Source organism: Streptomyces sp. NPDC037401 (assembly GCF_055602345.1).
Window position 1 is genome coordinate 57672 of the sequence record NZ_JBVJWO010000003.1, and the last position, 54417, is coordinate 112088.

Here is a 54417-nt window from a genome sequence, read left to right on the forward strand (position 1 = left end):
GGTGGTGGCCGGGGTGGCCCAGATCGCGACCCGGCCGCCGGCTGCTGCCGCGGGCTTGATCGCCGGCACGGTGCCGATGACCGGGATCCCCGGCTCCAGCTCGGCGCGCAGCGCGGGCAGGGCGTGGACGGAAGCGGTGTTGCAGGCCACGATCAGCACGTCGGGCTCGCACAGGGCGGCGGCCCGGGCCACGACGAGCGCCCGCCCGGCGAGGTCCTCGGTCGTCCGGGGCCCCCAGGGCATCCCGTCCGGGTCGGACGAGAGCACCAGGTCGGCGTCCGGCCGCAGCCGGCGCACCGAAGCGGCGGCCGCCAGCAGGCCGATTCCCGAGTCCATGAGCGCGATCTTCACCCGGTCACTTTAATGGACGGGCCCCGCCGGACCCCCGACCGGCCCGCGCGGCTGACGCGCCCGGCCGCCCCGCTCCGGCAGACTGCGGCGGATGAGTTTCCTCACCGCGACCGCCGCCCTCTCCCTGGCCGCCTGGGCGTGGCTGCTGCTCGGACAGGGACTGTTCTGGCGTACGGACGTGCGCCTGCCGCCCCGGACACCGCCCGCCCGCTGGCCCTCGGTGGCCGTCGTGGTCCCGGCGCGGGACGAGGCCGCGGTCCTGCCCGCGAGCCTTCCCTCGCTGCTGAACCAGGACTATCCGGGCGAGGCCGCCGTGTACCTGGTCGACGACGGCAGCGCCGACGGCACCGGCGACGTGGCGCGCGAACTGGCCCGGCGCCACGGCGGACTGCCGCTGACGGTGACCTCGCCCGGTGAGCCCGAGCCGGGCTGGACCGGCAAGCTGTGGGCGCTGCGCCACGGGATCGCCCTCGCCCGCGGCGGGCCGGCGGAGCCCGATTACCTGCTGCTCACCGACGCGGACATCGCACATGAACCGGACAGTCTGCGCGAATTGGTGGCGGCAGCCGGCTCGGCCGGCCTCGACCTCGTCTCCCAGATGGCCCGGCTGCGGGTGGCCACGGGCTGGGAGCGGCTCATCGTCCCGGCGTTCGTCTACTTCTTCGCCCAGCTGTACCCGTTCCGCCGGATCAACCGGGTGGGCGGCCGCACCGCCGCCGCCGCGGGCGGCTGCGTCCTGCTGAGCACGGCCGCGGCGGTGCGCGCCGGCGTGCCGGACTCGATCCGCCAGGCCGTCATCGACGACGTCTCGCTGGCGCGCGCGGTGCAGCGGTCCGGCGGCCGGATCTGGCTGGGGCTCGCGGACAGGGTGGACAGCGTCCGGCCGTACCCGGGGCTCGCGGAGCTGTGGCGGATGGTGTCGCGCAGCGCGTACTCCCAACTCCGGCACAGTCCGCTGCTGCTGGCCGGTACGGTCGCGGGGCTGGCGCTGGTCTACCTCGCTCCCCCGCTGACCCTTGCGGCCGGCCTCCTGACGGGGAACTCCGCGGCGGCATGGGCGGGCGGGCTCGCCTGGCTGGTGATGACGGGCACCTATCTGCCGATGCTCCGCTACTACGGGCAGCCCGCCTGGCTCGCCGTGACGCTCCCCTACACGGCGTTCCTCTACCTGCTGATGACCCTGGACTCGGCCGCCCAGCACCACCGCGGCCGCGGCGCGGCCTGGAAGGGCCGCACCTACGCACGCCCGGACGGTGCGTGACCCACGGCGACGATGATTTGACAAAGCGTCAGGGACGTGCCCCGAACGGAAGTACGAGTAGGCGCAGATGGGGGCGGAGGGGACGAAACGTGCACGTGTGCGTCAAGTGATAGCTGTGGCGCTGACCTGGGAATATGCAGGTCAGGGCAGGGTTTGGGGCCCCTCGCTATAGACCCGGTGGAGCAGTGGGCTTAACTTATGTCACATGACCTCCCCCCGCGCCTCTTACGGCGGCGGTTACTACTCCGCGCCGTCCTTCCCGGACACCCCCATCTACGACTCCCTCGTCGCCGAGCGTGGTACCCCGCAGATCGCCCCGATCCGCGTTCCCGCCGCCTACGAACCCGCGGTGAGCAGCAGCTACCTGCCCGCTCTCCCGGCCGCCCTGCCGGCGCTCCCGGCCGCACCCTCGCCGGCCTACCAGAACAACCACACCCCGGCGTACGGCTATCCGTACCAGCAGCAGATGGCCCAGCAGCCTCCGCTGCAGCACGCGCCGGCGCCCTACATCCCGCAGCAGGCGGTCGCGGCCCGCGGTTACGCACCGCAGCAGCCCCGGCCGGTGGCGACCACCGGGTACGAGGCCATGCGCCCGGCGGCCCCGCGGCCGATGCAGGCTCCCGCGACCCAGGCCCCGTACGAGGACCCGTACGGCCGCCAGTACCAGGGGCGCGGCTACTGACCTTCCGCGGGTCGCAGGTCACAGCACGATGAGGGTTGCCTGACGGGCGCAGACGCCTGGCACCATGCCTCTCATGGCGAACATGCATGTCCAGGCGCTTCACGTCCACCCCGTCAAATCGCTCGGGGGCACCGCCCCCGAACAGGTGGCCGTGGAGCCCTGGGGTCTGTCCGGGGACCGCCGGTGGGCGCTCGTCGCGCCCGACGGCGCGGTCCTCACCCAGCGCGAACAGCCCAGGCTGGCGCTGGCCTCCGCTCGGCCGCTGGGGGGCGGCGGAGTGGCCCTGTCCGCGCCCGGGCACCCGCCGCTGACCGTGGCGGTGCCGGCGCCGGACGCCCTCGTACCGGTGACGGTATTCGGCAAGAAGGTCGAGGCGGTGCTCGCGGACGAGTCCGCACACGAGTGGTTCGGCTCCTTCCTGGGGACGGAGGTCCGGCTGATCCACCTCGACGCGCCCGAGCACCGGCGCCCGGTCGACCCCGACTACGCGCTGCCGGGCGAGACCGTCAGCCTGGCCGACGGCTATCCGGTGATGGTGGCGACGCTGGCGTCGCTCGACGCCCTCAACTCGCTGATCGCCCAGGGCGATCACGCCGGGGAGGGACCGCTGCCGATGAACCGCTTCCGGCCGAACGTCGTCGTGGCCGGGGCCGAGCCCTGGGCCGAGGACGGCTGGCGCCGGATCGCCGTGGGCGAGGCGGAGTTCCGGGTCGCCCGGGAGTGCGGCCGCTGCATCGTGACCACCACGGACCAGGCCACGGCGGAGCGCGGCAGGGAGCCCCTGCGCACGCTGGCGCGGTACCGGAGGTTCGGCAAGCGGCTGGTGTTCGGGCAGCACCTGGTCCCCGTGACCGTGGGGACCGTGCGGGTCGGCGACGAGGTGCGCGTGCTGGAGTGACCGCCGGGAACCGGCCGACCGTGGGGGGACGTTGTGGACGTTGTGCCGGTGACGCACGTCTCCGCGGGTCAGGGTGCGTACGGGCCGGGCATGGGGGAGGCTGGGACGGAGGCAAAGGGGGTGCCGGACCGTGCATACGGCGACGGGTGTCTGGCGTTGGCGGCGCAATCCGCTGCGCCGGAGGACCGATTTCATCGAGGCCTGGCTGGCGTTCGCCGCCGTGGTCTGCGTATTAGTGGTGGCGCCCGCGGTGGGTCTGCTGGCCGGCACCCGGGTGGACGACACCTTGCAGCGGGCCGTGCGCGAGCAACAGGCCCAGCGGCACTCCGTCCCGGCCGTGGTGGTGCGGCCCGCGGGGGCGCCGGCCTCCGGGGCCGAGCCCGCGGCGCAGCAGCAGTCCGCGCCGAATCCGCGGATCGTCGCGGAGTGGACCGCGCCGGACGGCAGCAGCCACACGGGGACGGTGGCCGCGGCGGACGAACGCCCCGCGGCCGGGGACACGTTCCGGATCTGGACCGACCGCCAGGGCCGGCTCGTCGGGCGCCCGCTGGACGCCGCCACCGCCGTCACGCACTCCGGGCTGGCGGGCCTCGCGGCCGCGGCGGTGGTGGCCGTGCTGGTGGACACCGTCCGGCGGCTGGTCGTACGCAGACTCATGCATCGGCGGTACGCCCGGCTGGACCGGGCCTGGGCCGCGGTCGGGCCCGACTGGGGGCGGGCGGACGCGGGCAGCTGAGCTGTCAACCGCCCGGCTCCGCGCGCGCTACGGTGGACCGACCAGTCCGGTCGGCAAAGGTGGGGGCACGGCAGCGTCATGGCACAGGGCACGGTCCAGGTCACGCATGGCAGCGCGTCGCGATGGCGGCGCCGAACGGGCGAATACGCCACGCTGACCGCCGCCCTGGCGGCCGCCGGTGACGGCGACGTCCTCTCCATCGCCCCCGGCACCTACCGGGAAAACCTGGTCCTGCGTCACGCCGTCACCCTCCGCGGCCCCGAGGGCTCGGTGGGCTCCGTGCGGATCGCGCCCCTCGACGGCGTGGCCCTCACGGTCCGCGCCTCCGCCGTCGTCCAGGACCTCCACCTGGAGGGGCAGGACACGTCCGCGCCGGCGCTGCTGATCGAGGAGGGCGCCCCCGAGCTGTCCGATCTGCGCGTGATCACGCGGTCGGCCGCCGGCATCGAGGTCCGCGGCGCCGCACGCCCGGTGGTGCGCCGCGTCACCGTGGACAATCCTGCCGGGGTCGGCATCGCCGTACTCGACGGGGCGGGCGGGCTGTTCGAGGAGTGCGAAGTGGTCGCCGCCGGGCAGTCCGGGATCTCCGTGCGCGGCGGCGCGCACCCTCGGCTGGAGCGCTGCCGGGTGCACCACGCCACGGGAGCCGGCCTCGCAGTGACGGGCGAGGGCTCGGGCCTGGAGGCCGTGGGCTGCGAGGTGTACGAGATCAAGGGCGCGGGCGTGCAGGTCTCGGCGCGCGCGGCGGCCCGGCTCACCGACTGCGTGGTGCACCGGACGTCCGCGGACGGCGTCACCCTGGACACGGACGCGGTGCTCGACCTGGCCGGCTGCGACATCCACGACGTCCCGGAGAACGCCGTGGACCTGCGGGCCCGTTCGGTGCTGACGCTCAGCCGCACCACCGTGCGCCGCTTCGGGCGCAACGGCCTCTCGGTCTGGGACCCGGGGACCCGGGTCACCGCCGAGTCCTGCGAGATCCACGACAGTACGGGCGACTATCCCGCGGTGTGGGTCAGCGACGGGGCCACCGTCTCGCTCACGTCCTGCCGGGTGCACGACGTGCCGGACGCCGTGTTCGTCCTCGACCGCGGCTCGCGCGCGGAGGTCGTGGACAGCGATCTGACGCAGGTGCGCAACACCGCCGTGTCGGTCAGCGACGGCGCCGTCGCCGAGCTGGACGACTGCCGCATCCGGGAGGCGGGCACCGGCGCGTGGTTCCGGGACCACGGCAGCGGCGGAACGCTCGCGGGCTGCACCATCGACGGCGTGCAGACGGGTGTGATCGTGACCAAGGGCGCCGACCCCCGGGTCGAGCGCTGCACCGTCACCTCGTCCGCGGAGGCGGGCTTCTACGTCTCCGCCGAGGGCCGCGGCAGCTTCGTGAACTGCCGGGTGACCGGCAGCGACGGCTTCGGCTTCCACGTGCTGGACGGCTGCCGCGCCACCCTGACCGGCTGCCGTACCGAGCGCTGTGCGCGCGGGGGTTACGAATTCGCCGAGGAGGGCCCGGTCGCGCACGACTGCACCGGCGACGAGAGCAGTGTGCGCCGCGCCGAGACGGGTGTGCGTACCACCGCGGTGCAGACTCCGGCGTACGCGGCGGCCGCCCCGGCCCCTGCCGTCCTCGTACCGCAACGGCCCGCACCGGCGGCCCCGCCTGAGGGACGGCCCGCGTCGCGCGGGTCGTCGGAGGTGCTCGGCGCCCTGGACGCGCTGGTGGGCCTGGACAGTGTCAAGCGCGAAGTCCGGGCGCTCACCGACATGATCGAGGTGGGCCGGCGGCGGCAGCAGGCGGGCCTCAAGGCCGCGTCGGTGCGCCGCCACCTGGTCTTCACCGGCTCCCCCGGCACCGGCAAGACCACGGTGGCGCGCCTGTACGGGGAAATCCTCGCCTCCCTCGGGGTGCTGGAGCGCGGGCACCTGGTCGAGGTGTCCCGGGTGGACCTGGTCGGCGAGCACATCGGGTCCACCGCGATCCGCACGCAGGAGGCCTTCGAACGCGCCCGCGGCGGGGTGCTGTTCATCGACGAGGCGTACGCGCTGGCCCCCGAGGACTCGGGCCGGGACTTCGGCCGGGAGGCCATCGACACCCTGGTGAAGCTGATGGAGGACCACCGGGACGCGGTCGTGGTCATCGTCGCCGGGTACACGGCGGAGATGGAGCGGTTCCTGACCGTCAACCCCGGTGTGGCCTCCCGGTTCTCCCGGACCATCACCTTCGGGGACTACGGGCCGCAGGAACTGCTGCGGATCGTCGAGCAGCAGGCCGACGAGCACGAGTACCGGCTCGGCGGCGGCACCCCGGACGCGCTGCTGGAGTACTTCACGGAACTGCCCAAGGGCCCGGCGTTCGGCAACGGCCGCACGGCACGGCAGACGTTCGAGTCGATGGTGGAGCGGCACGCGGGCCGGGTCGCGCAGCTCGCGGAACCGGACACCGACCAGCTCACCCTGCTGTTTCCGGAGGATCTGCCGCAGCTGCCCCGGGCGGTGCAGGCCGGCTGAGCCGCGGGGCCGGCAGGACGGCGGTGATCCCGGCCGTCCCGTCGGCCGTCCCGTCGGCGGTGCCGCCCGTACCGGCCGGGCCCTTGCCGCGGCGTTCCAGGCGGGCGAGGAGGGCGTCGCGTTCGGCCGCGAACACCGGGTCGGCCTGGTAGTCGCTGTGCCCCAGGATCGGCGCGGGCAACGGGTGTTCGGCCGTACGCCCGTACGCGAGCGGATCGGCGAGCGGGCCGCGGTCCACGTCCTCCGCAGCCCCGAGCACCGGTCCGCCGATGGGGTCGGTGGACCGCCAGAGGTTGCGCCAGCAGTCCACGTCCCGGTGCAGGGCGGCGAGCGGCCCCGGCCCGAAGTAGGCGGGGAACCACCGCCCGTACAGCCGGCACAGCGGGGAGCCGTAGGTCAGCAGGGCAACCCGGGCGCGGACGTCGGGAGGCAGCTGGCGGACGGCCGCGGCCGCCAGGACACTGCCCTGCGAATGGCCGGAGAGCACCAGGCGGCCGCCGGTGCGCCCGGTCCAGGCGTCGATCCGCCAGGTCAGGTCGGGGACGGCCCGCTCGGCGTAGCAGGGCGGGGCGAAGGGATGCGCGGCGCGCGGCCAGAAGGTGCCCACGTCCCACAGGATCCCGATCGTGCGGCGCGCCGAGGCGTCCCGGTAGGCGCGCCGGCCCCAGGTCACGAAGAGCAGGAAGCCGAAGCCCGTGAGCCAGGAGCCGAGGCCCTGCGCCCCTTCGGCGGCCCGTTCCAGCAGCGGGTGCGTGCCGCGGGCGGCGGCCGCGGGCACCCGTCCGGTGGCCCAGGCCCCCGCCACGGCGGCCGCGCCGAGCAGCAGGGTGAGCCCCGAGACGGCGGCGACCAGCCAGGGGGTCGAGTCGGTGAGCGCGGCCGCGGCCCGCGCCCCGGCCACCGCGCGGCTGCGCGCCGGGTCCTCGCCCTGGCCCGGGTACTCGGCGGCGACGCCCGCGGCGAGGCGGCGGCGGTGGCGGGCGCCGCGGAGCCCGAACCAGGCGGCGAGCAGCAGCAGGACGACCAGCAGCGGCGGCAGCACGGACGCCTGCCAGGACAGCAGCACCGGCGGCCCGGGCAGCGGGGTACCCGCCATTCCGGGGGTCGCTCCCCCGTCGAGCCAGTCGGCGACGCGCTGGGCCACCCCGCCGGACATCACGCCGCCGAGCGCGCAGGCGAGCATCGCGACGGCCGGGCCGCCGAGGCCGCGCAGCGCGGCGCCGGGGTCGGGGGCCCGCCGGTACAGGCGGGTGGCGGCGCCGGCGAGCGCGAGGACCAGCAGGCCCTGGAGGAGGGCGAGGACGCCGAAGGCGAGGTCTCCGGGGAGGCGTCCGGCGGCCGTCCAGCCGGGGCGGGACCAGGCCGCGTAGCCGAGGCTCAGGAGGAGCAGGGCGACGGCGGAACCGGGCAGCAGGACGGCCACGGCCCGGTCCGCGGTGTCGTCGGGGCGGGACTCTGCGCGGCCGCGGCGGCAGACGACCCAGATCACGGCGGCGGCCGCGCAGGCGATGAGTGCCTGGACGGTCCCGCCGGCCGCCGCGAGCAGGCCGGCGCCGCCCGGGCGCCGGTCGTACCGCGCCGCGGCCGTGGCCACCGCGGCGGCCACCGTCAGCAGTCCGGCGGCGGTGTGGGCGGCGCGCAGCCGGGCGACCAGCCTGCGCCCGTACCAGAATCCGGGGCAGCCGAGCGGGTCCGTGCCGGAGTCGGCACCGGCGTCGGCGGTGACGGCGGCGGGCGGCGGGGGCTGGGATTCGTACGCGCTCCAGGTGCGGCTGGACAGGTACCAGAGCAGGCCTGTCAGGGCTGCGGGCAGCAGGGCGGCGAGCGCGAGCCGGCGGCCGGGCTGGGCCCACCAGTCGCCGCCGCCCGCTCCGAGGGTCGTGGCGGACGGCCACGAGCGGGCGGCGGCGCAGTGGGCGGAGCCCGCGCACTGCCAGGCGATCAGGTCGAGGGCGACCTCGCAGGCGGCGGCCACGAGCAGCACGGTCAGGCTGAGCGCGAGGAGGCGGACCAGGACGCCGTACGTGCGGACGGTGCGCGCGGCGCCGGTGGCGGCGGGCCGGTTCCAGTGGGCGAGGTTCGCCACCATGAACGGCAGGAGCAGCAGCCACAGCGCGCGGGCGCCGTTGCCCGAGGTCAGCCGGGACCAGCAGTAGGCCTCCGGGACCGGGCGGCCCGCGTACCGCTCGGGGTGGTCTTCGGCGTCGGCGTCCTCGGTGCGGCGGAACACCGCCGCGGTGGAGTCGCCCGTGACGCGCACGGTGCGCGGATCGCCGAGCAGTTCCCCGGGCGGGGCGCCGGCCACGCCGTGCACGAGCAGTTCGAGGGCGAGCGGTGCGTGGGGCACGGCGGCTCCTCCCGTGGTCCGGGGCGGGCGGCACGTCCGGCGGGGTCGGCCGGGGCACTCTGCCAGCATCCCGCGCGGACGGCCGTACGCCCAGCACCCGCGCCGGGACGGACATCTGACGGGGCGACAGCCAGGGTGCACGCGTACGCTGCTTCCGCCGACACACACAGGGGGTACCCGCCATGCCACGCCGACTCCGGCCCGTGGGGCTCGACTTCGCCGAGTCCGCTCCGCTGCGACTGGTCTTCGCGGCCGGGACGAAGGCGCCGCCGGAGGCGGTGTACCGGGCGCTGGCCGAGGAGGTGACGGGCTGGCCGGACTGGTTCCGCGCGGTGACGCTGGCGCGGCCGACGCACGGCGGCGCCGGCCGCGAGATCGGGCTGATGGGCGGGATCCGCTTCCAGGAGACCGTGATGGCCGCGGATCCCGGGCGGCGGTACGCGTACCGGGTGGACGAGACCAACGCGCCGGGGCTCCGGGCGCTGCTGGAGGACTGGCGGCTGGCCCCGTCGGCCACGGGCCGGGGCACGCAGGTCCGCTGGACCTTCGCCGCCGCGGGCACCGCCCCGCTCCGCCTGGTGCTGCGCTCGGCCCGCCCCGGCCTGTCCCACGCCTTCCGCGACGCGGTCCGCACCCTGGACCGCCGGCTGGCCGGCACCGGGGCACGCTAGGGAGCGTCCGTGGACCAGGCCGGATCAGGCCCGGTCAGGCCGTGAGGCGCTGCTCCAGCTCTTCGGCGTCGGCGAGGAACCAGGTCTGGCGGCCTCGGTTGCACTCGCGGACGAAGTCCCGCAGCGCCGAACTGTCCTCCGTGTGGCGGGAGATGTCGCCGAGGACGACGAGGCCGACGCGGTAGTTCACGAACTTCTGGACGATGTCCCCGGCGACGCGGGTGTGCAACTGGAAGAACGCGTCCTCGAAGCGCCCGGCGGGGATGACGACCCACCGGGCGCCCTGGTACATGGCGTTGCCGACGAGATCGAGCGCCTCGCGCTCGCCGGCGATGGTCTCGCCGTCCTCCGCGCACATCAGGACGGGCACGTCGTGGATCGTCTGCAGGGTGCTCATGAACACCGAGTCTATGCCGTGCCGTTCGGGCGGGGACTGCTCGCCCCCGCCGGCGCTCAGGCGCCGGGCTCGTGCCATTCGCCGGTGGCGAGCAGGGTCCGGATGGTCTCGGCGTACGGCTCGAGCTGCAGTCCCTGCCCGGCGACCCACTCGTCGGAGTAGTACTTGTCGAGGTACCGGTCGCCGGGGTCGCAGAAGAGGGTGACCACGCTGCCGCGGCGGCCCTCGGCGACCATCTCGGAGACGATCTTCAGGGCGCTCCACAGGCCGGTGCCGGTGGAGCCGCCCGCCTTGCGGCCGATGGTCTGTTCCAGTGCCCGGCACGCGGCCACGCTGGCGGCGTCGGGGACCTTCATCATGCGGTCGATGGCGCCGGGCACGAAGCTCGGCTCCATGCGCGGCCGCCCGATGCCCTCGATGCGGGAGCCGCAGTCGCTGCTCGCGAGCGGGTCGTGGTGCGTCCAGCCCTCGAAGAAGCAGGAGTTCTCCGGGTCGGGGACGCAGATCCGGGTGTCGTGCTGCATGTAGTGCACGTAGCGCGCGATGGTGGCGGAGGTGCCGCCGGTGCCCGCGGTCGCGACGATCCACGCCGGCTCGGGGTACCGCTCCAGCCGGAGCTGCTGGTACATGGACTCGGCGATGTTGTTGTTGCCGCGCCAGTCGGTGGCCCGCTCGGCGTAGGTGAACTGGTCCATGTAGTGCCCGCCGGTCTCCGCGGCGAGCGAGGCGGACTCGTCGTACATCTTCATCGGGTCGTCCACGAAGTGGCACTGGCCGCCGTGGAATTCGATGAGCCGGCACTTCTCCGCGCTGGTGGTGCGCGGCATGACGGCGATGAACGGCACGCCGATCAGCTTGGCGAAGTACGCCTCGGAGACGGCGGTGGAGCCGCTGGAGGCCTCGATAACCGGGCGGCCGGGCCGGATCCAGCCGTTGCACAGCGCGTAGAGGAACAGGGAGCGGGCCAGCCGGTGCTTGAGGGAGCCCGTCGGGTGGGTGGACTCGTCCTTCAGGTAGAGGTCGATGCCCCACTCCTCGGGCAGCGGGAAGCGCAGCAGGTGCGTGTCGGCCGAGCGGTTCGCGTCCGCCTGGACCTTCCGCACGGCTTCCTTGAGCCAGGCGCGGTATCCGGCGTCGGTCCGGTCGACGTCGAGCGTCGCCAGCGGGCCGGCGGTTCCCGGCTGTCCGGTCGTACTCATGTGCCCTGCTCCTTGCTGTATTCGAGCCCCCCTCCTTCGCAATGTACCTCCCTCACCTGCGCAAACGCTGACTTTGGGGGTCTCGCGGAATCGCTTTGAGAACAAGCGTGCGAGCGTGCGCACCCCTGGTGCGGGCGGCCCGGCCGGGGCAGACTGGGCCGGACCGAAGGGGGCGATCGAGCATGGACGAAGCCGAGTTCACCGCCACGGGCGTACGCATCGACCGGTGGCCGCGGGCGCTGACGAGGGCCGGCAAGGTCCTCATCCGCAACGGCCGGCTGCACCTGCTGACCAGCAGGGACCGCGAGATCGACAGCGCCCCGCTCGGTTCCGTGAGCGCGGCCAGGTCCTGGCTGGCAGGCCGCGGTGCCACGGTCGCCCGGCTCAACGGCACGCGCTACCGGTTGCGGATCCCGGCCGGCCGTTTCCTGGAGGCGGTACGCCGCGCCCGCGCGGACCGGGTGTAGCCCGGCCGGACGGGTCCGGGCCCGGACGCGGGCCGTCGGCGCAAGTTGCGGTGTGCCATGTCACGGGTGACGCTGTAGGGAGGTCACTCATGGTGCACCCTTGATGAACGCAACGTCAGCACGTGCTGGATCGGATCGTCGTCTTCTTCCGGACCTCATTCGGGGAGTCGCAGCCGTGATCAGTCATCGAAGCAGGCAGTGCACGGTGGAGCTGGACGCTCTCCCGGCACGCATCGGCCAGATCCGCAGAATCGTTTCTGCGCAGCTGCGGTACTGGCAGCTGGACCCTCTCATAGAGCAGGCCGCGCTCGGCGTGACCGAACTTCTGAGCAATGTCCACCGGCACGCGCAGCCCGACAAGCTGTGCACCGTGGAGATGGAGCTGCGACGCGGTCGGCTCACCGTCTCGGTCCACGACCACGACCCCCGCCTCCCCGTCGTCAGGACGGCCGACCCGCTGGAGACCTGCGGGCGCGGACTCGCCCTGGTGGCGGCGGTCAGCGAGAGCTGGGGAGCGCGGCCGCACGAGTCCTGCGGCACGACCGGCAAAGTCGTGTGGTTCACGCTGGCGGCGGCGCCTTCCGCCCCGCCCCCGCTGCTCACCACCCGGGTCCGCATCCACCCGGCCCCGGTCCGGCTGGCCCCGCAGCCGGCGGGGGTGCCCGTCGGCTGACCGGACGGTCTAGACCGCCGTGCCGAGGGTGCCCAGCGGGTCGTCGAGCACCGGCTGCCAGGCCAGCTCGGCCGCGCCGACCAGGCTGTTGTGGTCCAGGGTGCACGGCAGGATCGGGACTCCCCCGCTGCGCCCCCACAGGCTGCGGTCCGCGACCACCGCGCGCAGCCGCTCCGGGTCCGCGTCCAGCAGCTCCCGGTGCAGGCCGCCGAGGATGATCCGGTCCGGGTTGAGGATGTTGACCAGACCGGCCAGGCCCAGGCCCAGGCGGTCGATCAGCTCCTCGGCGGCGCGCCGCACCGACGGGTCCTCGTACTCGCCGCGCAGCAGGTCACGGGCCTGCTGGAGCAGCGAGACCTCGGGGCCCGGGGTGCGGCCGGCGGCCGTCAGGAAGGCCAGCGGGTCGGCCTCGACGTCCAGGCAGCCGCGGCCGCCGCAGTGGCAGGCCCGGCCCTCGGGGTTCACGGTCAGGTGGCCGACCTCCAAGGCGAGCCCGGAACTGCCGCTGTGCAGACGGCCGTCGAGGACGAGCGCGCCGCCGACCCCGCGGTGCCCGGTGGCCACGCACAGCAGGTGCTGCGCGCTGCGCCCGGCGCCGTGGCGGTGCTCGGCGAGGGCGGCGAGGTTGACGTCGTTGCCGGTCAGCGCCGGGCCCTCGATGCCGGCGTTGCGCACGCAGTCGGCGAAGATCGCCCGGACCGGCGCTCCGGGCGGCCAGGCCAGGTGCAGCGGGTTGAGGGCCGTACCCTCCGGCTCCGCCACGGCCGAGGGGACGGCCAGCCCCGCGCCGACGCAGCGGCGGCCGCTCTCCTTCAGCAGGGCGGCCCCCGCGTCCACCACCGCGCCCAGCACCTGCGCCGGGTCGGCGGACACGGTGACCTGGCCGGGGGCGGTGGCGACGATCCGGCCGCCGAGGCCGACCAGCGCGGCCCGGAAGCCGTCGGGGTGGACCTGCGCGGCGAGGGCGACGGGCCCGTTCTCCTCGATCGCCAGCCGGTGCGAGGGCCGGCCCTGCGAGCCGCCCGCGACCCCCGGCCGGGAGTCGACGCGGATCAGGCCGAGCGCTTCCAGTTCGGCGGCGACGGCACCCGCGGTAGCCCGGGTGACCCCGAGCTCGGCGGTGAGCACGGCACGCGTCGGAGCCCGTCCGGTGTGGACGAGTTCGAGGGCCGGCCCGAGCGCCCCGCGGCCCCGTTCCAGCTTGGTCCGCGTGGACACATCCCCCACCCGCCGAGGGGCCGCGTTGCCGTTCATGGAGCCGATCCTCGCATGATCCCGGGACGGCTCCGCATCCGCTCCCGGCGACGGGCCGCGATCACCCGAGCCCGCTGACGCGGAGGGTGATGTTCAGCCGCCCGTTCAGGTCCAGGCCGGGCGGGCCGCTGCCCGGGTGGACCCGCGGCACGCCGTGGTAGGCGAAGCGGGCGGGGCCGCCGAAGACGAAGAGGTCGCCGCTGCGCAGCTCCAGGTCGGTGTAGGGGCGCCCGCGGGAGCCTGCGGTGCCGAACCGGAAGACGCACGAGTCGCCCAGGCTCAGCGACACCACCGGGGCCTCCGCGTGCTCGTCGCCGTCGCGGTGCATGCCCATCCGCGCCCCGGCGTCGTAGAAGTTGACGAGCGCGATGTCGTACGGGCCGCAGTCCGGCTCGGCGCCGTAGGCGTCCCGGACCGCCTCCCGGGCGAGCGCGGCCAGCCACGCGGGCATCGGTTTGACCGGCGCGCCGTCGCCGTCGACGACCGTGCGGGCGTAGCCGTACGGGAACCAGTGCCATCCGAGGCAGACCTGGCGCGCGGTCATGGTGCCGCCGCCCGGGGTCCGCACCGTCCGGAGCCCGGCCGGCGGCCTGGCCCACTCGCGGCAGGCGGCCACCAGCTCCCGCTGGCGGTGCGGCGGGAGCCAGTCGGGCACGTGCACCGCCCCGGGGGCCGGGGCGCTGCGGCTCCGCGGGAACAGTTCCTCGTTCATGTCTCCCCATGGTCCCAGGCCCGGCGGGCGGATTGCCGGTCCCCGGGTCCGCGCGCGGCGCCGCCTGGCAGACTCCCGGCCATGGAGATCACCGAGTACATCAAGGTCCTGGAGCGCGAGGGCGAGGGGCTGGCCGACGCGGCCGAGCGGGCCGGGACGGACGCGGCCGTGACGACCTGTCCGGGCTGGCGGGTCGCGGATCTGCTGCGGCACACCGGCGCGGTGCACCGCTGGGCGGCCCGGTACGTCGACGAGGGGCTGCTGGAGCGGGTGCCGTTCGGGGACGGGCCGGAGCTGACCGGCCAGGAGCTGCTGGCGTGGTTCCGCGAGGGGCACGCCGCGCTGGTCGAGACCCTGGCGCACGCGCCGGCGGACCGGCAGTGCTGGACCTTCCTGCCCACGGCGCCGCCTTCGCCGCTGGCGTTCTGGGCCCGGCGCCAGGCGCACGAGACGACGGTGCACCGGATGGACGCGGAGTCGGCGCTCGGGCACGTGTTCTCGCCGGTGGCGGCGGAGTTCGCCGAGGACGGCGTGGACGAGCTGCTGACCGGCTTCCACGCGCGGCCCCGCAGCCAGGTGCGCGACCCGGACGGGCAGCGCGTCCTGCGGGTGCGCGCGGCCGACACGGGTGCGGTGTGGACCGTTCACCTGTCCGCGGAACCGGCCCGCACCGTGCAGTCCGACGAGGGGCCGGCGGACTGCGAGGTGACGGGCTCGGCCGCATGGCTGTACGCCGCGCTGTGGAACCGGCTGCCGCTGGACGGCCCGGAGGTCACCGGAGACCTGTCGGTCGCCCGGCTGTGGCGGGACACCTCGCAGATCTGACGGCGAGCGGTCAGCCGCTCTGGAGGCCCACGCCGTGGGCGAGCCGGTCCGCGGCGTGGGCGAAGAAGGCGTCCCGGTCCTCGACGACCCGGTTGAACTGGCCGAACAGCTCGAAGGACACCAGGCCCACCAGCTGCGCCCAGGCCGCCACCAGCGCCGCGGTCACGGCGGGCGGGAGGTCCGGGGCGAAATCCCCGGTCATCCGCTCGGCCTCGGGGCGCAGGGCCGGGGGCAGCGGGGGCAGGGCGAGCCCGCGGGTGGCGTGGGCCTCGCGGAGCACCGCGATGAAGGTGTTGCCGACCCGGGAGGCGGGGCCGACGGTGTCCTGCGGGGCGCTGTAGCCGGGTACGGGCGAGCCGTAGATCAGGGCGTACTCGTGCGGGTGGGCCAGCGCCCAGTCGCGGACGGCGCGGCAGACGGCGGTCCAGCGGTCGCGGGCCGGGGCTCCGGCGGTGCGGGCGAGCGCGGCCTCGGCGGCCGCGCCGACACTGTCGTAGGCGTCGATGATCAGGGCGGTGAGCAGGTCGTCGCGGCTGGGGAAGTACCGGTACAGGGCCGACGAGACCATGCCCAGTTCCCGTGCGACGGCGCGCAGGGAGAGCTTCGCGGCGCCTTCGGCGGCGAGCTGCTTGCGTGCCTCGTCCTTGATGGCCGCGGTGATTTCGATACGGGCGCGTTCCCGGGCCCCTCGGACGGTACTCATGCGGATCAGTCTGCCACGCGAACAGAGCACTGACCACAAACGAGAGCGATGCTCTTGCTTTGGCGCGGCGATCCGTGCACACTGATCTCAAGCGAGAGCACCGCTCTCTCAAGTGCCGCGGAGGCCGTGATGAGCAGCAGCAACCCCACCCCGTACTACGCCCAGGCCGGTCCGTTCGCCGTCCGCTTCAACGCGCTGTTCGGCAAGCTGGCCCGCCTCGGCATCAGCCTCGCCGGAAGCGCCGAACTCTCGGTCCGCGGGCGCAAGTCCGGGCAGATGCAGCGCATCCCGGTGAACCCGTACACCCACACCGACGGCGCCACGTACCTGGTCTCCGCCCGCGGCCACTCCCAGTGGGTGCGGAACATGCGCGTCGCCGGCGGTGGTGAGCTGCGCGTGGGCCGCAAGGTGCGGACGTTCACCGTCACGGAGCTCACCGCCGCCGAGAAGCCCGAGCTCCTGCGCGGCTACCTGGAGAAGTGGGGCTGGGAGGTCGACCGGTTCTTCCAGGGCGTGACGGCGAAGTCCTCCGACGAGGAGCTCCTCGCGGCCGCCCCGGACCACCCGGTCTTCCGCCTCACGGTGTCGGAGTGACCTGCTCCTGCGCCTGCTCCTGCTCCGGTTCGCGGTCCACGGCCCTGCGGTCCACGGCGTTGAGCGCACGCCTCGCCAACGGGTACGTCCGCACCATCTCGCCCAGCGAGGTGGACCCCCGGGTGATCCTGGCGAACGCCCGCCAGGCCGGCCGGAAACCGGTGATGGCCGCGTGCAGCAGACCCGGCTTGCTCTCGAAGAGGCTGAGCATGCGCCGCCCGACGCCCATCTCCACGCCGAGTCCGGCCTTGACCGCGAAGGCGTAGTTCAGGGCCTGGCGGCGGGTGTCCACGGCGTCCTGCGCCTCGGAGATCCGCACCGCCCACTCGCCCGCGAGCCGGCCCGAGCGCAGCGCGAAGGAGATGCCCTCGCGGGTCCACGGCTCCAGCAGCCCCGCCGCGTCCCCGGCCACCAGCACCCGGCCGCGCGAGAGCGGCGAGTCGTCGGTGCGGCAGCGCGTCAGATGGCCGGAGGAGACGGCCGGTTCGAAGCCCGCGAGCCCCAGCCGGCCGATGAAGTCCTCCAGGTAGCGCTTGGTCGCGGCGCCGTCCCCGCGGGCCGAGATGACGCCCACGGTGAGCGTGTCGCCCTTGGGGAAGACCCAGCCGTAACTGCCCGGCAGCGGGCCCCAGTCGATGAGCACCCGGCCCTTCCAGTCCTCGGCGACCGTCGGCGGCACCGGGATCTCCGCCTCCAGTCCCAGGTCCACCTGGGCCATCTTGACGCCGACGTGGGCGCCGATCCGGCTGGCGCTGCCGTCCGCGCCGACCACGGCACGGGCCAGCACCGTCTCGCCGTCCGCGAGGACGACGGCGACGGTCCGGCGGTCCGGCACGGCCGGGCCGTGCTGCTCCACCCGCATCACCGTGGACCCCGTCCGGATCTGCGCCCCGGCCTTCTCGGCCGCGGCGACCAGACCCGCGTCGAACTCCGGCCGGTTGATGAGCCCGAACAGCATGTGGCGCGAGCGCCGGGTGCGGGTCAGCTTGCCGTTCAGCGAGAAGGTGACGGCGTGGATGCGGTCCTGGAACGGCAGCACGAAGCCGGGCGGCAGCGCGTCGCGCGAGGGGCCGATGATGCCGCCGCCGCAGGTCTTGTAGCGGGGCAGTTCGGCCTTCTCCAGCAGGAGCACCCGCCGTCCGGCGACCGCGGCCGCGTGCGCCGCGGAGGCGCCGGCCGGTCCGGCCCCCACCACGACGACGTCCCAGATCTCGTCCGGAGCGGGCTCCGCGGACCCCGGCCCGGGCAACACGGCCTCCACCTCGCCGGCCCCGCCGGCCGCCTCCGCCGCGTCCACGGCCTCCGTCCCGTCCCCGGCCGACCGGCCGCCGTCCTGCGTGCGGTCCGCGCCGCCGTTGTCCCCGTGCTCGCTCACGATGTGCTGCTGCTCCTGATCCCCAGTTGCTCCGGTGCCGAGCGCATCCTACGGCGGAGCCCGTCACGGCCCCGCTGTGGGAAGATCGGCTCTGTCCCCGCCGTACCCGGCACGCACACGATGCGTCCGGATACCGGCGTACACGTACCACAACGTCGCACCCACGAGGAGCGTGCCCATGCCGTCCCACCCGATCGCCGAGACCGTCGCCGCCCTGATGCCCCGCGCCAAGGCGGAGCTGTCCGAGCTGGTGGCCTTCCAGTCGGTGGCGGACTGGGCGCAGTTCCCCAAGAGCGAGAGCGAGGGCGCCGCGAACTGGGTCGCCGACGCGCTGCGCGCCGAGGGCTTCCAGGACGTGGCACTCCTCGACACCCCCGACGACACCCAGTCGGTCTACGGTTTCCTGCCGGGACCCGCGGGCGCCCCGACCGTGCTGCTGTACGCCCACTACGACGTGCAGCCCCCGCTCGACGAAGCCGCCTGGGTCTCCCCGCCGTTCGAGCTGACCGAGCGCAACGGCCGCTGGTACGGCCGCGGCGCCGCGGACTGCAAGGGCGGGTTCATCATGCACCTGCTCGCGCTGCGGGCCCTGAAGGCCAACGGCGGCGTGCCGGTCTCCGTCAAGGTGATCGTCGAGGGCTCGGAGGAGCAGGGCACCGGCGGCCTGCAGCAGTACGCCGAGGCGCACCCGGAGCTGCTGACGGCCGACACCATCGTCATCGGCGACGCGGGCAACTTCCGCGTCGGCCTGCCGACGGTGACCGCGACCCTGCGCGGCATGACCATGGTGCGCATCCAGGTGGACACCCTGGAGGGCAACCTGCACTCCGGCATGTTCGGCGGGGCCGCACCGGACGCGCTGGCCGCGCTGATCCGCGTCCTGGACTCGCTGCGCGCCGAGGACGGTTCGACGACCGTGGACGGTCTGGCGGCCGACGCGCAGTGGGACGGCCTGCAGTACCCGGAGGCCGACTTCCGCTCCGACGCGCGGGTACTCGACGGCGTGGACCTGATCGGCGACGGATCGGTCTCGGACCGCCTGTGGGCCCGTCCGGCGGTGACCGTGCTCGGGATCGACTGCCCGCCGGTGGTCGGTGCCACCCCGTCCGTGCACGCCAGTGCCCGCGCGCTGATCAGCCTGCGGGTGCCGCCGGGCATGGACACCGTGGACGCGAACAAGCTCCTGACGGCGCACCTGGAGAGCCGGACGCCGTGGAACGCACGCGTGTCGCTGGAGCAGGTCGGCCAGGGCCAGCCGTTCCAGGCCGACACGGCCAGCCCGGCGTACGCGTCCATGGCGAAGGCCCTGGAGGCCGCCTACCCCGGCCAGGAGATGCAGGCCGCGGGCATGGGCGGCTCGATCCCGCTGTGCAACACCCTCCAGGCGCTGTACCCGGCGGCGGAGATCCTGCTGATCGGGCTGAGCGAGCCGGAGGCGCAGATCCACGCGGCGAACGAAAGCGTCTCGCCCGAGGAGCTGGAGCGGCTGTCGGTGGCCGAGGCGCTGTTCCTCGTCAACTACGCCGCGTCGAAGAACGCCTGACCGGGCGGGCGCTCAAGGCGCTGCGCTCTGCGCGTAGTTCGCGCAGAGCGTGGCCGCGCCCGTTCCGGTCCCGGCTGCCCGTAAGTTCGACGCATGGATCTTGTCGAGTGTGTCGACGTACTGCCGCAGCTGCACATGCTGCGCTTCCCCATCGGCCAGGCGTACCTGTGGCGCGACGGGGCGGAGCTGACCCTGATCGACGCCGGGAACATCACGTCCGGCCCCGGGATCGAAGAAGCGATACGGTCCCTCGGGCTGCGGCCCGAGGACATCCGCCGGATCGTGCTGACGCACTGCCACCGCGACCACATCGGAGCGGCGGAGGAGCTCGCCGCACGGTACGGCGCACCGGTGATGGCGCACCGGCTGGAGGCGCCGGTGATCCGCGGCGAGGCGCCCGTTCCGGAGCCGGACCTGCTGGACTGGGAAGTCCCGCTGTACGAGCACGGGATGACGGTTCCCGAGGCCCCGCCGACCCGGGTGGACCGGGAGCTCGAGCACGGCGACGAGCTCGGCTTCGGCGACGGCGCGTTCGTCGTGCACTCCCCCGGCCACACGGACGGCAGCATCGGCATCCACCTGCCGCGGCACGGGGTGCTGTTCACCGGCGACTGCGTGGCGGGCATCGGCCAGGTGATGCTCGGCGTCTTCAACACCGACCGCGCGCAGGCCCTGGCGTCCTTCCGGCGGCTCGCCGCCCTCTCCCCGGCGGTGGCGTGCTTCGGACACGGCGACCCGCTGACCGAGGACACGGCGGCCGTGCTGAAGGCCGCCGTCGAGCAGAGCCCCGCCTGACGCCGACCGCCCGGCCGGACGGACCGATGCCGGTCGCGTCCGGCCGCACGGCGGGCGGCCGTGGGCGGCGCGGCGTACGACGCAGGGCGCGCGTCCGTCAGCCGACCGGGGTGCCCGCCTCCAGGTTGAGCACGGTGGCGCGTTCGCGTGCCCGCAGCGCCCACCGGAGCCGCTCGAAGCGCACCTGCGGCAGCAGGCCGGCCGCCTCGGTCTCGGTGACGAACCGCCAGTCCCGCAGTTCGGGGCCCGGCAGCCGCAGCCGGCCGGCCCGGTCGGCGCCGAGCCGTCCGCCGTCGAACAGCAGCCGCATGCCGCCGTACGACGGTCCGCGCGGGGGTTCCCAGTCGACCACCAGCAGCCGCGGCACCTCGTGCAGTTCGACGCCGAGCTCCTCGGCGACCTCGCGCATCCCCGCGCGGGCGGGCGCCTCGCCCGGCTCGACGACCCCGCCGGGGAACTCCCAGCCGGGCTTGTACGTGGGATCGACCAGCAGCACCCGGTCCCGGTCGTCGAAGAGCAGGACGCCCGCGGCGAGGGTCTCCCGGGTCGGCTCCGGCGTCTGCACGATCTCGCAGGCCCCGGCGGCGCCGCTGCGGACCGCCTCGGCGATCAGCTCCGCGGTGCCGCGCGGGGTCAGCGGGCCGTTGTCCACGGCGAAGGCGTCGGCGGTGAGCCAGCCGAGCGCCTCGCGGTAGGCCGGTATGCGGTCGTAGGACCACTGCCGGACGCGTTCCTCGGCGTCCGGGACGTCCGGTTCCTCCCGGGCCGCTATCCGCTCGCGAAGTATCGTTTCATCCGGGGCGAGCAGCACGTGCCGTACGGGGATCCGGCGGGCGGCGAGGCCGCCGAAGACCTCGTCCCGGTACTCCTGGCGCAGCAGGGTCATCGGCACCACCAGGACCCCGCCCAGCTCGGCGAGCATCGCGGCGGCGCCGTCGACGACCAGGCGCCGCCAGATGGACAGGTCCTGGTAGTCCGTCACCTCGTCGAGGCGCTTCTGCGGCAGCAGGTGGCGCAGCGCACCGCCGATCACCTCGGGGTCGTAGACGTTGCTGTTCGGGATCAGACCGGTCAGCTCGCGTGCCGTGCTGGTCTTGCCGGCACTGAACGCGCCGTTGATCCAGACAATCACGGGTCCCCCCTCATCCGAAGCCCCCAGTGGCTTGCCCGCAACACCCTGTCACGAAAACGCGGTTACCGGCCAAGTACGCCTGACAACGTTGTCCCACGCCCTACCCTGGAGACCGTACGCCTACCCCGCGCGCCCCTGACCTGCCGGAGGACCCCGACCGTGCCCACCCCGCCCCGCCCGTCCGAGTCCCGCTACGGAATCCGGCCGACGATGAAGGACGTTGCGGCCCATGCCGGCGTGGGGCTGAAGACCGTCTCGCGGGTGGTCAACGGCGAACCCGGGGTGACCCCCGACACCGAGCGCCGGGTCCAGGAATCCATCGACGTCCTGGGCTTCCGCCGCAACGACAGCGCGCGGGTGCTGCGCAAGGGCCGCACCGCGAGCATCGGGCTGGTGCTGGAGGACCTGGCCGACCCGTTCTACGGCCCGCTCGGCCGGGCGGTGGAGGAGGTGGCGCGGGACCACGGCGCCCTGCTCGTCATCGGCTCCAGTGCGGAGGACCCGGACCGGGAGCGCGAACTGGCCCTCGCGCTGTGCGCACGCCGGGTGGACGGGCTGGTCGTCATCCCTGCCGGGGACGACCACCGCTACCTGGAACCGGAGATCCGGGCCGGGGTGGCGACGGTGTTCGTGGACCGGCCGGCGGGGCGGATCGAGGCGGACGTGGTGCTGTCCGACAGCTTCGGCGGGGCACTGGAGGGCGTCGCGCACCTGATCGCACACGGGCACCGCAGGATCGGTTTCATCGGCGACCATCCGCGGATCCACACGGCCACGGAGCGGCTGCGCGGCTACCGCGCGGCCATGGCGGAGGCCGGGCTGCCGGTGGCCGGGTCGTGGGTCTCGCTGGGTTCGACGGCCCCGGAGCGGGTGGCGGCGGAGGTCGGGCGGATGCTGGCCGGCCCGGAGCCGGTGACCGCGCTGTTCGGCGGGAACAACCGGGTGACGGTCACGGTGGTGCGGGTCCTGGCGGACCGGGAGCGGCCGGTCGCGCTGGTCGGCTTCGACGATTTCGAACTGGCCGATCTGCTGCGGCCCGGGGTGACCGTGCTGGCGCAGGACGCGGCAGCCCTCGGCCGGGTGGCCGCGGGCCGGCTCTTCGCCCGGCTGGGCGGCGCGCGGCCGGCACCGGCCCGGGTCGAGCTGCCGACCCGGCTGATCCCGCGCGGCTCGGGCGAGCTGCCCCCGCCCCCCGGGGCGTAGCACTGCGGGGCCCCCTCCCGAGGGGCCCCGCAGCGGCGGGGTCAGGACGTCGCCGTCAGGGTGGCCGAGCGGCGCGGGATGGCGAAGGCGTCGAGCTCGGCGCGGGTGAGGCCGGTCAGGGTGGTGACCTCGTCGCTGCCGACGGCGCCGCAGTCGAGGCCGCGCACCAGGTATCCGGCGAGCGCCTTGGCCGTGGCCGGCTCGTCCATCACATCGCCCTCGATCTTGGCGACGTAGGCCTTCAGCCGGGCCGCGGCGGCGTCGAGGCCCTCGCGGTAGAACGCGAAGACGGCGGCGTAGCGCGTCGGCAGGTGGCCCGGGTGCATGTCCCAGCCCTGGTAGTAGGCGCGGGCGAGGGCCCGGCGGGTCAGGCCGTAGTGCAGCTTCCAGGCCTCGTGGACGTGCCCGGTCGTGCCGATGGGCAGGACGTTGGTCGAGCCGTCGGAGACCCGTACGCCGGTGCCGGCGGCCGCGACCTGCATGATCGCCTTGGCGTGGTCGGCGGCCGGGTGGTCGCTGGACTGGTAGGCGGCCGAGACGCCGACGCAGGCGCTGTAGTCGAAGGTGCCGTAGTGCAGGCCGGTGGCACGACCCTTGGCGGCGTCGATCATGCGGGCGACGGTGGCGGTGCCGTCCGAGGCCAGGATGGACTGGCTGGTCTCGATCTGGATCTCGAAGCCGATCCGGCCGGGGCGCAGGCCGCGGGCGGTCTCGAAGGCCTCCAGCAGCTTGACGAAGGCGGACACCTGCTCGGCGTACGTCACCTTCGGGAGCGTGAGGACGAGGTTGTCCGGGAGACCGCCGTGGGCGAGGAGGCCCGAGAGGAAGATGTCGGTGGTGCGGATGCCGCGGTCGCGGACGTTGGACTCCATGCACTTCATGCGGATGCCCATGTACGGCGCGTTGGTGCCGTTCGAGTAGGCCTCGGAGACCAGGCGCGCGGCGCGGGCGGCGGCCTGGTCCTCCTCCTCGTCGGAGCGGACGCCGAAGCCGTCCTCGAAGTCGATGCGGAGGTCTTCGATCGGCTCGCTCTGCAGCTTGGCACGCACGCGCTCGTAGACCGGTCCGGCCAGCTCGTCGCCGATGCCGAGCACCTTGGCGAAGGTGGCGGCGTCGGGGGCGTGCTCGTCGAGGGCCGCGAGGGCCTGGTCGCCCCAGCTGCGGATCGTGCCGGGGCCGAAGACGTCACCGGGTACGTAGACGGTGTGGATCGGCTGGCGGGTGCCGGGATCGCCCGGGTAGCGGCGCGCGAGCTCCGCGTCCACCGGCGCGAGGGAAGCGCTGATGCCCTCGCTGACCGCGCCTGCGAGGCTCGTTGCCACCTTCTCCTGCTGACCCATCCTGCACTCTCCTATTTTCCGCTTCACGGAAGCATTGATCCGCATAGCAGAATTTAGTCAGGGCGTTCCGCTCAGTCAATGGTCCCCCATCGCCCTCTTGGCGGCCCCGGGGAAATGACTCGGGGCCGTGTGGTGACGAACACCACACGGCCCCGGAGGCAGAGTATGCCCAGGTCAGGGACTAGCCCTTGCGCGCCTGGATCTGCTCGGTCAGCTGCGGGACGACCTGGAACAGGTCGCCGACCACGCCGTAGTCGACCAGGTCGAAGATCGGGGCCTCGGCGTCCTTGTTGATGGCCACGATGGTCTTCGAGGTCTGCATGCCGGCCCGGTGCTGGATCGCGCCCGAGATGCCGGAGGCGATGTACAGCTGCGGGGAGACCGACTTGCCGGTCTGGCCGACCTGGTTCGAGTGCGGGTACCAGCCGGCGTCGACGGCGGCGCGGGAGGCGCCGACGGCGGCACCGAGGGAGTCGGCGAGCGCCTCGATGATCGCGAAGTTCTCGGCGCCGTTGACGCCGCGGCCGCCGGAGACCACGATCGCGGCCTCGGTCAGCTCGGGGCGGCCGGTGGACTCGCGCGGGGTGCGGGAGACGACCTTGGTGCCGGTGGCCAGCGCACCGAAGGTGACCGACAGCGCCTCGACGGCGCCCGCGGCCGGGGCGGCCTCGACCGGAGCCGAGTTCGGCTTCACGGTGATGACCGGAGTGCCCTTGGAGACACGGGACTTGGTGGTGAAGGAGGCGGCGAACGCGGACTGCGTGGCCACCGGGCCCTCGTCGCCGGCCTCGAGGTCGACGGCGTCGGTGATGATGCCGGAGCCGATGCGGACCGCCAGGCGCGCGGCGATCTCCTTGCCCTCGGCGGAGGACGGGACGAGCACGGCGGCCGGGGAAACGGCGTCGTACGCGGCCTGGAGCGCGTCCACCTTCGGTACGACGAGGTACTCGGTGAACTCCGGGGCGTCGGCGGTGAGGACCTTGACCGCGCCGTGCTCGGCGAGCACCGCGGCGGTGGCCTCGGCGCCGGCGCCCAGGGCGACGGCGACGGGCTCGCCGATGCGGCGGGCGAGCGTCAGCAGCTCGAGGGTGGGCTTGCGGACGGCGCCGTCCACGTGGTCGACGTAGACGAGAACTTCAGCCATGGGACTGCTCTCCTGCGATTGCGAAGTATGAGGGGGCGTTGGGAAGTGGCCGAAGTTCTCAGATGAACTTCTGGCCGGCCAGGAACTCGGCCAGCTGCTTGCCGCCCTCGCCCTCGTCCTTGACGATCGTGCCGGCGGTGCGGGCCGGACGCTGCGCCGCGGAGTCGACCGCGGTCCACGCGCCCTCGAGGCCGACCTCGTCCGCCTCGATCTCCAGCTCCTCGAGGTCCCAGGACTCCACCGGCTTCTTCTTGGCGGCCATGATGCCCTTGAAGGACGGGTAGCGGGCCTCGCCCGACTGGTCCGTCACGGACACGAGCGCCGGGAGGGAGGCCTCCAGCTGCTCGCTGGCGGTGTCGCCGTCGCGGCGGCCGGTCACGGTGCCGTCCTCGACCTTGACCTCGGAGAGCAGGGTGACCTGCGGGACGCCCAGGCGCTCGGCCAGGATCGCCGGGAGCACGCCCATGGTGCCGTCGGTGGAGGCCATGCCGGTGATGACCAGGTCGAAGCCGGCCTTCTCCAGGGCCTTGGCCAGCACCAGCGAGGTGCCCATGACGTCGGTGCCGTGCAGGTCGTCGTCCTCGACGTGGATGGCCTTGTCGGCGCCCATCGACAGCGCCTTGCGCAGCGCGTCCTTGGCGTCCTCGGGGCCGACCGTCAGGACGGTCACCTCGGCGTCGTCCGCCTCTTCGGCGATCTGCAGCGCCTGCTCGACGGCGTACTCGTCGAGCTCCGACAGCAGGCCGTCGACGTCGTCGCGGTCGACGGTCAGGTCATCGGCGAAGTGCCGGTCGCCGGTGGCGTCGGGCACGTACTTCACACAGACAACGATCCTCAGGCTCACGCCGGCTCTCCTACTGCATCGTCTTTTCTGGGCTGCCTTGTGCAGGCAGCATAGGCGCCTTACTGGGCGGATCCCGGTCGGGGCGGCCCGCGCTCCGAACGAAATGTTACTCGTCAGTACACCGTGGGTCTCCCCAGGAATCAAGCCAGGTGAACTGTGACCTTGCCAACGCCTGCGGAGCACGGAAAGTGCCCGCCAGCAGGCACGACTCAGTCGCGCAGCGCGTTGAAGCGCCCCTGGTGGTAGAGCAGCGGCCCGGAGGCGCCGTCGGCGGCTCCCGAGGGGTCCCCCGCGACGACCTCCGCGAGCACGATCCGGTGGCTCCCGGCGGGCACCCGCGCGACCACGCGGCACACGAGCCAGGCGAGGACGCCGTCCAGCAGCGGCACCTCCTCCGGACCGGTCCGCCAGGCGGTACGCGGCCCGAACCGGTCGGCCCCGCTCCGCGCGAACAGCCCCGCCAGCTCCTGCTGGTGCTCGCCGAGTATGTGCACGCCGATGTGTCCGGCCTCTGCGATGGCGGGCCAGCTGGAGGAGCCGGTGCCGACGGAGAACGACAGCAGGGGCGGTTCCGCGGCGACGGACGACAGCGAGGTGGCGGTGAAGCCCGCCGGCCGGCCGCCGCGCGAGGCGGTGATGACCGCGACCCCGGCGGCGTGCTGCCGGAAGACGGAGCGCAGCAGTTCGGGCGAGCCGGGGAGGGCGGTGCCGGGAAGTACGGTCGGAGCCGTCATGAGGGGTGTCCTTCTGGTCGGTCTGCGAGGGAGGGCCGTTCGGGTACCGGGAACCGGTTCAGGAACCGTGACAGCGCGCACTCGCGTGCCGGACGAGATCGACGTGGATCCGTCCGTAAAGAAGGAGTTCAGACCGCATGCCGCCAGCCTGTCGAGCGGTCGTGTGCGCAGTCAAGCGACTACGGCGAGATGCGAGCGGGGTCACGGACCGCGCGGAAGCGCGCGCCGGAGCCCGAACACCGGCGCGAGACGCCCCGGGAGGCCCCCGACGGGCTCAGACGGCGGCGCCGAGCGCCGCGATCACGTCGGCCTTGCGCGGCATTCCCTCGGCCCGCCGCACGATCCGGCCCTGTGCGTCCAGCACGAGGACGGTCGGCGTCTTCTCGATGCCCAGGTCGCGGACCAGCCCGAGGTGTGCCTCCGCGTCGATCTCGACGTGGGCCACGCCGCCGACGAGCGCGGCCACTTCGGCGAGGATCCGGCGGGTCGCCCGGCAGGGCTGGCAGAAGGCGCTGGAGAACTGCACCAGGGTGGCCCGCTCCCCCGGCTCCGCGCCCAGTTCGGCGGCCCCCAGCCGCCTGTCTCCCTCACGCCCGCGCACGTCCGTTCCCGCCCTTCCTCGCCCGTCCGGTACGAACACCCGAGCGCCGCCGTGGCCTGCGGCATTCCCGGCGTGACGAGAATCTCCCCGGGCACGCTCCTCTGAACTGGCCAGCCGGGCCGCCATGGGGCACGATCCCCTTGCCACGTACCTACGATGGCGTAACTTCCCGCCGGGAGAACCTCCCCAGGCAGAAAGACGGGTCTCCCCGCCATGGCAGAGTTTGTCTATCCCCCGGTCGTCGGCGCCGCGCACTCGCTGTTCCGTGCGCTGGACATCCGCATCGACATGAAGGGCACGGAGAACATCCCCCGCCAGGGCGGTGCCGTGCTCGTCTCGAACCACATCGGGTACCTCGACTTCATCTTCACCGGCCTGACCGCGCGCCCCTCCAAGCGCCTCGTGCGCTTCATGGCCAAGGAGTCGGTGTTCCGGCACAAGGTCTCGGGCCCGCTCATGCGCGCGATGAAGCACATCCCGGTGGACCGCAAGCAGGGCGAGGCGGCCTACCAGCAGGCGCTGGACGCGCTGCGCGCCGGCGAGATCATCGGGGTGTTCCCCGAGGCCACGATCTCGCAGTCGTTCACGCTCAAGAGCTTCAAGTCCGGTGCTGCGCGCATGGCGCAGGAGGCGGGCGTGCCGCTGATCCCGATGGCGCTGTGGGGCACGCAGCGGCTGTGGACCAAGGGGCGCCCCAAGGACCTGCGCCGCAGCCACATCCCCGTGACGATGCGCGTGGGCGAGCCCATGGAGGCCCCGACGGACCAGTACGCGGGTGCGATCACCCGGCGGCTGCGCGAGCGCGTACAGGAGCTGCTGGACGCCGCGCAGCGCGCCTATCCGGCCAAGCCCAAGGGCCCCGAGGACTCCTGGTGGCTGCCCGCCCACCTCGGGGGCACCGCCCCGACCCCGGCCCAGGTCCGCGAGGCGGGCTGAGCCCGGACCAGGGGGCCCCGCGGGCGGGGGTTCACAGCCGTACCGGGAGCGTGCGCCAGAGCTCCTCACGGTCGGCGGACCCCCGCAGCGCGTCGAGCACGGACGCGGGCGGGGTCGCGTACAGGCGGGGGTGGTCCACTTCGCCGCGCTCGGGGCGGACGGGCCAGGCGAGCCGCTCCCCGTCGAGGGAGAAGCGGGCGTCGACGCCCGGCGGGACGTTCCCCCGCGGGTCCTGCCGCGCCCAGCCGCCGTGGCCGGGCATCCGGACGGCGACCAGTCCGTGCAGGACGTGGCGGTCGCCGTGCTCGTCGGCGAGCAGCAGCTGGTAGCAGAGGCCGGTGGGGATGCCCTCGGCGCGCAGCAGGGCGGCGAGGGCGTGGGACTTCGCGTAGCAGATGCCGGTGCGCAGGGCGATCACGTCGGAGGCCCGCCAGGTCACGCGGGGGTCGCCGGAGTCGGCGGAGTGCGGGATGGCGTCGCGGACGAACTCGAAGGCCGCCCGGGCGTACGCGTGCGCGCCGGGGGCGGCGGCGCGCAGGGCGGCCGCGGTCTCCTGTACGACGGGGTGGCCGTGGTCGATCACGTCGTCGGCCGCCAGATAAGCGGCCATGCCGGAATGCTCCTGGGTCAGTTCCATGACCCAGGAGCATACCTATGCAAGCTCCTGCATGACTATCGAATCAGCGGGCGAGCTCTTCCTTGAGGGCCTGGAGGAAGGCGTCCACGTCCTCGGGCTGGGTGTCGTAGCTGCACATCCAGCGGACGTCACCGGCCGCCTCGTCCCAGAAGTAGAAGCGGAAACGCTTCTGCAGGCGCCGGGTGACCTCCTGCGGCAGCCGTGCGAACACGGCGTTGGCCTGCACGGGATAGAGGATCTCGACCCCGTCGACCTGGCGCACGCCCTCGGCGAGCCGCTGGGCCATGGCATTGGCGTGCCGGGCGTTGCGCAGCCACAGGTCCTTGGCGAGCAGGGCCTCGAGCTGCACCGAGACGAAGCGCATCTTGGACGCCAGCTGCATCGACATCTTGCGGACGTGCTTCATCATGCGTGCGGCATCCGGGTTGAGCACCACGATGGCCTCGCCGAACATCATGCCGTTCTTGGTGCCGCCGTACGACAGCACGTCCACGCCGACGGTGTTGGTGAACGTCCGCATCGGGACGTCCAGCGACGCGGCGGCGTTGGCTATCCGGGCGCCGTCGAGGTGCACCTTCATGCCGAGCCCGTGGGCGTGCTCGCAGATGGCCCGGATCTCGTCCGGGGTGTAGACCGTGCCCAGTTCGGTGTTCTGGGTGATCGACACGACCTGCGGCATCGCCCGGTGCTCGTCCTCGAAGCCCCAGGCCTCCTGGTCGATCAGCTCGGGGGTGAGCTTGCCGTCCGGAGTGGGGACGGCGAGCAGCTTGATGCCCGCCATCCGCTCCGGCGCGCCGCCCTCGTCCACGTTGATGTGGGCGGTCTTGGCGCAGATCACCGCACCCCAGCGGTCCGTCATCGCCTGGAGGGCGGTGACGTTGGCCCCCGTGCCGTTGAAGACCGGGAAGGCCTCCGCGTACGGCCCGAAGTGGCTGCGGATGATCTTCTGAAGGTGCTCGGTGTACTCGTCCTCGCCGTAGGAGACCTGGTGGCCGCCGTTGGCCAAGGCGATTGCCTCGAGGATCTCCGGGTGCACGCCGGCGTAGTTGTCGCTGGCGAAACCGCGCACCGCCGGGTCATGGTGCCGGCGGGCGTCGGTCCTCAGGGTTGCGGGGTGAGCCACAGACGCTGTCCGTTCACTTCCGTGGCGGGCCGGTCCCAGACGGAGGCGATGGCCTCGGCCAGCTCCTTCACGTCGGTGAAGCCCGCGAACTTCGCATTCGGGCGCTCGGCGCGCATCGCGTCGTGCACCAGTGCCTTGATCACCAGGATCGCAGCCGCGGCCTGCGGCCCGTCCTCGCCCCCCGCCTTGCGGAACGAGTCCGCGAGCGCGAGCGTCCAGGCCTCCGCGGCCGCCTTGCCGGCGTTGTACGCGGCGTTGTTCGCCACCGGCTTGTGCGCACCGGACTGGCTGACCAGGACGTAGCGGCCGCGGTCGCTGCGCAGCAGTGCGTCGTGGAAGGCCATCGACGTGTGCTGAACCGTGCGGATGAGGAGCTTCTCCAGGAAGTCCCAGTCCGCGAGGTCGGTCTCGGTGAAGGAGGAGCTGCCGCGCCAGCCGCCCACGAGGTGGACCAGCCCGTCGAGCCGGCCGAACTCCTTCTCGGTCCGCGCGGCCCAGTCCCGGGTCGCGTCGAGGTCGAGCAGGTCGACGGTGTCGCCGACGACGGTCGCCCCGCCGTGGGCGTAGCGCGCCGCGTCGACGGCCTCTGCGAGGCGCGCCGGGTCGGCGTCGGACGCCACCACGACGGCGCCCGCCTCGGCGAGCCGCATCAGGGCCGCGCGGCCGGCGGGACCGCCGGCCCCGGCCACTGCGACGACCGCACCGCTCAGCGTGCCGTTGCCGTTCCCGTTCATCGCTGCTGCCTCCTCCGCGCGAGCGCTCACGCGGCGACCCGCTCGGCGCTCTCGGCCGTGATGCCCTTGGTGGAGGCGATCACGCCCTTGAGCTTCTTGGCGAGTGCCTCAAAGAACATGCTGAGCGGAAACTCGTCCGGAAGCACGTCGTCGACGAGCTTGCGGGGCGGCTGCGTCAGGTCGAGGGCGTCGGGGCCCTTGGCCCACTTGGAGCCCGGGTGCGGAGCGAGGTAGGTGGAGACCAGCTCGTACGCCTTGAACCAGTGGACCAGCTTCGGGCGGTCGATGCCGTCGCGGTAGAGCTTCTCGATCTCGCCGCAGAGCTGGTTGGTGATCTGGGGGGCGCGCTGCCAGTCGATCTTGAGCTTGTTGTCGGTCCAGCGGATCACGTCGTGCTTGTGCAGGTACGCGAAGAGCAGCTGGCCGCCGAGGCCGTCGTAGTTGCGGTTCCGGTCGCCGCTGAGCGGGAAGCGGAACATGCGGTCGAACAGCACGGCGTACTGGACGTCACGGCCGTGCTCGTTGCCCTCGGAGTCGAGCTTCACGGCCTCCTTGAAGGCGGTGAGGTCGCAGCGCAGCTCCTCCAGGCCGTACATCCAGAACGGCTGGCGCTGCTTGATCATGAAGGGGTCGAACGGCAGGTCGCCGTGGCTGTGGGTGCGGTCGTGGACCATGTCCCACAGGACGAACGCCTTCTCGCAGCGCTCCTGGTCGGTGATCATCGCGGCGATGTCCGAGGGCAGCTCGATGCCGAGCGTGTCCACGGCGGCCTCGGTGACCTTGCGGAAGCGCGCGGCCTCGCGGTCGCAGAAGATGCCGCCCCAGGTGAAGCGCTCGGGGGCCTCGCGGACGGCGATGGTCTCCGGGAAGAGCACGGCGGAGTTGGTGTCGTAGCCCGCGGTGAAGTCCTCGAAGGTGATGCCGAGGAAGAGCGGGTTGTCGTACCGGGTGCGCTCCAGTTCGGCGAGCCACTCGGGCCACACCATCTTCAGCGCGACGGCTTCCAGGTTGCGGTCCGGGTTGCCGTTCTGCGTGTACATCGGGAAGACCACGAGGTGCTGCAGGCCGTCGGCGCGCTCGGCGGCCGGCTGGAAGGCGAGCAGCGAGTCGAGGAAGTCCGGCACCTGGAAGCCGTCCGCGGCCCACTTGCGCAGGTCGGCGACGAGCGCCCGGTGGTACGCCGTGGCGTGCGGGAGGAGCGGGGAGAGCTCCTCGACCGCGCCGACGACGCGGTTCAGCGCGGCCTCGGCGGCGGCCCGGGTGGGGGCGCCCTCCGCGTCGAAGTCGATCGAACCGTCCTTGGACTGCCAAGGCCGGATCTCTTCCACGGCGGCCTTGAGCACGGGCCACGCCGGGTGGTCGACCACCCGCGCACCGGCGGTTATGGCGCTACCGCTCACGCCCGGCACAAGAGTTTCCGTCATGTCACTTCCTCCACAGGAGAACCTCACGTAAAGACAGCGTATGCATGTAAGGGTCTTCCACTCAAGAGGGAGATCAATAAATTATCCTGCCTTGCCCCCCTCTCCACGGGAATTCTTCCCGTATTTCACCGTGGCGGCGATGACTTCCCCCAGAGTCGCCAACGCCCGCCGCGCCTGCGGCAGACGGCCGGAGAAGGCGAGGAAACCGTGGAACGCATCGTCGTGGCAGTCGACGCTCACGGGCGCCCCGCGGGAGGCCCGGAGCCGGGCGAAGACGTGTCCGTCATCACACAGCGGATCGCATCCGGCCAGGACGAGATGGGCCGCGGGCAGGGCCGCGAGGGCCTCCGCCCCGGCGTCGAGGGGCGAGGCGAGCGGGTCGCGGCGGTCGCCGCCGGGCCCGAGGTACTGCTCCCAGAACCAGCGCATGTGCACGGTGGTCAGGTAGTAGCCGGTCGCGTTGCGGCGGTACGAGTCCAGCTCCATCGCGGCCCCGAGTGCCGGGTAGACCAGCACCTGGAGGGCCACGGGCGGCCCGCCGCGCTCGGCGGCGAGCAACAGGGAGGCCACGGCGAGGTTGCCGCCGGCGCTGTCGCCCGCCACCACCAGGGCGGCGGGATCGCCGCCGAGCTCCCGTACGTGCTCCCCGGCCCAGCACAGGGCGGCGTGGGCGTCCTCCACGGCGGCCGGGAAGCGGTGCTCGGGGGCCCGGCGGTAGCCGACGGAGACGACCGCGGCCCCGGCGGCCCGGCACAGGCTGCGGGCGGTGCGGTCGTGCGTGTCGAGGTCGCAGAGCACGAAGCCGCCGCCGTGGCAGAAGACGACGGTCGGGCGCGGGCCGGGCCACCGCGCCGGATCGGGCAGGTAGACGCGTACGGGCACGGCGGGTCCGCCGGGCGGGCCGGGGACGGTCCGGTCGGCCACGGCGCCGACCGCGGGCGGGGCGGTGGCCGGCCCGGGAACGGCGGCCAGGATCCGGCGGGCCTCGGCGGCGTCGGTCACGGCGCCGCCGAGGTCGGGGAAGGCGGCGGCCAGCGCGTCGACACAGCGCCGGGCCGCCGGATCGAGCCGGTCGCGCTGGCCGGGGCGGTCGGGGCGGTCGGGGCGGTCGGTCACGGCGTCCCCCTCAGGCCGCACGGAAGTGCGGGATGACCTTCTCGCCCCACTGGCGCAGGGTCTCCATGCAGGCCTCCTGCGGGACCGTGCCCATCTGGATCAGGCACATGATCTCGTCCGCCCCGGCCTCCCGGAGGCGCTCGGCGTACGCGATGGCGTCGTCGGCGGTGCCGTAGGCGTGGTCGGCGTTGAAGGTGGCCGTGGAAGTCGGGCGGACGGGGATGTTCTGCTCGTGGAGCCGGGCCTCGACCTGCTCGGCGGCGCGGCGCATCTCGGCGGCCTCGTCGGCGCCCGCGACCACCGCCTCGTCGGGGATGCCGGCGCCGCCGTACCAGTGCCCGATGGACTGCGCGAAGAAGCGCTGGCCGCGGATGCCGATGCGCTGCGCCTGCGCCCGGTCGTCGAGGACGATCGTCGGGCACAGCACGGAGAAGTGGTCGTTGACGGCGGTGGACACGAACCGCCCGCCGTCGCGGGCCGCGACGGCCCGGTCGTACGTCTCGCGCATCGAGGCGATGGACCGCGGCCCGGCGAAGCCCATCACCAGGGCTCCGATGCCCAGCTCGGCGGCCTGGACCAGGGTCTCGGCCCGGGAACAGGCCAGGAAGAGCGGAGGGTGCGGGGTCTGGCTCGGGCGCGGCAGGATCGGGTGCGGATCGATGTCGATCAGTTCGCCGTGGTACTCCAGCTCCTCGTGCCGCCAGGCCCGGCCGATGATGCGCAGCGCCTCCTCGACCTCCTGGGTCGTACGGCCGGGGTCGACCCCGCACAGGGTGGTCTCCTGCCGGGTGCCGCCCCGCCCGGCGCCCAGGTCGAGGCGGCCGCCGGAGAGCAGGTCGAGCATCGCGGCGCGCTCGGCGACCCGGGCGGGGTGGTTGAAGTTGAAGGGCATGCAGACCACGCCGTGGCCGATGCGGATGGTGCTCGTCCGCGCCGCGACCCAGGTCAGGAAGATCTCCGGCGCGCTCATGTGTGCGTACCACTTGAGGGAGTGGTGCTCGACCGCCCAGATCCTGTCGAAGCCCATCTCCTCGGCGAATACGGCCTGTTCGACGCTGTCGCGGATGACTTGGTGCTCGCGCTCTACGGTGGGGTCGGCAAGCTGCGCCTCGAAGATCACGGAGAATTTCACGGTGCCTCCAGGATTGCGTCCCGCGTCCGGACTTACTTCAATTCGAAATATGACTAGTAGTCAGACCTCGAAGAAGCAAGAGAAGAAGCAGGACCTTCCTGCGACCGCGTGGGCCGTTCTGGGGCTGCTCTCCTTCCCCGGCGAGCGGACCGGGTACGAGCTGAAGAAGTGGGCGGACTCCTCGCTGCGCTTCTTCTACTGGGCGCCGGCCATCAGCCAGATCTACGCCGAGCTGCGCCGTCTGGAGGCGCTCGGGTACGCCGGTTCGCAGCGCTCGGGCCCGGAGGAGGCGAGGACCAAGCGCCGGTACTCCATCACCCCGGAGGGGCGGGCGGCGCTGGCCCGGTGGGCCGCGGGCAGCGCGGACGCCGGGCCGCCGGTGCTCAAGCACGGGCTGCTGCTGCGGGTCTGGCTCGGGCACCTCTCGGAGCCGGACCGGCTGCGGGAGCTGGTCGGGGAGCACATCGAGCGGACGCGCGCCGGGCTCGCCGAGGTGCGCGCCGCCCTGGAGCAGACCCGTGAGGTGCCGGACTGGGCCTTCCCCGGGCTCGCGCTGCGGTGGAGCGAGCGGCAGCACCGGGCAGAACTGGAGCTGGCGCAGGCGCTGCTCGCCGACCTCGCCGACCTCTCCGACCCTCACCCTGGACCCGAGGGTGAGACCGGCCGTCAAGACGGTGAAGACGCGCCCACGGCCGGGTGACGCCCGGATGTCTCCACAGGGCGCACGAGCAGCCGGGAACCGGCCTCCGTCCGCCGGACGGACGGTGCACGCCCGGTCCCATTGCGCGACCGGAGGACTAGGCTCCCTCTTTGCCGCGCGGCCGGTCAGGGCCGGCGCGCGGGAGCCGCCGTCGACGGAAGCGAGAGAACCTTGACTTTCCTCACCATCGGTCACCGCGGGGTCATGGGCGTGGAGCCCGAGAACACGCTGCGGTCCTTCGTCCGCGCGGAACGATCCGGCATGGACGTCGTCGAATTCGATCTCCAGCTCAGCAAGGACGGCGCCCTCGTCGTGATCCACGACGCCGAGGTCGACCGCACCACCGACGGTACGGGCGCCGTCGCCGATCTGACCCTCGCCGAACTGCGGGAGCTCGACGCCGGCCACGGCGAGCAGGTCCCGGTCTTCGAAGAGGTGCTCGACGCCGTGCGGGCGCCGCTCCAGGCGGACGTGAAGGACGTGGCCGTGGCCCGGGCGCTGGCCGAGGTCATGCTGAGCCGCGACCTGACCACCCGCGTCGAGGTGTCGTCCTTCCACGACGCGGCGATCGCCGAGATCACCCGGCTGGTCCCGGGGGTGCGCACCACCCTTACGGCGAACCGCTACGGCGAGGACGTGGTGGACCGCGCGCTCGCCGCCGGGGCCGACACGCTCGCCCTCAACATCCGGCGGCTCACGCTGGAGACCGTGGAGTCGGCGCACACCGCCGGACTGCGGGTGGTCGGGTGGGTGGTCAACACCCAGGACCAGCTGCGGCTGGTGCGCGCGCTCGAACTGGACGGCGCGACCACCGACCTCCCGGAGATCCGGCTGACGGGCCGCTTCACGGCCTGACCGGGAACCGTCGCTACAGCGGCTTGGCGAGCAGCACGAACGCCAGGTCGTCGCGGAGCGGGACGCCGAAGCGCTCGTCTCCGTACGGGAACGGGCTGGTCTCCCCCGTGAGGCGGTAGCCGCGCCGCACGTACCAGGCGATCAGCTCGTCGCGCACGTTGACCACGGTCATGCGCATCTCCCGCGCGCCCCACAGTTCCCGCGCCCGGCGTTCGGCCTCGGCGATGATCACCTTGCCGAGGCCTGCGCCCTGGAGCGTCGGCCGCACCGCGAACATGCCGAAGTACGCGTGGTCCCCGCGGTGTTCGAGCTGGCAGCAGGCGATCAGCTCACCCTCGCGCTCGACCACCATGAGGGTGCTGTCGGCAGCGCCGATGACCTCGCGCACGCCCCGCTCGTCGGTGCGCTGCCCGTCCAGGAAGTCGGCCTCGGTGGTCCAGCCGGCCCGGCTGTCGTCGCCCCGGTACGCCGACTCCACGAGCCGGACCAGCTCCGGCACGTCGTCCTCCGCGGCGGCGCGGAAGCTCAGTCCGTCCTGCGTACGGGTCTCCATGGGCACGTTCTCCGTTCCAGCGAAAGGCGCGGTGGCACCCCGAGCCTAACCCGCCCTCCGTACGGGCATCTCTTGGTGTGTCACGCCCAGCCGGACGGGGAGGTCCAGCCGTGCACGGTCCCGCGACACCCGCCTGGCTGCTCGTGGCCCTGTGCGCGCTGAGCGGCACGTACTGCCTGCTGCGGCTGCGGGCCCCGCTGCCCGGGGAACGCGACGCCGCGGGCAGCGAGGCGGTGATGGGGTTCGGGATGGCGGCGATGGCGCTGCCCGTGACGGTGGCGGGGCCGGCGGGGCGGGGGTGGCTGCTGGGCGCGGTGTTCTGCGCGGCCGCCGTGCACGCGCTGTGGCACGTACGGCGGTCCGCGCACCACGTGCACCACGCCGTCGGCTCGCTCGCCATGGTCTACATGGCGGCGGTGATGGTCTCGGGGCACGGGGCGTCCGGGGTTCCGGTGCTGACGGGGGTGCTGCTCCTCTACTACGCCGCCTTCGTGCTGCGGGCGGGGGTGCGGCTGCTGCCCGCGCCCGTTCCCGCGGGGGCCGCGGGGGCCTCCTCCGCGGCGGGACCGGCAGCGCCGGGCGGCGGGCGGGCGGAGCTGACACGGGCCTGCCGACTCGCCATGGGACTGGGGATGTTGGCGATGCTCCTCGCGCTGTGAGCCGCGTGCGTCGCGGGCAGCGCAAACGTGTCCTCCGTCACTTGGGGCACACGGCCGTACCCGCAGGTAGCGGCGCGCTCATAGGCTGGGTCCCATGATGGTCCCCGCCGCACTGCTGCTGCTCGGCGTCCTGACCGCGCTCGCGGCACCCCGTCTGCTCGCCCGGGCCGACTGGCCGGAACGCGAACCGGTGGTGGCGCTGTGGGTCTGGCAGTGCGTGGTGGGTGCGGTGCTGCTGTGCTTCGCCCTCTCGATGCTGCTGAGCGCGGCGGCGGCCTGGCAGGCGGTACGGGGACGGCTCTTCGCGGCGGCCCCGCACGGCGTGGCCGAGGCGTACGGCCTGGGCGCCGCAGGCCCCTGGGCGTCGGCGATGGCCGTGGTACTGGCCGGCGGCGCCGTGTGGACCGGGGCGATGCTGACCCGTGAGGTGCTGCGGGCGCGTGCCCGGCGCCGCAAGGGCCACGCCGACCTGCTGGTACGCGCCCCGCTGATGCCGGGCGAGGACGCCGCGGGCGAGCGGCTGGTCGTCCTGGAGGCGGCCCGCCCGGGCGCCTGGTGGCTCTCCGGCCCCGCGCCCCGGCTGGTGGTGACCACGGCGGCCCTGCGCCGGCTGAAGGGGCGCCAGCTGGACGCCGTGCTGGCCCACGAGCAGGGACACGCGGCGGCCCGCCACGACTGGCTGCTGCACTGCGCGCAGGCGCTGGCGGGGGGTTTCCCGCAGGTGCCGGTCTTCGACGCGTTCCGCACCGAGATGCACCGGCTGGTGGAGCTCGCGGCGGACGACGCGGCCTCGCGCCGCTACGGACGCCTGACCATCGCGCTGGCGCTGGTGGAACTGAACGAGGACCGGGGGGCGTTCGGGCCCTGTCCGCATCCGGAGGCCCACGTGTCCCAGCGGGTGCGCAGGCTGCTGTCCGCTCCCGCCCGGCTGACCGCGGTGCGCCGGTTCCGGCTGACGGCGGCGGCCACGCTGGTCCCGGCGGTGCCGCTGGCGATCGCGTTCGTACCGGGGCTGCGCGCGCTGGCGTAGGTGGGGCACGGCCGGTTCGCGCCGGCAACGCGCCCGTGCCGTGTCAGGATCACGGGCATGCGTCGTGCCGGTGTGCTGTGGTGGACCGCTTCCGTGTGCCTGGCCCTGGCGGCCGCCCTGACGGTGCCGGTCGCCGTCGGCTGGTCGCCGCTGGTGTCGTTCGACCGGTGGGCGGCCGAGGGGCTGCACCGCCATGCGGTCGCGCACCCGGCGGTGACGCGGCTCAACCAGGTGCTGTCCGACTGGGTCTGGGATCCGTGGACGATGCGCGCCGTGGCGCTGCTGCTGGCCGGGTGGCTGCTGTGGCGCGGCGCGCGGCGGCGGGCGGCGGCCCTGCTGGTGGCGACGAGTCTGGCGACCGTGCTGCAGCAGGTCCTCAAGGCGCTCGTCGGACGGGACCGGCCGGTGTGGCCGGATCCGGTGGACTCGGCGCATTACGCGGCCTACCCGTCCGGGCACGCGCTGACGGCGGCGGCCGTGTGCGGCCTGGTGCTGTGGGTGGTGGTCCGGCCCGGCGCGCCGGGCCGGACGGCGGCGGTCTGGGCGGCGGCCGCGGTCTCCGTGCTGGGCGTGGGCTGGACCCGGGTGTACCTGGGGGTCCACTGGTGCTCGGACGTGCTGGGCGGCTGGCTGCTGGGCGTGGCGGTGGCCGCGTACACCGCGGCGTGGTGCTCCCGTACGGAAGGTCTCCGTGAGCCCGCGGCAGGCACCGGTACCGGTGCTGGGTGATCCCCCGCGTCACCCAGCTCCGGCGACGGCCGCCGGAAATACGGCACCCGTGAGTGCCCCGGCGAGGTGCGCTGAGTATATTGGCTCGGAGCCAGTCAACGCAGGAGTAAGCATGTCCCCGCGCAGCGCATCGGTCAATGAAGAATTGCGCAGACGTTCTCGGGAGCGCCTGCTCCAGGCCACGGTCGAACTGGTCGCCGAGCGGGGCTACGAGGCCACGACGCTCGGGGACATCGCGGACCGGGCGGGCGCGGCCCGCGGGCTGGTCTCGTACTACTTCCCGGGCAAGCGGCAGCTGCTGCAGTCGGCCGTGCACCGGTTGATGCACCGCACGCTGCAGGAGGCGCTGGAGCGGGAGCCGCGGCCGGAGGGCGCGGACGAGGGGCGCGAACAGCTGGCGCGCGCCGTGGACGCGATCCTGGGCCTGGCGGTCGCACAGCCGGTGCTGATGCGCACGCACATGGCGGGCATCCTGTCGGCGGAGGGCTTCGTCCAGTGCCCCGAGCAGCAGCGGCTCGCCGAGGTGCTGCACGACGCGGTGGCGCGTTACGGCTCGGCGGACCCGGACACCGACTACCCGCTGCTGCGGGCCCTGCTGATGGGCGCGGTGTTCGCCGTGCTGCTGCCGGGGGCGCCGATGCCCGTCGGGCGGCTGCGGGCGGAGCTGTTCCAGCGCTACGGGCTGGACTGGGAGATGGGGGTCCCGCCGGGCGGCGAACCGCCCGGCGGGACCGTGCTGCACGAGGTGGGGCTTCAGCGGTAGTCGGGCTGCGTCTGGACGTTGAGCCGGTCCAGCCACACCCGGCGCGCGCTGTCGGTGCGCCGGTCGTTGATCTTCAGGACGTCGAAGCCCTTGGCGATGTCGTTCGAGTAGATGTAGCCGTTGTAGTAGTACGCGGACCACGAGCCGCCGGTACTGAGCGTCTCGGTGGAGATCGGGCCGCGCTCGAAGTAGCCGATCTCCTTGGGCTTCTTCGAGTCGGTGAAGTCCCAGACGGAGACGCCGCCCTGGTACCACGCCTGGACCATGATGTCGCGGCCGCCGCCGACGGGGATCAGCGAGCCGTTGTGGGCCACGCAGTTCTCGGTGTCGGCCTGGTGGCGGTCGATCTTGAAGTAGCTGCGGAAGACGAGCTTGCGCGCGTCACCGCGTCCGGTGATGTCGTAGATGCCGTCCGCGCCGCGGTTCGGGCCGGTCGCGGCGTTGCAGGTGGGGCCGCCGCCACCGCCGAGCTCGTCGGTGAACACGACCTTGTTGCCGCGCTCGTTGAAGGTCGCCGAGTGCCAGAACGCGAAGTTCACGTTGTCCTGGACGCGGTCGATCACGCGGGGCTGCTCGGGCCTGCTGATGTCGAAGATGATGCCGTCGCCCATGCAGGCGCCGGCGGCGAGCTTCTTCGACGGGAAGACCGTGATGTCGTGGCAGCCGGTGGTCTGGGAGACGCCGGGGTTCGTGGGCCCGCCGGGGTTGCCGCCGTCCGGGAAGAGGACGGGGAAGCCGACGACGGCCGCCTTCTCGGGAGCCCTCTTGGGGACCTTCACGACCGAGATGCCGTCGTGGGGCGGCTTGCAGTCGGGGAAGGTGACGTTGGGCGAGTACGAGGATACGTAGACGTAGATGTCCCGGCCGCCCGGCACCAGCGTGTGGGTGTGCGAGCCGCAGGCGGTCTCGACGGCGGCGACGTACTTCGGGTTCTTCTTGTCGCTGATGTCGAAGACCTTGATGCCCTCCCACGAGGACTTCTCGGTGGCGGGCTGCGTGGTGCTGGTGCAGGAGTTGTCGCTGCGCGAGGAGTCGGTGGAGAGGAACAGCAGGTCGCCGGAGACGGATATGTCGTTCTGGCCGCCGGGGCAGAGCACCTGGCTGACGACGACGGGGGTCCGGGGCCGGCTGATGTCGTAGATGACGAAACCGTCGTAGTTGCCCGCGTACGCGTAGCGGCCCTGGAAGGCCAGGTCGGTGTTGAGGCTCTTCAGGGCGTCCTTGGGCAGGTTCGCCACGTGCTCGATGTTGGCGCTGTGGACGATCTCGTCCTGGCCGGGTATGTCCCCCGCCGTGATGGCCGCGCGGGCGGCCGCCTCGGCCTCCTGCGTGACCTTGCCCGCGGCCGGGGCGTCGCCCGGGTCGGGGGTGGCGGACGCGGGGCCCGCGACGAGGAGCGTGGCGAGAAGTCCGGCCGCGGCCGCAGCCACCCCCAGTCTTCCGCGCCGCACTCGGGTGGTGTGCAACGAAGTCACTGTGCCCTCCCTTGAGTCCGTTCACGGTGGGAACGGAACACGAAGCATGACCCCCGGCAGTATGGTCCCCCGCATGCACATGGCAATAGATGTCAGCCGGTGCCGTTCGTTCGAATACTGGTGTGCAAAGTCCCCTGGGAGGAAACGTTGCTGATCTTCCGTCACGCGAAGTTCACGATTCCGGCCGTCCTGCTGGTACTGGCCCTCGCGGGCTGCAATGACGACGGGGACGGCGGGACCGACCGGGCCGCGGCGGACGGGCCCCGGGTGATCGCCCCCGGCAAGCCGGGCGAACCCGCCAGGAAGCTGACCCCGCAGGAGGCGGCGGAGGAGCGGCCCGACGACTCCCCCAACACCGTCGATTTCACGTACGTCGTCCGCATGGTCGAGCACCACCGGCAGGCCCTGACGATGAGCGCGCTGGCCCCCGGCCGGGCCGGATCGGAGCAGGTCAAACGGCTGGCCGAGCGGATATCGGCAGCCCAGAAGCCGGAGATCGGCGCCATGGAAGGGTGGCTGGCCGCCCACGGCGGCGCACCGGCGGGCGGTGGTGGGCACGACCACGCCTCCATGCCCGGCATGGCCACCGCGGAACAGCTCGCCGGCCTGAAGGCCGCGAAGGGCCCGGAGTTCGACCGGCGGTTCCTCCAGCTGATGATCACGCACCACACGGGCGCGCTCACCATGGCCGGGGAGGCCCTGGCGGACGGGAACAACGTGGCCGTGGAGGAGATGGCGACGGAAGTGGTCGCCCAGCAGACCGCCGAGATCAACCGGATGCGCTCCATGGGCTGACGTGCTCCTCACGCGGTGGCATGCTGAAGTCACCCTGCGGAAGGAGCACCGCCGTGCTTCGTGTCGCCGTCGTCGGTTCGGGCCCGAGCGGGGTCTACACCGCCCAGGTCCTCGTGCAGCAGCGCGAGGTGCCTGACGTGCGGGTCGACGTGCTCGACCGGCTGCCGTGCCCGTACGGCCTGGTGCGCTACGGCGTCGCCCCCGACCACGAGAAGATCAAGTCGCTGCAGGGCAGTCTGCGCACGGTGCTGGAGGACGAGCGGATCCGCTTCCTCGGCCACGTGGAGGTCGGCGGGCCGGAGCTCGGCACGGCCCGGCTGCTGGAGCTGTACCACGCGGTGGTGTACTGCGTCGGCGCCGCGCGCGACCGGCACCTGGGCATCCCCGGCGAGGACCTGGCCGGCGTACGGTCCGCCACGGCCTTCGTGTCCTGGTACAGCGCGCACCCGGACGCCGCGGCCGAGGCCTTCGGCCTGGACGGGGTCTCCTCCGCCGTGGTGATCGGAGCGGGCAACGTCGCCGTGGACGTGACCCGGATCCTGGCCCGCGGGGCCGCCGACCTGCACCCCACCGACATGCCGCAGCCCGCGCTCGGCGCGCTGGCGGACAGCGGGGTGCGCGAGGTGCACATGGTGGCCCGCCGCGGACCTTCGCACGGCAAGTTCACCACGAAGGAGCTCCGCGAGCTGGGCGGGCTGCCCGGCGTGGACGTGGCCGTCGACCCGGCGGAGCTCGCGCTCGACCCGGCCTACGCGGATCCGGCGGCGCTGCCGGCGGTGAACCGGCGCAACGTGGAAGTCCTGCGCGGCTGGGCCACGGCCGCGGCGGACCCGGCGGCGCCGCCCGCGCACCGGACGCTCGGCCTGCGGTTCTTCCTGCGGCCCGTGGAGGTGCTGGGCGACGGCGGCCGGGTGGCGGGCGTGCGCTTCGAGCGGACGGCGCCCGACGGCCGCGGCGGGGTGAGCGGCACCGGCACGTACGAGGACATCGCGGCGCAGTTGGTGCTCCGCTCGGTGGGCTACCAGGGCGTCCCGCTGCCGGGGCTGCCGTTCGACGGGCGCACGTGCACGGTGCCGCATGCGGCGGGCCGGGTGCTGCGCGACGGGGAGCCCTCACCCGGCGAGTACGTGGCGGGCTGGATCAAACGCGGCCCGACCGGCGTGATCGGCACCAACCGGCCGTGCGCCAAGGAGACGGCGGGCTCCCTGCTGGCCGACGCGGGGGCGCTGGCCGCCCGCCCGCTGCCCGGGGATCCGCTGGCAGCCCTGCGCGCGGCGGGCCTGCGGCCGGTGGAGTGGCCGGGCTGGATCGCCATCGAGCGGGCGGAGCAGGAACTCGGCCGCGCCCTGGGGCGCCGGTCCGTGAAGATCCCGGACTGGGCCGGTCTGCTGGGCGCGGCGGGCGTCACGCCGTAGCGAGCCGGGTCTCCTCGGCCGCCGCGGCGGACAGCACGCTGTCCAGCAACCCGGGGAAGAGACGGTCCAGTTCGTCCCGGCGCAGCCCGTTGAGCTTGGTGGTGCCCCGGTAGGTCTGGCGGACCACGCCGCTCTCGCGCAGGACGCGGAAGTGGTGCGTGGTCGTCGACTTGGTGACGGGCAGGTCGAAGTGCGAGCAGGACAGCTCGGCTTCCGCCCCGGCCAGCGCGCAGACGATCCGCAGGCGCAGGGGGTCGGAGAGCGCGTGGAGCACGCCGTCGAGGCGGATCTCGTGCGGCTGCGGGTGGGCGAGGGCGCGCTGGGCGGCCGGTTCGGTCACGTCGTCTCTCCACTCCCTCGGGCGGCCCCTCCACGGGGCCTTCCACGGCGCCTGCGGCGGCGCCGGTGACTCCATCGTACGAGACCTCTCGTACTTCGACGATCGTCGTAGTACGATGAGCGCCGTAGTACGATGAGCGCCGTAGTACGAAACCTGTCGAACTTGCTTGCCGTCCCGGCTGTCCGCACGCCCGCACGTCCGGGCGAGAACGGAGTTCCGCATGAGTGCCGCCCTCTTCGAGCCGTACGCCCTGCGCTCGGTCACCGCACCCAACCGGGTCTGGATGGCGCCCATGTGCCAGTATTCCGCGGCCCCCGAAGGGACGGGCGCGGGAGTGGCCGGAGACTGGCACTTCGCCCACTACGCGTCCCGGGCCGCGGGCGGGACCGGACTGATCCTCCTGGAGGCCACCGCCGTCTCCCCCGAGGGCCGCATCTCCCCGTACGACCTGGGCCTGTGGAACGACACCCAGACCGAGGCGCTGCGCCGCATCTCGGGCTTCCTCACCGAGCAGGGCACGGTGCCCGGCATCCAGCTGGCGCATGCCGGACGCAAGGCCTCGACCGAGCGGCCGTGGCGGGGCGGGCGGCCCGTGGGCCCCGAGGCGCACGGCTGGCAGCCGGTGGGACCGAGCCCCCTCGCCTTCGCCGAGGGCCACCCGGTGCCGAACGAACTGACGACCGGTGAGATCCGCGAGATCACCGGGCAGTTCGCCGCGGCGGCCGAACGGGCCCTGGCCGCAGGCTTCCAGGTCGTCGAGGTGCACGGCGCGCACGGCTACCTGATCGGCGAGTTCCTCTCCCCGCACAGCAACGAGCGCACCGACGAGTACGGCGGGGCCTTCGAGAACCGCACCCGCTTCGCGCTGGAAGTCGTCGACGCCGTCCGGGCCGTGTGGCCCGAGGAGCTTCCGCTGTTCTTCCGGATCTCCGCCACGGACTGGCTGGAGCAGGGCGGCTGGACCGCCGAGGACACGGTGCGCTTCGCCGCCCTGCTGCGCGGGCACGGGGTGGACCTGCTGGACGTGTCCACGGGGGGCAACGCCGCGGGCGTACGGATCCCCCTCGGCCCGGGGTACCAGGTGCCGTTCGCGGCGCGGGTCCGGAAGGAGACCGGCCTGCCGGTGGCCGCCGTCGGAATGATCACCGACCCGCAGCAGGCCGAGAAGATCCTCTCCAACGGCGAGGCGGACGCCGTTCTGCTCGGGCGGGAGCTGCTGCGCGACCCGTACTGGGCCCGCCGCGCGGCCCGCGAGCTGGGCGCCGAGGTGCGCACGCCGGGACAGTACGCCCGCGCCTGAGCGGGGCGAGGGCGAGGGCGGGGCCGATGGGGGCGGGGGTGGCCGGCGCCGGCCGTGGTCAGACGCCCGCCCGGCCCCGGTCTCCCGTCCCCGGTCCGCGGGGAGTTGCCTCGCCGGGCGCTCCTCCGCAGGGGGCGGACCCGCAGGCCGCGGGTTCGCAGGCCGCGGATTCGTAGGCCGCGGATTCGTCGGCCGCCGCCACCAGCCCGGCGAGCTCGGCGCGGATCGCCGCGGCCAGGTCCGGCAGGTCGGGCACCGACGCCGCATCGGCCACCAGTCCGTAGTGGACGGTGCCGCGGTAGGTGGAGACGGCGACCGCGAGGGACTGCCCGCCGGCGAGCGGCGCCAGCGGGTAGACCTCCCGCAGCGGGCTGCCCGCCAGCGCCAGGGTGAGGCCGGGCAGCGGCACGCTCGTGACCAGGATGTCGAAGAGCAGCCGGGCGGCCTGGGCCACCAGTGGGCCGCCCAGCCGGTGGCCCAGCGGGGGAACGTGGTCGGCGAGCAGCGCGACGGCACCCGCCCCGCGCTGCGGTCCCGCTTCCTTGTTGCGGTCCATCTCGGCCCGTACGGCCTCCAGCCGGGCCAGCGGCGCCGGCTCGGCGAGCGGGAGCCGCACGAGGTAGCCGGAGAGCCGGTTGCCGCCGGCGCCGCTCCCCCGGCGGCGGCGCGAGACGGGCACCAGCGCCCGCGGGCCCGCGCCCCGCACCGGTTCGCCCCGCGCGGCCAGCCAGCGGCGCAGGGCTCCGGCGACCACGGCGATCAGGACGTCGTTGACGGTGCCGCCGCTGGTCCGGCGGATCCGGTTCACCAGGTCCAGGTCCAGTGCCACCCCGGCCACGGCCCGCCGCCCGGGGTCGACACCGACGGAGGTGAGGCCGTCGGGGACGCCGAGGGGCAGTCCGGACCGGGCCACCGCCGCGCCGATCTCCAGGGCCTGGCCGAGGTCCTGGACACGGGAGGCGAGCACGGCCGGCAGCCGCTTCAGGAGCGGACGGCCCCAGGCGCCCGGGGTGCGCACGCCGGGGCGCGCATGCACGGTGCCCGCGCCCTGTGACCTTCCTGCCCTGCCCGCCCCGGCCGCCCCAGCTGCCCCAGCTGCCCCAGCTGCCCCATCGAAGAGTGACGCAGCCAGCGCCAGCGCGCCCAGGCCATCCGCGAGCGCGTGGTGGAACTTGAACAGCACGGCGAACGACCCGGTGCCCGGGCCGGCGGCGGGCCCCTCGAGCACGTGCGCCTCCCAGGGCGGCCGCTCCCGGTCCAGCGGCCGGGCCATCAGCTCCCCGGCGGCGGCGTACGGGTCCCTCCCGGCGCCCGGCCCGCCCGGTACTCCGGCAGCCGGTACGAGGAACACGTGCCGGGCCGGGTCGAAGCCGGCGTCCGGCTCCCAGACGGCGCCGCCCATCGGCAGCAGTACGTCGCGGATGCGGCGGCGCAGCCGCGGCACCGCCGCACAGCGCCCGGCCAGCAGCGCGGCCGCTTCGGCCGCCGCCCCGGGGCCCGAGGCGGTGAACACGGCGAGCGCACCGAGGTGCATCGGGTGCCCGGTGGACTCGATCCGCCAGAAGGCGAGGTCGAGCGGGGCGAGGTGTTCGACGGCCACGCACCGAAGTCAATCGTCCGACGCCACTTACGATCAAGTAGCCGCTCCGATTGGCCACAAGTCGTTCACTTTCGAAAACCCGGCTGTCCACCCGCCCCGTCCGCCGGGCCCGTGTCAGTGGCCGGGTGCAGAGTGGACGGAGGGACCGGACGACGACGTCCGCCCGTGACGTCCGGAGGTACTCCGCCATGACCGACGTACTCCTCACCGTGGGCACCCGCAAGGGACTCTTCCTCGGCCGCGGGCGCGGCGGCCGCTGGGAGTTCGACGGTCCCCACTTCAACGCCCAGGCCGTGTACGCAATCGCGATCGACCGGCGCGGGCCCGGCACCCGGCTCCTGGTGGCCGGCGACAGCTCGCACTGGGGCCCGTCGGTGTTCCACTCCGACGACTTCGGGGCGACGTGGACCGAGCCCGCCGCCCCCGCGGTCAAGTTCCCGAAGGACACCGGCGCCTCGCTGGAGCGGGTCTGGCAGTTGCACCCGGCGGGACCCGCGGCACCGGACGTGGTCTACGCGGGCACGGAGCCGGCCGCGCTGTTCCGCTCCGAGGACCGCGGGGAGACCTTCGAGCTGGTCCGGCCGCTGTGGGAGCACCCGACCCGGGACCAGTGGGTGCCGGGAGGCGGCGGCGAGGCCGTCCACACGGTTATCACCGATCCGCAGGACTCCGCCCTGGTCACCGTGGCGGTGTCCACGGCAGGGGTGTTCCGCTCCCGGGACGGCGGCGCGAGCTGGGCACCCTCCAACGACGGCGTCTCGGCCGTCTTCCTGCCTGACCCGGCGCCGGAGTTCGGGCAGTGCGTGCACAAGATCGCCCAGGACGCGGGCAACACCGACCGCCTCTACCTCCAGAACCACTGGGGCGTCTACCGCAGCGACGACGCGGGCACGAAGTGGACCGACATCGGCGCCGGACTCCCCTCCGACTTCGGTTTCGCGGTCGCCGCCCACCCCCACCGCCCCGACACCGCCTACGTGTTCCCGCTGAACGCCGACTCGGACCGGGTGCCCGCCGGGCACCGATGCCAGGTGTTCCGCACCTCCGACGCGGGCGGCAGCTGGGAGCCGCTGTCCGCCGGGCTGCCGCAGGACGAGCACTACGGCACCGTGCTGCGGGACGCGCTGTGCACCGACGATGCCGACCCGGCGGGCGTGTACTTCGGCAACCGCAACGGCGAGCTGTACGCGAGCGCGGACGACGGCGACAGCTGGCGGCTGCTGGCCTCGCACCTGCCCGACGTCCTGTGTGTGCGGGCGGCGGTGATCGACCAGTAGAGTGATCCGGCGTGGCAGCACGACCGTTGAACGAAATCGTCGAACCCGGCTGGGCGCGGGCACTGGAACCGGTGGCGGGGCAGATCGCCGCCATGGGCGACTTCCTGCGCGCCGAAGTGGCCGCGGGGCGCACCTACCTCCCCTCCGGCGCGAACGTCCTGCGCGCGTTCCAACAGCCCTTCGACGAGGTCAAGGTCCTCATCGTGGGCCAGGATCCGTACCCGACGCCCGGGCACGCCGTCGGGCTGTCGTTCTCGGTGGCGCCCGAGGTACGCCCGGTGCCGGGCAGCCTCGACAACATCTTCCGCGAGATGCACGCCGACCTCGGCCTGCCCCGGCCCGCGAACGGCGACCTCACCCCGTGGACACGGCAGGGCGTCCTGCTGCTCAACCGCGCCCTGACCACGGCCCCGCGCAAGCCCGCGGCACACCGCGGCAAGGGCTGGGAGGCCGTGACCGAACAGGCCATCCGGGCGCTCGCGGCCCGGGGCAAGCCCCTGGTGTCCGTCCTGTGGGGACGGGACGCCCGCAATCTGCGGCCCCTCCTCGGCGACCTGCCCGCGGTGGAGTCCTCCCACCCCTCCCCCATGTCCGCGGACCGGGGGTTCTTCGGGTCCCGCCCGTTCAGCAGGACCAATGACCTGCTGGCACGCCAGGGTGCACAGCCCGTGGACTGGAGCTTGCCCTCCGTTGAATGAAGGTATCTGACATTCAACGGATAAATACGGACAGATGCCGCCCGACCGGCCCCTGCCCGAACAGCCGGTCCGGGAAAGCCAGTAGCATGCGGCGCCATGAGCTCCCCCACTGGGCCCGCTGGCCTGCCTGTACGAATGCCGCGACCCCGCCAGACCGGACGGCACCGCCGTCCCGAGCCCGCGGCTGCGCCCGAGGGCGCGCCCGCGCTGGTGCTGGCGGTGCCCGGTGCCATTTCGGCCGCCTCTCGCTCGCTGGCGGAGGAGACCCTCAGCATCGCCCGGTCCGAGCTGCCCGGCCTCGACGCCCGCATCGGCTTCCTGGAGGGTGACTCGGACACCGCCGAGATCACGGCGGAGTTCCCGACGATCCAGGCCGTTCTGGGTGCGGTGGCCGCCGAGCGCGCCGCCCGCATCGAGTTCGCGCGCGCGGCCGGCCAGCAGGTCGCCGACCCGCAGGGCCCGGACGCCGTGGTGGTCCCGCTGATCGCGGGCCCCGACGGCGACCTGCTGCGCCGCATCCGGCAGGCCCTGATGGACAGCACCGCCGCCGCCGAGCTGGCCGACGTGCTGGGACCGCACCCGCTGCTCGCCGAGGCGCTGCACGTGCGACTGTCGGAGGCGGGCCTGGCCCGCGCCGACCGCGCCCGGCTGTTCACCGTGGCGACCGCCGCGGACGGGATCATCCTCGGCACCGTCGGTGGCGCGGAGGCCGTGCAGACCGCCGGCATCACCGGCATGCTGCTGGCCGCCCGTCTCGCCGTGCCGGTCATGGCTGCCGCGCTCGACCAGGAGGGCTCGGTGGCCGCGGTCGCCGAGCAGCTGCGGGGCTCCGGCTCGACGCAGCTGGCGCTGGCCCCGTACGTGATCGGCCCGGAGGCCCCCGAAGGCCTGCTGGACACCGCGTGCAAGGAGGCCGACTGCGCCACCGCCGAGGCGCTGGGCGCCTACCCGGCGATCGGCAAGCTCGCGGTGGCGAAGTACGCCGAGGCGCTGGGCATCGTCCAGCCCGCGCAGGGCGCGCCGGTCCGCTGACCGGCGGCGGCCCCGCCGCACCGCACCGCCGACAGGGCCCGCCTCCCCCACCCGGGGAGGCGGGTCCTGTCGCGTACGGGCGGCGCCGTCAGACCGGGGCGAAGACCACGCAGGAGGCGGCCGGCGCCTCGATGCTCCCGGTCCGGGCGGGCAGGCCCGTCGACGGGTCCACCTCGAACCAGGTCACGTCGCCCGAGCGCTCGTTCGCGGCGTAGAGCCGCCGCCCCGAGGGGTCGAGGGTCAGGTCGCGCGGCCAGTGGCCGCCGCAGCCCACCGTCCCGGCGTGCTGCACCTCCTCGCCCGAGCCGTCGAGCGCGAGGACCGCGATCGTGTCGTGGCCGCGTACGGCCGCCCAGAGGAACCGCCCGTCGGGCGAGGCCACCAGCGCCGAGGGATAGCCCCGCACGGCCTCTGAAGGCCCCTCCGGGGCGACCGGAACCTCCGCGACCGCTTCCACTGCCCCGACCTGCGGATCCCACCGGCAGACGGTCAGCACGGGCTCCAGCTCGTGCAGGACGTACAGCAGCCGGCCGCCGGGGTGGAACGCGAGGTGCCGCGGCCCGGTGCCGGGCCGCAGGAAGGTCTCGGCGTGGACCCGCAGCCCGCCGCTGCCCGGGTCGACGGCGCAGACCCGCAGCGAGTCGGTGCCGAGGTCCACGCTGAGCACCCACGGACCGCCCGGGGCCGCGACCACCTGGTGGGCGTGCGGTCCGAGCTGCCGGTCGGGGTCCGGGCCGGAGCCGCGGTGCTCCAGCACCCGGGCGGGCCCGTCCAGGGCTCCGTCCGCGCCGCGGGCCAGGGTGCTGACGCTCCCGGAGCCGTAGTTGGCGGTCACCAGCCACGGCCCGGTCAGGCACAGGTGGGTGGGCCCCTCGGCGGCCACCGGCACGGCCGGCCCGAGCGGCCGCGGCCCGTCCGGCGTCAGTGCGAAGGCCCCCGCAGCGCCCGCCTTGCCCTCGCTGACGGCATAGAGCACGGCGGCGTCCGGGTCGAGGGCGAGGAAGGACGGGTCGGCGACGGAGTCCGTCGTACCGAGCTCCGTGAGCGCACCCGTCCGCCCGTCGACGGCGGCGGCGGTGATCCCGCGGCCGCCCGCGGACGTGAACGACCCGATGTAGGCCCGGTACGCCCTGCTGTGGTTCTCGTCCTGCACGGGAACTTCCCCTCTCCCGCCGGCCGCCGGACCGGGCCGGTCCGGCCGACCGTAGCAGGTCTAGACCAAATCCCGGGCGCGTACCCCTCTACTCCTCCCCCACTTCCTCTCCCAGCCCGCGCCCCCTCGCCCGGTCCGCGGCCCCGGGGTGGTGCACGTACGCCGGGGTCCGCTCCGTCGTGTCGTACGTCCGGTGGAAGACCGGGGTCGCCGCGCCCGACATGGGCGGCACGATCCAGGACCAGTCCGCGCCCACCGCGCGGCCCTTGCGCTCCTCCCGGTCCAGGTGCGCCATGAACCGCCGGGCCTCGGTGTGGTGGTCCGCGATGGTGACCTCCGCCCGGTCGAAGGAGTCGAGCACCGCACGGTTCAGCTCGACCAGGGCCCGGTCCTTCCAGAGGGAACGGTCGCTGGCCGTGTCGAGGCCGAGCCTGCGGGCGACCGCGGGGAGCAGGTCGTACCGGTCGGTGTCGGCGAGGTTGCGCGCGCCGATCTCGGTCCCCATGTACCAGCCGTTGAACGGCGCGGCCGGGTAGCGGACGCCGCCGATCTCCAGGGTCATGTTCGATATCGCCGGGACGGCGTGCCACCGGAGCCCCCAGTCCGCCCAGCGGTCGCCCTCGGGGTGCTCGATCGGCACTTCCAGTACGGCGTCCTCGGGCAGTTCGAACCAGCGGGGCTTGTCGTCGCACCCCTGGACGACCAGGGGCAGCACGTCGAAAGACGTGCCGGGGCCGCCCGGCCAGCCGAGCCTGCGCACCCCCTCGGTGAAGGCCTCGTTGCGCGGGTCACCGAGGGGCTCGCCGTCCCGCATGCCGTATCCGGCGTACCGGATCAGCTGCTCGTTCCAGATCAGCGGGCCGGGGCGGCCGGGGATGTCCGGGGCGAAGACCGTGATGGTGGGCCGGATCCGGCCGCCGTTGGTCGCCTCGCGCAGATGGTCCGCGCAGGCCGCGGCGATGTCGTCGGCCCCGGTCAGCCCCCGGAGGTCCCGTACCCGCAGCGAGTTCCAGTAGAGGCGGCCGATACAGCGGTTGCTGTTGCGCCAGGCGACCCGGGCGCCGTGCGTGAGCTCCTCCGGCGTGTGCCGGTAGGTGCCCAGCACGTGTATCTCGTCACGGACGTCGTCCAGCCGGGCCTCCACGTCGCCGGCTTCCGGGTTCTCCCGGTGGTGGAGCCGGATGAACTCCTCTGCCGCTGCCCATACCTGAGCAGTCGTCGACCGCTGTCGCAGTGCTTCCATTCCGGTCGGTTACCCCCTGTCCGGCCAGATCCACCCGGGATGTGCCGGTGGAATGTGCTGTGAACAAGGACCCGTTGCACCCGTCCCAGGTCAGGCGGGTACGAGAGGCGCGCCCGGCTTCGTGTGCAGAGGTGCGGCAAGTTCCGCGAGCGCCCTCTCGAGGTCCACGAGGTGGATCAGGGCCGTGTCGGCTCCGGCGGCCGGCTCCGGCGACGCGGCCTCCGGCCGCGGCACCGCTGCCGGCGCGTGCTCCGCCGGCACCGCACGTCCCTCCGTGACCGCACCCCTGCGGTCGACGAGCGCCTCGACGGCGTCCTCGACCCGCGCGCAGGCCGTGGCCAGGCGGGAGTCGTGCGAGGCATCCGGGTCGGCGGCGACCGCGGCCAGTCCGCGGACCTGGCGGGCGCACTCGTCGAGCAGCACGAGGACCTGCCGGGCACGCGCCTTGCGGGCGCGCAGCGGGCTGAGCGGGTGGACCAGCGGCGCGAGCGCCATCCTCACCCGCCCGAGCAGCAGCTCCAGCTCCGCGGCGTGCGGAGCGGGATCGGCGTCCGGGTCACCGGCGAGCCGGCGAGCGCTGGCTGCCGTGCAGTTGCGCACGCAGTGCAGCGCCCGCTGGATCCAGGCGTCGTTCGCCGCGTGGGTGGTGACGGGGAGGACCAGGGTGACGGCGAGGGCAGCGCCCAGCGCCCCCACCGCGGTCTCCTCGAAGCGGAGCAGCAGCAGCCCGGGGTGGAGCACTCCGAGCAGCCCGTACAACAGTCCGGCCATGACGGTCACGAAGAACATCATCCAGCTGTACGAGGGGGCGGCCGTGTAAAAAATGCCGAACACGCACACGGCGACGAGAAATGCGGTAGGGGCGGGTGCGCCGCCCAGCGGGACGGCGACCAGCAGTCCGGCGGCGATGCCGACGACCGTGCCCAGCACCCGGCGGAAGCCGCGCACGAGGGTCTCGCCGCGCGAGGCGGTGTTCACGAAGATCCACCAGGCCGTGCCCACGGCCCAGTACCAGCGGTCCTCGGAGAGCGTCTGGCCCACGGCGAGGGCGAACGCGCAGGCAGCGGTGGCCTGGAAGGCCTGCCGCGTGGTGGGCCGGGCCAGTCCGCGGCCGGGCAGCGGCGGCGGCGCGGGGGCCGGCGGGGTCCGCCGTTCGATGGGCCACAGCAGGAAGCGCACGGCGCCCGAGGCGACGAGCGCGAGGCCGACGGCGGTGTAGAGCTCGGGCAGCTGGGCGGGAAGGGCGTGCAGGAACTGCGTGACGAAGAACATCATGAACGCGAAGATCCCGAGCGCGTGGCCGCGGGGGCCCCAGCGGCGGGCGTAGACCCCGCAGAGGACGACGGCCAGGAACGCGCCGTCCCGGGCGAGGGGCACTCCGTGCAGCGTGGTCGCGAGGGCGAGCACCGGGAATCCCGCGGCGGGCAGCAGGGCGGTGGTCACCCGCTGGGCCCGGACCGAGGCGTCGAGGACGGTGAACAGCGCCAGCAGGGCGGCGAGGCCGCCGGTGATGGACGCGGTCAGGGAGAGGCCGGCCAGTTCGGCCAGGGCGACGGCGAGAGCCACGCCGATGACGGCGCGCAGTGAGTTTCTGAGCCTGAGACGCCCCGGATCCGGAGCAACGAACATCCTCTTCACGGCGCTCGGCCGCCCCCTTGTGGTGCTTGGGTCGCCGGGCCGCGCCGCCCGGGGTGGGGACGGCCGTGAGCACGACGAAGGCACCGCGGTCCGGATCCGGCCTCGTCGCCGTCCGGCGCTGCGCGGCGCCGATTGTGCATGGGTACACCACAGATAAACATCTGAAGGGCTACTGGCTCAAGGCGCCCTCGGATGACTGGACCGTTGGTACAGTTTTCGGAAGAGAATTTCGGCCACGAGGAGGCCAACGGACCATGGCGGTGGACGAGCTCGACACCCGGATCCTGCGGCTGCTCATCGAGCAGCCGCGCACCAGCGTGCGCGAGTACGCGCGGTTGCTCGGCATCGCCCGCGGGACGCTGCAGGCGCGGCTGGACCGGCTGGAGCGCACCGGGGTGATCACCGGCACGGGTCCGGCGCTCTCGCCCGCCGCGCTCGGGCACCCGGTGCTGGCCTTCGTGCACATCGAGGTGACGCAGGGACACCTGGACGAGGTCGGGGATGCCCTGGCGTCCGTGCCCGAGATCATCGAGGCCTTCTCCATCACGGGCGGCGGGGACCTGCTGACGCGGGTCGCGGCCCGGGACAACGCGCATCTGGAGGACGTCATCCAGCACCTGATCCGGCTGCCGGGCGTGGTGCGCACGCGGACCGAGGTGGCGCTGCGCGAGCGCGTGCCGCACCGGCTGCTGCCGCTCGTGGAGTCGGTGGGCCGGGCCGCGCGCAAACACTGACATCCTGGTGGCGAGAAGAGCATCTTGCCAGATGTACGGATGATCACCAGAAATAAGGCAGGACGGTCACATCGGATGTTTTCGCTCATATTCGATCTCGACGGCACTCTCGTCGACAGCGAGCCGAACTACTACGAGTCCGGTCGCCGGACGCTGGAGCACCACGGCGTCCCCGGCTTCACCTGGGAGCAGCACTCCCGGTTCATCGGCATCGGCACGCGGGAGACCCTCGAGGTCCTGCGGGAGCGGTACGGCATCCCGGCGCCCGTGGACCAGCTGCTCGCCGAGCAGAACGCCGCGTACCTGGACCTGGCGCGCCAGGGCACCGAGGCCTATC

At 73.7% G+C, this 54417-nt stretch carries 55 protein-coding genes (2 of these 55 running past the window's edge); 28 read left to right on the forward strand and 27 right to left on the reverse strand.

The window, feature by feature from the left end; genetic code table 11:
- A protein-coding gene (locus ACZ7H1_RS03180) for a glutamate racemase (protein WP_470783245.1) crosses the window boundary here: on the reverse strand, positions 1-351 show its beginning. The gene continues 441 nt to the left of window position 1, outside the view; only the first 351 of its 792 coding nucleotides appear in the window; its start codon is at positions 349-351; the stop codon falls past the left edge of the window.
- A 91-nt stretch (positions 352-442) separates the two neighbouring features.
- On the opposite strand from ACZ7H1_RS03180, the gene ACZ7H1_RS03185 reads away from it, so the two are divergent.
- The 5 genes from ACZ7H1_RS03185 (at position 443) to ACZ7H1_RS03205 (ending at position 6436) form a co-directional block, all read left to right on the forward strand.
- A complete protein-coding gene (locus tag ACZ7H1_RS03185; protein ID WP_470783247.1) occupies positions 443-1612 on the forward strand; it encodes a glycosyltransferase in 1170 nt (389 codons plus the stop codon).
- Between the two features lie 205 nt (positions 1613-1817).
- Complete coding sequence (locus tag ACZ7H1_RS03190; RefSeq protein WP_470783248.1) at positions 1818-2294, forward strand: DUF6643 family protein; 477 nt, start codon at positions 1818-1820, stop codon at positions 2292-2294.
- Positions 2295-2367: 73 nt separating this feature from the next.
- A complete protein-coding gene (locus tag ACZ7H1_RS03195; RefSeq protein ID WP_470783249.1) occupies positions 2368-3192 on the forward strand; it encodes an MOSC domain-containing protein in 825 nt (274 codons plus the stop codon).
- 130 nt (positions 3193-3322) lie between these two features.
- On the forward strand, positions 3323-3928 hold the full coding sequence (locus tag ACZ7H1_RS03200) for an Rv1733c family protein (RefSeq protein WP_470783251.1): 606 nt from the start codon (positions 3323-3325) through the stop codon (positions 3926-3928).
- Positions 3929-4006: 78 nt separating this feature from the next.
- On the forward strand, positions 4007-6436 hold the full coding sequence (locus ACZ7H1_RS03205; protein WP_470783252.1) for a right-handed parallel beta-helix repeat-containing protein: 2430 nt from the start codon (positions 4007-4009) through the stop codon (positions 6434-6436).
- On the opposite strand, the gene ACZ7H1_RS03210 is transcribed toward ACZ7H1_RS03205, so the two are convergent.
- On the reverse strand, positions 6378-8852 hold the full coding sequence (locus ACZ7H1_RS03210; protein ID WP_470783254.1) for a hypothetical protein: 2475 nt from the start codon (positions 8850-8852) through the stop codon (positions 6378-6380). The two genes, ACZ7H1_RS03205 and ACZ7H1_RS03210, sit on opposite strands and share 59 nt — an antisense overlap.
- A gap of 113 nt (positions 8853-8965) precedes the next feature.
- Between ACZ7H1_RS03210 and ACZ7H1_RS03215 the strand changes: the two genes are divergently transcribed.
- Positions 8966-9454, forward strand: coding sequence for an SRPBCC family protein (locus ACZ7H1_RS03215; protein WP_470783256.1), 489 nt, complete (start codon positions 8966-8968; stop codon positions 9452-9454).
- Between the two features lie 34 nt (positions 9455-9488).
- Here the strand turns inward: ACZ7H1_RS03215 and ACZ7H1_RS03220 are convergent, their stop codons facing one another.
- Both ACZ7H1_RS03220 and cds1 read right to left on the reverse strand, forming a co-directional pair.
- Complete coding sequence (locus ACZ7H1_RS03220; protein ID WP_470783257.1) at positions 9489-9851, reverse strand: DUF4180 domain-containing protein; 363 nt, start codon at positions 9849-9851, stop codon at positions 9489-9491.
- A gap of 56 nt (positions 9852-9907) precedes the next feature.
- Positions 9908-11050 (reverse strand): L-cysteine desulfhydrase Cds1, encoded by a 1143-nt coding sequence (cds1, locus tag ACZ7H1_RS03225; RefSeq protein WP_470783258.1) that lies wholly within the window; start codon positions 11048-11050, stop codon positions 9908-9910.
- Positions 11051-11232: 182 nt separating this feature from the next.
- On the opposite strand from cds1, the gene ACZ7H1_RS03230 reads away from it, so the two are divergent.
- Both ACZ7H1_RS03230 and ACZ7H1_RS03235 read left to right on the forward strand, forming a co-directional pair.
- Positions 11233-11517 (forward strand): hypothetical protein, encoded by a 285-nt coding sequence (locus tag ACZ7H1_RS03230; protein WP_470783260.1) that lies wholly within the window; start codon positions 11233-11235, stop codon positions 11515-11517.
- A gap of 175 nt (positions 11518-11692) precedes the next feature.
- Entirely contained in the window at positions 11693-12190 is a 498-nt protein-coding gene (locus ACZ7H1_RS03235; RefSeq protein ID WP_470783262.1) for an ATP-binding protein, read from the forward strand.
- A 9-nt stretch (positions 12191-12199) separates the two neighbouring features.
- Here the strand turns inward: ACZ7H1_RS03235 and ACZ7H1_RS03240 are convergent, their stop codons facing one another.
- Both ACZ7H1_RS03240 and ACZ7H1_RS03245 read right to left on the reverse strand, forming a co-directional pair.
- Positions 12200-13444 (reverse strand): ROK family protein, encoded by a 1245-nt coding sequence (locus ACZ7H1_RS03240; RefSeq protein WP_470783264.1) that lies wholly within the window; start codon positions 13442-13444, stop codon positions 12200-12202.
- 61 nt (positions 13445-13505) lie between these two features.
- Positions 13506-14156: an alpha-ketoglutarate-dependent dioxygenase AlkB family protein gene (locus ACZ7H1_RS03245; protein WP_470783265.1), complete on the reverse strand. Its 651-nt coding sequence runs from the start codon at positions 14154-14156 to the stop codon at positions 13506-13508.
- An 81-nt stretch (positions 14157-14237) separates the two neighbouring features.
- Here ACZ7H1_RS03245 and ACZ7H1_RS03250 point away from each other — a divergent pair, with 81 nt between their 5' ends.
- Complete coding sequence (locus tag ACZ7H1_RS03250; protein ID WP_470783267.1) at positions 14238-14981, forward strand: maleylpyruvate isomerase family mycothiol-dependent enzyme; 744 nt, start codon at positions 14238-14240, stop codon at positions 14979-14981.
- 10 nt (positions 14982-14991) lie between these two features.
- On the opposite strand, the gene ACZ7H1_RS03255 is transcribed toward ACZ7H1_RS03250, so the two are convergent.
- Positions 14992-15684, reverse strand: coding sequence for a TetR/AcrR family transcriptional regulator (locus tag ACZ7H1_RS03255; RefSeq protein WP_470783269.1), 693 nt, complete (start codon positions 15682-15684; stop codon positions 14992-14994).
- Between the two features lie 129 nt (positions 15685-15813).
- On the opposite strand from ACZ7H1_RS03255, the gene ACZ7H1_RS03260 reads away from it, so the two are divergent.
- Entirely contained in the window at positions 15814-16278 is a 465-nt protein-coding gene (locus ACZ7H1_RS03260; RefSeq protein WP_470783271.1) for a nitroreductase family deazaflavin-dependent oxidoreductase, read from the forward strand.
- On the opposite strand, the gene ACZ7H1_RS03265 is transcribed toward ACZ7H1_RS03260, so the two are convergent.
- Positions 16262-17488, reverse strand: a complete 1227-nt coding sequence (locus ACZ7H1_RS03265; protein WP_470783565.1) for a geranylgeranyl reductase family protein — start codon at positions 17486-17488, stop codon at positions 16262-16264. The two genes, ACZ7H1_RS03260 and ACZ7H1_RS03265, sit on opposite strands and share 17 nt — an antisense overlap.
- 343 nt (positions 17489-17831) lie before the next feature.
- Here ACZ7H1_RS03265 and ACZ7H1_RS03270 point away from each other — a divergent pair, with 343 nt between their 5' ends.
- On the forward strand, positions 17832-19196 hold the full coding sequence (locus ACZ7H1_RS03270; protein ID WP_470783273.1) for a M20/M25/M40 family metallo-hydrolase: 1365 nt from the start codon (positions 17832-17834) through the stop codon (positions 19194-19196).
- 93 nt (positions 19197-19289) lie between these two features.
- On the forward strand, positions 19290-19991 hold the full coding sequence (locus ACZ7H1_RS03275) for an MBL fold metallo-hydrolase (RefSeq protein WP_470783275.1): 702 nt from the start codon (positions 19290-19292) through the stop codon (positions 19989-19991).
- A gap of 97 nt (positions 19992-20088) precedes the next feature.
- Here ACZ7H1_RS03275 and ACZ7H1_RS03280 read toward each other — a convergent pair whose 3' ends face one another.
- A complete protein-coding gene (locus ACZ7H1_RS03280) occupies positions 20089-21123 on the reverse strand; it encodes an NUDIX hydrolase (RefSeq protein WP_470783276.1) in 1035 nt (344 codons plus the stop codon).
- Between the two features lie 210 nt (positions 21124-21333).
- Here ACZ7H1_RS03280 and ACZ7H1_RS03285 point away from each other — a divergent pair, with 210 nt between their 5' ends.
- Positions 21334-22326, forward strand: a complete 993-nt coding sequence (locus ACZ7H1_RS03285; protein ID WP_470783567.1) for a LacI family DNA-binding transcriptional regulator — start codon at positions 21334-21336, stop codon at positions 22324-22326.
- A 41-nt stretch (positions 22327-22367) separates the two neighbouring features.
- Here the strand turns inward: ACZ7H1_RS03285 and ACZ7H1_RS03290 are convergent, their stop codons facing one another.
- The 5 genes from ACZ7H1_RS03290 to ACZ7H1_RS03310 all read right to left on the reverse strand — a co-directional run bounded on the left by ACZ7H1_RS03290 (position 22368) and on the right by ACZ7H1_RS03310 (position 27028).
- Positions 22368-23666 (reverse strand): DUF6986 family protein, encoded by a 1299-nt coding sequence (locus ACZ7H1_RS03290; RefSeq protein ID WP_470783278.1) that lies wholly within the window; start codon positions 23664-23666, stop codon positions 22368-22370.
- A 181-nt stretch (positions 23667-23847) separates the two neighbouring features.
- The gene (locus ACZ7H1_RS03295; protein WP_470783280.1) at positions 23848-24810 is read right to left on the reverse strand and encodes an electron transfer flavoprotein subunit alpha/FixB family protein; all 963 of its coding nucleotides are present in this window, start codon (positions 24808-24810) and stop codon (positions 23848-23850) included.
- A 58-nt stretch (positions 24811-24868) separates the two neighbouring features.
- Positions 24869-25654, reverse strand: coding sequence for an electron transfer flavoprotein subunit beta/FixA family protein (locus ACZ7H1_RS03300; protein WP_470783281.1), 786 nt, complete (start codon positions 25652-25654; stop codon positions 24869-24871).
- Between the two features lie 209 nt (positions 25655-25863).
- On the reverse strand, positions 25864-26388 hold the full coding sequence (locus ACZ7H1_RS03305) for a flavin reductase family protein (RefSeq protein WP_470783283.1): 525 nt from the start codon (positions 26386-26388) through the stop codon (positions 25864-25866).
- A 274-nt stretch (positions 26389-26662) separates the two neighbouring features.
- Complete coding sequence (locus ACZ7H1_RS03310) at positions 26663-27028, reverse strand: thioredoxin family protein (protein ID WP_470783285.1); 366 nt, start codon at positions 27026-27028, stop codon at positions 26663-26665.
- 174 nt (positions 27029-27202) lie between these two features.
- Here ACZ7H1_RS03310 and ACZ7H1_RS03315 point away from each other — a divergent pair, with 174 nt between their 5' ends.
- Positions 27203-27925 (forward strand): lysophospholipid acyltransferase family protein, encoded by a 723-nt coding sequence (locus ACZ7H1_RS03315; protein ID WP_470783287.1) that lies wholly within the window; start codon positions 27203-27205, stop codon positions 27923-27925.
- A 31-nt stretch (positions 27926-27956) separates the two neighbouring features.
- Here ACZ7H1_RS03315 and ACZ7H1_RS03320 read toward each other — a convergent pair whose 3' ends face one another.
- From ACZ7H1_RS03320 to ACZ7H1_RS03345, 6 genes are all read right to left on the reverse strand, one after another.
- On the reverse strand, positions 27957-28562 hold the full coding sequence (locus ACZ7H1_RS03320) for a transglutaminase-like domain-containing protein (protein WP_470783289.1): 606 nt from the start codon (positions 28560-28562) through the stop codon (positions 27957-27959).
- A gap of 43 nt (positions 28563-28605) precedes the next feature.
- On the reverse strand, positions 28606-29667 hold the full coding sequence (locus ACZ7H1_RS03325; RefSeq protein WP_470783568.1) for a threonine aldolase family protein: 1062 nt from the start codon (positions 29665-29667) through the stop codon (positions 28606-28608).
- Positions 29664-30419: an SDR family NAD(P)-dependent oxidoreductase gene (locus tag ACZ7H1_RS03330; protein ID WP_470783290.1), complete on the reverse strand. Its 756-nt coding sequence runs from the start codon at positions 30417-30419 to the stop codon at positions 29664-29666. Before ACZ7H1_RS03330 ends, ACZ7H1_RS03325 begins: the two co-directional genes overlap by 4 nt.
- 26 nt (positions 30420-30445) lie before the next feature.
- Positions 30446-31843 (reverse strand): DUF6421 family protein, encoded by a 1398-nt coding sequence (locus ACZ7H1_RS03335; RefSeq protein ID WP_470783292.1) that lies wholly within the window; start codon positions 31841-31843, stop codon positions 30446-30448.
- A gap of 81 nt (positions 31844-31924) precedes the next feature.
- Positions 31925-32959 (reverse strand): alpha/beta hydrolase, encoded by a 1035-nt coding sequence (locus ACZ7H1_RS03340; protein WP_470783294.1) that lies wholly within the window; start codon positions 32957-32959, stop codon positions 31925-31927.
- A gap of 10 nt (positions 32960-32969) precedes the next feature.
- A complete protein-coding gene (locus ACZ7H1_RS03345) occupies positions 32970-34091 on the reverse strand; it encodes an LLM class flavin-dependent oxidoreductase (protein WP_470783296.1) in 1122 nt (373 codons plus the stop codon).
- Between the two features lie 49 nt (positions 34092-34140).
- Here ACZ7H1_RS03345 and ACZ7H1_RS03350 point away from each other — a divergent pair, with 49 nt between their 5' ends.
- Together ACZ7H1_RS03350 and ACZ7H1_RS03355 are read left to right on the forward strand one after the other, a co-directional pair.
- Entirely contained in the window at positions 34141-34791 is a 651-nt protein-coding gene (locus ACZ7H1_RS03350; protein ID WP_470783297.1) for a PadR family transcriptional regulator, read from the forward strand.
- 171 nt (positions 34792-34962) lie between these two features.
- Positions 34963-35646, forward strand: a complete 684-nt coding sequence (locus tag ACZ7H1_RS03355) for a glycerophosphodiester phosphodiesterase (protein WP_470783299.1) — start codon at positions 34963-34965, stop codon at positions 35644-35646.
- A 13-nt stretch (positions 35647-35659) separates the two neighbouring features.
- Here the strand turns inward: ACZ7H1_RS03355 and ACZ7H1_RS03360 are convergent, their stop codons facing one another.
- Positions 35660-36199 carry a GNAT family N-acetyltransferase gene (locus tag ACZ7H1_RS03360; protein WP_470783300.1) on the reverse strand — a complete coding sequence of 180 codons (540 nt, stop codon included), beginning with the start codon at positions 36197-36199 and terminating at the stop codon, positions 35660-35662.
- 110 nt (positions 36200-36309) lie between these two features.
- Between ACZ7H1_RS03360 and ACZ7H1_RS03365 the strand changes: the two genes are divergently transcribed.
- The 4 genes from ACZ7H1_RS03365 (at position 36310) to ACZ7H1_RS03380 (ending at position 39380) form a co-directional block, all read left to right on the forward strand.
- Positions 36310-36858, forward strand: coding sequence for a DUF5134 domain-containing protein (locus tag ACZ7H1_RS03365; RefSeq protein WP_470783302.1), 549 nt, complete (start codon positions 36310-36312; stop codon positions 36856-36858).
- Between the two features lie 94 nt (positions 36859-36952).
- Positions 36953-37888 (forward strand): M56 family metallopeptidase, encoded by a 936-nt coding sequence (locus ACZ7H1_RS03370; RefSeq protein ID WP_470783304.1) that lies wholly within the window; start codon positions 36953-36955, stop codon positions 37886-37888.
- 57 nt (positions 37889-37945) lie between these two features.
- Positions 37946-38617, forward strand: coding sequence for a phosphatase PAP2 family protein (locus ACZ7H1_RS03375; protein WP_470783306.1), 672 nt, complete (start codon positions 37946-37948; stop codon positions 38615-38617).
- A gap of 112 nt (positions 38618-38729) precedes the next feature.
- A complete protein-coding gene (locus tag ACZ7H1_RS03380) occupies positions 38730-39380 on the forward strand; it encodes a TetR/AcrR family transcriptional regulator (RefSeq protein ID WP_470783308.1) in 651 nt (216 codons plus the stop codon).
- Here the strand turns inward: ACZ7H1_RS03380 and ACZ7H1_RS03385 are convergent.
- On the reverse strand, positions 39371-40855 hold the full coding sequence (locus ACZ7H1_RS03385) for an LVIVD repeat-containing protein (RefSeq protein WP_470783309.1): 1485 nt from the start codon (positions 40853-40855) through the stop codon (positions 39371-39373). The genes ACZ7H1_RS03380 and ACZ7H1_RS03385 overlap by 10 nt on opposite strands.
- 150 nt (positions 40856-41005) lie before the next feature.
- Between ACZ7H1_RS03385 and ACZ7H1_RS03390 the strand changes: the two genes are divergently transcribed.
- Both ACZ7H1_RS03390 and ACZ7H1_RS03395 read left to right on the forward strand, forming a co-directional pair.
- The gene (locus ACZ7H1_RS03390; RefSeq protein WP_470783570.1) at positions 41006-41650 is read left to right on the forward strand and encodes a DUF305 domain-containing protein; all 645 of its coding nucleotides are present in this window, start codon (positions 41006-41008) and stop codon (positions 41648-41650) included.
- Between the two features lie 53 nt (positions 41651-41703).
- On the forward strand, positions 41704-43065 hold the full coding sequence (locus ACZ7H1_RS03395; protein ID WP_470783311.1) for an FAD-dependent oxidoreductase: 1362 nt from the start codon (positions 41704-41706) through the stop codon (positions 43063-43065).
- Here the strand turns inward: ACZ7H1_RS03395 and ACZ7H1_RS03400 are convergent.
- Entirely contained in the window at positions 43055-43405 is a 351-nt protein-coding gene (locus ACZ7H1_RS03400; protein ID WP_470783312.1) for an ArsR/SmtB family transcription factor, read from the reverse strand. The genes ACZ7H1_RS03395 and ACZ7H1_RS03400 overlap by 11 nt on opposite strands.
- Positions 43406-43625: 220 nt before the next feature.
- Here ACZ7H1_RS03400 and ACZ7H1_RS03405 point away from each other — a divergent pair, with 220 nt between their 5' ends.
- Positions 43626-44705: an NADH:flavin oxidoreductase/NADH oxidase gene (locus ACZ7H1_RS03405; protein ID WP_470783314.1), complete on the forward strand. Its 1080-nt coding sequence runs from the start codon at positions 43626-43628 to the stop codon at positions 44703-44705.
- Between the two features lie 58 nt (positions 44706-44763).
- On the opposite strand, the gene ACZ7H1_RS03410 is transcribed toward ACZ7H1_RS03405, so the two are convergent.
- Positions 44764-46305 (reverse strand): wax ester/triacylglycerol synthase family O-acyltransferase, encoded by a 1542-nt coding sequence (locus ACZ7H1_RS03410; protein WP_470783315.1) that lies wholly within the window; start codon positions 46303-46305, stop codon positions 44764-44766.
- A gap of 188 nt (positions 46306-46493) precedes the next feature.
- Here ACZ7H1_RS03410 and ACZ7H1_RS03415 point away from each other — a divergent pair, with 188 nt between their 5' ends.
- From ACZ7H1_RS03415 to ACZ7H1_RS03425, 3 genes are all read left to right on the forward strand, one after another.
- A complete protein-coding gene (locus ACZ7H1_RS03415; RefSeq protein WP_470783316.1) occupies positions 46494-47582 on the forward strand; it encodes a WD40/YVTN/BNR-like repeat-containing protein in 1089 nt (362 codons plus the stop codon).
- An 11-nt stretch (positions 47583-47593) separates the two neighbouring features.
- Positions 47594-48280, forward strand: coding sequence for a uracil-DNA glycosylase (locus ACZ7H1_RS03420; RefSeq protein ID WP_470783317.1), 687 nt, complete (start codon positions 47594-47596; stop codon positions 48278-48280).
- A gap of 96 nt (positions 48281-48376) precedes the next feature.
- The gene (locus tag ACZ7H1_RS03425) at positions 48377-49312 is read left to right on the forward strand and encodes a sirohydrochlorin chelatase (RefSeq protein ID WP_470783319.1); all 936 of its coding nucleotides are present in this window, start codon (positions 48377-48379) and stop codon (positions 49310-49312) included.
- Between the two features lie 88 nt (positions 49313-49400).
- On the opposite strand, the gene ACZ7H1_RS03430 is transcribed toward ACZ7H1_RS03425, so the two are convergent.
- The 3 genes from ACZ7H1_RS03430 to ACZ7H1_RS03440 all read right to left on the reverse strand — a co-directional run bounded on the left by ACZ7H1_RS03430 (position 49401) and on the right by ACZ7H1_RS03440 (position 53337).
- Complete coding sequence (locus ACZ7H1_RS03430; protein WP_470783320.1) at positions 49401-50465, reverse strand: lactonase family protein; 1065 nt, start codon at positions 50463-50465, stop codon at positions 49401-49403.
- Positions 50466-50553: 88 nt separating this feature from the next.
- Positions 50554-51708 (reverse strand): nitric oxide synthase oxygenase, encoded by a 1155-nt coding sequence (locus ACZ7H1_RS03435; protein WP_470783322.1) that lies wholly within the window; start codon positions 51706-51708, stop codon positions 50554-50556.
- A gap of 90 nt (positions 51709-51798) precedes the next feature.
- Positions 51799-53337, reverse strand: a complete 1539-nt coding sequence (locus ACZ7H1_RS03440) for an FUSC family protein (RefSeq protein ID WP_470783571.1) — start codon at positions 53335-53337, stop codon at positions 51799-51801.
- A gap of 263 nt (positions 53338-53600) precedes the next feature.
- Here ACZ7H1_RS03440 and ACZ7H1_RS03445 point away from each other — a divergent pair, with 263 nt between their 5' ends.
- Positions 53601-54080 carry an Lrp/AsnC family transcriptional regulator gene (locus tag ACZ7H1_RS03445; protein WP_470783323.1) on the forward strand — a complete coding sequence of 160 codons (480 nt, stop codon included), beginning with the start codon at positions 53601-53603 and terminating at the stop codon, positions 54078-54080.
- Positions 54081-54155: 75 nt separating this feature from the next.
- Positions 54156-54417: the start of an HAD family hydrolase gene (locus ACZ7H1_RS03450; protein ID WP_470783325.1), read on the forward strand. The gene runs 455 nt beyond the window's last position; the window shows 262 of its 717 coding nt (coding positions 1-262); the start codon lies at positions 54156-54158; the stop codon falls past the right edge of the window.

Excerpts from the sequence above, each read along its gene's own strand:
- ACZ7H1_RS03335 (WP_470783292.1), bottom strand. The coding sequence starts at position 31,843 with ATGACGGAAACTCTTGTGCCGGGCGTGAGCGGTAGCGCCATAACCGCC.
- cds1 (WP_470783258.1), bottom strand. The coding sequence starts at position 11,050 with ATGAGTACGACCGGACAGCCGGGAACCGCCGGCCCGCTGGCGACGCTC.
- ACZ7H1_RS03245 (WP_470783265.1), bottom strand. The coding sequence starts at position 14,156 with ATGAACGAGGAACTGTTCCCGCGGAGCCGCAGCGCCCCGGCCCCCGGG.
- ACZ7H1_RS03260 (WP_470783271.1), top strand. The coding sequence starts at position 15,814 with ATGAGCAGCAGCAACCCCACCCCGTACTACGCCCAGGCCGGTCCGTTC.
- ACZ7H1_RS03440 (WP_470783571.1), bottom strand. The coding sequence starts at position 53,337 with ATGTTCGTTGCTCCGGATCCGGGGCGTCTCAGGCTCAGAAACTCACTG.
- ACZ7H1_RS03195 (WP_470783249.1), top strand. The coding sequence starts at position 2,368 with ATGGCGAACATGCATGTCCAGGCGCTTCACGTCCACCCCGTCAAATCG.
- ACZ7H1_RS03275 (WP_470783275.1), top strand. The coding sequence starts at position 19,290 with ATGGATCTTGTCGAGTGTGTCGACGTACTGCCGCAGCTGCACATGCTG.
- ACZ7H1_RS03415 (WP_470783316.1), top strand. The coding sequence starts at position 46,494 with ATGACCGACGTACTCCTCACCGTGGGCACCCGCAAGGGACTCTTCCTC.
- ACZ7H1_RS03210 (WP_470783254.1), bottom strand. The coding sequence starts at position 8,852 with ATGCTGGCAGAGTGCCCCGGCCGACCCCGCCGGACGTGCCGCCCGCCC.
- ACZ7H1_RS03320 (WP_470783289.1), bottom strand. The coding sequence starts at position 28,562 with ATGGAACTGACCCAGGAGCATTCCGGCATGGCCGCTTATCTGGCGGCC.
- ACZ7H1_RS03205 (WP_470783252.1), top strand. The coding sequence starts at position 4,007 with ATGGCACAGGGCACGGTCCAGGTCACGCATGGCAGCGCGTCGCGATGG.
- ACZ7H1_RS03330 (WP_470783290.1), bottom strand. The coding sequence starts at position 30,419 with ATGAACGGGAACGGCAACGGCACGCTGAGCGGTGCGGTCGTCGCAGTG.
- ACZ7H1_RS03255 (WP_470783269.1), bottom strand. The coding sequence starts at position 15,684 with ATGAGTACCGTCCGAGGGGCCCGGGAACGCGCCCGTATCGAAATCACC.
- ACZ7H1_RS03285 (WP_470783567.1), top strand. The coding sequence starts at position 21,334 with ATGAAGGACGTTGCGGCCCATGCCGGCGTGGGGCTGAAGACCGTCTCG.
- ACZ7H1_RS03360 (WP_470783300.1), bottom strand. The coding sequence starts at position 36,199 with ATGGAGACCCGTACGCAGGACGGACTGAGCTTCCGCGCCGCCGCGGAG.
- ACZ7H1_RS03215 (WP_470783256.1), top strand. The coding sequence starts at position 8,966 with ATGCCACGCCGACTCCGGCCCGTGGGGCTCGACTTCGCCGAGTCCGCT.
- ACZ7H1_RS03290 (WP_470783278.1), bottom strand. The coding sequence starts at position 23,666 with ATGGGTCAGCAGGAGAAGGTGGCAACGAGCCTCGCAGGCGCGGTCAGC.
- ACZ7H1_RS03425 (WP_470783319.1), top strand. The coding sequence starts at position 48,377 with ATGAGCTCCCCCACTGGGCCCGCTGGCCTGCCTGTACGAATGCCGCGA.
- ACZ7H1_RS03305 (WP_470783283.1), bottom strand. The coding sequence starts at position 26,388 with ATGACGGCTCCGACCGTACTTCCCGGCACCGCCCTCCCCGGCTCGCCC.
- ACZ7H1_RS03185 (WP_470783247.1), top strand. The coding sequence starts at position 443 with ATGAGTTTCCTCACCGCGACCGCCGCCCTCTCCCTGGCCGCCTGGGCG.
- ACZ7H1_RS03250 (WP_470783267.1), top strand. The coding sequence starts at position 14,238 with ATGGAGATCACCGAGTACATCAAGGTCCTGGAGCGCGAGGGCGAGGGG.
- ACZ7H1_RS03370 (WP_470783304.1), top strand. The coding sequence starts at position 36,953 with ATGATGGTCCCCGCCGCACTGCTGCTGCTCGGCGTCCTGACCGCGCTC.
- ACZ7H1_RS03270 (WP_470783273.1), top strand. The coding sequence starts at position 17,832 with ATGCCGTCCCACCCGATCGCCGAGACCGTCGCCGCCCTGATGCCCCGC.
- ACZ7H1_RS03315 (WP_470783287.1), top strand. The coding sequence starts at position 27,203 with ATGGCAGAGTTTGTCTATCCCCCGGTCGTCGGCGCCGCGCACTCGCTG.
- ACZ7H1_RS03230 (WP_470783260.1), top strand. The coding sequence starts at position 11,233 with ATGGACGAAGCCGAGTTCACCGCCACGGGCGTACGCATCGACCGGTGG.
- ACZ7H1_RS03445 (WP_470783323.1), top strand. The coding sequence starts at position 53,601 with ATGGCGGTGGACGAGCTCGACACCCGGATCCTGCGGCTGCTCATCGAG.
- ACZ7H1_RS03220 (WP_470783257.1), bottom strand. The coding sequence starts at position 9,851 with ATGAGCACCCTGCAGACGATCCACGACGTGCCCGTCCTGATGTGCGCG.
- ACZ7H1_RS03380 (WP_470783308.1), top strand. The coding sequence starts at position 38,730 with ATGTCCCCGCGCAGCGCATCGGTCAATGAAGAATTGCGCAGACGTTCT.
- ACZ7H1_RS03435 (WP_470783322.1), bottom strand. The coding sequence starts at position 51,708 with ATGGAAGCACTGCGACAGCGGTCGACGACTGCTCAGGTATGGGCAGCG.
- ACZ7H1_RS03295 (WP_470783280.1), bottom strand. The coding sequence starts at position 24,810 with ATGGCTGAAGTTCTCGTCTACGTCGACCACGTGGACGGCGCCGTCCGC.
- ACZ7H1_RS03190 (WP_470783248.1), top strand. The coding sequence starts at position 1,818 with ATGACCTCCCCCCGCGCCTCTTACGGCGGCGGTTACTACTCCGCGCCG.
- ACZ7H1_RS03375 (WP_470783306.1), top strand. The coding sequence starts at position 37,946 with ATGCGTCGTGCCGGTGTGCTGTGGTGGACCGCTTCCGTGTGCCTGGCC.
- ACZ7H1_RS03240 (WP_470783264.1), bottom strand. The coding sequence starts at position 13,444 with ATGAACGGCAACGCGGCCCCTCGGCGGGTGGGGGATGTGTCCACGCGG.
- ACZ7H1_RS03405 (WP_470783314.1), top strand. The coding sequence starts at position 43,626 with ATGAGTGCCGCCCTCTTCGAGCCGTACGCCCTGCGCTCGGTCACCGCA.
- ACZ7H1_RS03350 (WP_470783297.1), top strand. The coding sequence starts at position 34,141 with ATGACTAGTAGTCAGACCTCGAAGAAGCAAGAGAAGAAGCAGGACCTT.